The sequence below is a fragment of the Chitinophagales bacterium genome (assembly GCA_016787225.1).
GTDB lineage: Bacteria > Bacteroidota > Bacteroidia > Chitinophagales > JADJOU01 > CHPMRC01.
The window spans coordinates 1-41,357 of sequence record JAEUUY010000016.1; the positions used below are offsets into that span (position 1 = coordinate 1).

Here is a 41,357-nt window from a genome sequence, read left to right on the forward strand (position 1 = left end):
AGCAATTTGATAGAACGATTTAAGTCTCATAACACCTTATCTAATAAAGGATATACGGTTAGATTCCGTCCTTGGTATGTTATACATATAGAGTTCTTTTACAATAAAAAGCAAGCTATGGAGCGAGAACATTATTTTAAATCTGGAATAGGCAGAAAATGGTTGGACGAAAACACTAGTATAGAAATATAGGCTCATATCTGCCAAAGGCGGACGCACGTTCGAGTCGTGTCCCCGCTACTAGTTTTTTAAGAGACCCAACGGTCTCTTTTTTTTATGGAAGAATATGTTGTTTATGTTTTGTATTCTAAGTCTCATTCCAAACGATATATCGGATATACGAGCAATTTGATAGAACGATTTAAGTCTCATAACACCTTATCTAAGAAAGGATATACGGTTAGATTTCGTCCTTGGTATGTTATACATATAGAGTTCTTTTGCAATAAAAAGCAAGCTATGGAGCGAGAACATTATTTTAAATCTGGAATAGGCAGAAAATGGTTGGACGAAAACACTAGTATAGAAATATAGGCTCATATCCGCCAAAGGCGGACGCACGTTCGAGTCGTGTCCCCGCTACTAAATTTAGAAGGCTATCAATTTTTTGGTAGTCTTTTTTAGTGATATTTATTTTACTTCGAAAAATATTCTTACCTTTGACTAATGAAAGGAAAGTATCGAAAAATATATTTATTATCTTTTATACTCTTGGCAGGCATTACGCTAGCTGCTGTATTTGTAGTGTTTAAGAAATATCGTAATGAGTCGAATAATAGTATGATGGTGTCGAATGCTAAATTTCAATTATCAAAAATTAAAGAGCGAATAACTCAAATTGAAAATCGTTTGCCTATTGCAGATAGTACTCTTTTGCAGGATATAGAAACGATTAAACTTGATGAGGCTACCGTTGACTCACTTCTTAATTTTAATTCGCTAAGTAAAGAATCATTAGAGGTTATTGCCGAACAACTGGCTAAACTTTCTAGCCGAAGTAGCAAGATGGAGAAATCAGTAGATGCTTTAGCACAAGATTCTCAATCAGAATCCACAAAATAGATTATAGTCCTTTACGAATCTAGGAAAGTTTATGACTAATAAGATTCATAAATTCTCTCCTCGTAGCTGAATTGTCGAGAAATGGACCTGTAAATGCAGAAGTTACAGTAGATGAGTTTTGTTTTTGAACACCTCGCATCATCATGCACAAATGCTTGGCTTCTATGACCACAGCTACACCATGTGGATCTAATGCTTCCTGTATAGCATCTCTAATTTGTGTGGTCATTCTTTCTTGAACTTGAAGCCTACGGGCATATACATCCACCACCCTAGCTAATTTACTTAAACCAGTTATTTTACCATTCGGTAAATAACCTATATGTGCTTTGCCATAAAAAGGAACCATATGATGCTCGCACATAGAGTATAGCTCTATATCCTTCACGATTACCATCTCTTCTGAGTCTTCATTAAATATGGCGGATTTGAGAATATCAACTGCATTAAGTTGATAACCATTAGTCATGAAGCTCCATGCCTTGGCTACACGAAGAGGAGTGTTTAGTAAGCCTTCTCGATCAGAATCTTCACCTAATAAGTCCAAAGATGATTTTATATTTTCCGATATCCTATTGATAACTGCAGGGTTGTATTCTTCTACTTTTTTATAGGACATTTTTTTTCTTTTTGACTTTTGGATAACAAATTTTTATTTGCGATAGTTCACTTTCTTCCGAAATCTGCTGGAATTTCACCCCAGTGTTCAGTATCCCATTTGCGAATATCAATCGATAATGTATGAGTTTTTAGGTAGTTTTCAGCTCGATTAATAAGTTCAAATAGTTCTTTATTATAGTCAGTAGGTTCAAGTTTTGTTTTTGCCTTCTTAGCTTTTACCCAGGCAATGGCTGTGGCGCTATCGGTATAAACAGTCTTGACAATATTATTTTTCTGAAGATATGCTATGGCATGCACCAAACCTAAAAATTCGCCTATATTGTTGGTACCTTCCTCAAACGGACCACGGTGAAATATGACTTCTTTTGTGGCAGTATCGACACAGCGATATTCCATAACTCCAGGATTACCGCTACAGGCTGCATCAACACAGATGCTATTTTTTTCGATTGGTAAATTGCTGATTGAAGGCTTTGGGCTCTCAGGATTCGTGTTGATGTTTACATATTTCCAATAACTATCTTTGAAGGCTAATTCAGCTTGGGCTTTATTTGGGAATGCCTTGTATTGTGCTCCTTGAAAACCATCTATTTGAGCCTTGCATTGGAGCCAATTGTCATAGATTCCAGGTTGGTTCCCACGCCATACGACATAGAATTTAGTTGATTTTGCCATGGTCTCTTTTAAGAAGATATATCCACGAAAGTACTCCAAAAAAGACTAGAGTGGCAGTAGGAAGAATCCATGCCGCCCATGAATAGGTCTGTGCCGTAGTTTCTGATATGCCATATAATACTAAGGTCCAAGTCACTAACACTTGATAGGCGCCGATACCTCCTTGAGTCAGTCCTACTCCCAGAGTTCCAGCTATTAGTACCACCAACCCACAACCGAGACTTAAATTAATAGTTTCACTAAATGCAAAAAAGAGAATATAGGTACTCAAGTAGTATATCGAATATATAGCTAGACTATAAATGATAAATAGAAGAGGATTTTTTAATTTTAAAATGGTTTTAAGACCTTCCAATACACCTTGGATTTTGCTAAGAACAAATTCTCTCAACTTACCCACACGCCAGATAACAATACCACCAATGAGTAACCCGATACCAATACATAAAGGTAAAAGAAGACTTGATTCTCCTTTCATATTACTATATTGTTTGTATATTTTTAGAAGTCGTTCGAATTCAAATAGAAGAGCTAATAAAATATAAAGCCCTAATCCAAGTACATCGACTATGCGTTCTGTTATCATAGTGCCAATTCCCTTATCGAGTGGAACTTTTTCTTCTTTTAGCAGCACAGAGCAGCGAAGTACCTCTCCTAATCTAGGAAATACTAAATTGCCTAAATACATAATAAATATAGAAGAAATAAGGGTGGAATTTCTTGGATGATAATTCAGAGGTTCAAGCAACATTTTCCATCGAAATGCCCTAACAATACATGCTAAAGCTGCCAAAAAAATGGATAATATAACAAGCCAAACTGGAATATTTTTTATTCCTTCGATTATTTGAATGCGCTGCTCTGGTGTGATTTTTGTTTGAAGGTAATATACCAAGCCGAATCCAATCCCAAGAGATATTAGAAATTTGGCTATGGAACTAAAGCTGAACTTCATTATGCAGTCAGTTGATTATTTGGCTGAGAAGGATAAATCATCACAGGCTGATGTTTTTTCATTTCTTCTTCTGTCATATAAGCATAGGAAATGATAATAACCAAATCACCAGGTTCTACACGCCTTGCAGCAGGACCATTGAGACAAATAACTCCACTGCCTCTTTCACCTTTGATCACATATGTTTCTAGTCGCTCACCATTATTGACATTGACTATCTGTACGCGCTCATTCTCAAATATTTTGGCAGCATCCATCAAATCTTCATCGATAGTGATGCTCCCTATATAGTTAAGATCCGCTTGGGTTACGACTGCACGGTGTATTTTAGATTTGAATACCTGAAAAAACATTAGCTTTTGTTGGATAAAAAATTAAGCGACAAAGATAAGATTACATTTTGATTTAGCCGCTTATTATTCCTTTACAAAGTAAATTCATAACGTATAATATAGGGTCTATTGGGATAAAAGCCTTCAATATACACTTTACTACCTTCCTTATCTTGTAATATTTGGCTTATTTCCGACTCTGTACTAATGGCTATGTTATTTATATTAGTAATCACAAATCCAGGCTTCATATCTGTATTACGAGCTATGATACCATCTTCGATTTTTACTATTTTCAATCCATTGGCTACCCCGAAGTGTTGTAACTCTTGTGAGGATAGTGGTGTAAGCTTGATACCTAATTTTTTGATACTGCCTTGTACATTTTTAATAATCTCAGTGGTGTTTGCCTGATTTTTCAAGACCGCAGAAGTTTCTTGAATATTACCATTTCGCACATAAGTTATATTGATTTTATCACCCGGACTGTGTGTGGCGAGGTGTTCTTTCAGCTCAGGAAAACTTGTTATGGTATTGGTGTTTATTTTTACGATAACGTCGTTTGATTTCAGCCCAGCGTCTTTAGCTGCACTACCTTCAAACACATTAGCAATCAAGATTCCACTTGGAGACGGAAGTGATAATTTCTTAGCTAAATCAGATGTAAGCTGAGCCGGTTGAATTCCTAAATAAGCTCTCTGTACAGTACCGTGTTTTTTGAGGTCATTCATAACTTTATTGACTATATTGGATGGTACAGCAAAGGCATATCCTGCATAGGCCCCAGTAGGGGAGGCTATCGCTGTGTTGATGCCTATGAGTTCTCCTTTGAGATTGACTAAAGCGCCGCCAGAATTGCCAGGATTCACAGCCGCATCTGTCTGTATAAAGGATTCTATTGGGTTTCCTTGCTGATTGGGTTGATTCATGCTAAGTGAGCGGCCTTTAGCACTTACGATACCTTGAGTCACAGTACTTTCTAGGTTGAATGGATTACCTACCGCTAGAACCCATTCTCCTACCATTACCTCATCTGAATTAGCTAAAGCCATCGCAGGGAGTTCATTTTCTTCTATTTTTATAAGTGCCAAGTCTGTATCTTTATCTGTACCAATTACTTTGGCTTTGTAGGTGTTTTTGTTTCTTAAGGTTACCTCAATTTCTGTCGCATTTTGTATCACATGGTAATTGGTTATAATATAGCCATCTTTGGCTACTATGACTCCAGAGCCGCTTGATTCCTGTTTGTGTGTGCGTGGTTGATAGAAATCAAATCCAAATAAACTGTGAAACGGATTTTGGTAGTTAATAGTGACTTGTATTTTAGTCTTAATGTGCACTACACATGGAGTGGACACAGCTGCTGCTGCCACGAAACTAATACCATTGTTTGATTTATTAGCATTTTTAATCAGTTCTGTAAGTTCTTGATAATTGCTATTTTCTAGACCTTTACTCTCTTTCGGTTTCGCTTGGCACTGAATCAATACAAGTAATAATGTTATAAATCCTAGACTTTTAATTTTGTAGTTAATCATTTTGTTTATTTTTTTGATATAAACACAAAATTATGGTCAAAAATTTTGATTGAAAAGATAATTTATAGTTAAATTAACTATGTTTTATTTTTTTTAAAAATTCTTAGAATGAGAATGATTGAGGGTAATTAAAATTTATTGTTTATTTTCGTATTTTAGGATTTTAAATAAAAAAAATAGATTATATAAAGTGTGAAAATTCAAGAATTAAAGCAGAAAGCTTTAAAGATTAAGAAAAGATTTTTAGCAATGTACTATAATGCTAATGCTGGACATATTGGGTCTTCCCTTTCATGTTTAGAGATTGTTACGTTTGTTAAACTAAATTGGATGAAAGTACATGACAAATTTATTTTATCAAAAGGACATGCTGCAGCTTGCCTTTATAGTGTTTTAGCAGAAAAGGGTTTTTTATCTGAAGCTGAAATTGATAGTTTTTATAAGAATGGAAGCTATTTAGCGGCTCATCCGCCAGTAAATAAGATTAATGGAATTCCATTTGCTACTGGTAGTTTAGGTCACGGATTGAGTCTTGCTGCAGGGTTTGGATTATCTAATAGCATACAAGGAAAATCATTAATGACTTTCTGTGTTACTAGTGATGGAGAATTGAATGAAGGGAGTATATGGGAAGCAGCTATGTTTATTGCCCATAAAAAATTGAATAATGTTGTATGGTTTATTGACAGAAATAGGTGGCAAGGTTTTGGCAGTACAGAAGATGTTATTAAACTTGACCCTCTCTATGATAAATTAAAGGCATTTGGTTTTAACGTTCTAGAGGGAAATGGTCATGATTTTAATTTTTTAGATTCTGTAAAAAATATAATAATCAATTCTACATATGATAAACCATATGTCGTAATTTGTAATACTATAAAAGGGAATGGCTTAAAATTTTTTGAAGATACATTAAGCTGTCACTACCTACCTTTGACCATTGAACAATACGAAATGACTAATTTATTGAATGAAAATTGAGATTATAACCCATGCGAAATGAATTTGCGAAAAGCATTATTGGACATTACAAAAAACAGAAGAATATTTGTTTTCTTACAGGAGACCTTGGTTTTATGGCATTAGAGGGTGTTCAAACTGAGCTTGGAGACCATTTTATTAATGTAGGAGTAGCCGAACAAAATTTAGTTTCGATTGCTGCAGCCATGGCATTTGAAGGTTTTATTCCTTTTGCATATAGTATATCACCTTTTATCACATTTAGACCATACGAACAAATAAGAGTTGATGTATGTTTACATAATCTACCTGTTAAAATTGTAGGCAATGGTGGTGGCTATGGCTATGGAATTATGGGTGCTACGCATCACTCCATAGAAGATTTTGGTTCCATGAAGATATTGCCAAATATGAGGGTGTATTTACCTTTTTTTGATCGTGACGTGGATGTAGTTGTAAATATGATGTTAAAAGATGTTCATCCAAATTATTTGAGACTTAATATGGGTGTTAAAGAAAATGTAATCACATATCAACCATTTGAACCATATAGGAAGTTGAAAGCTGGATCTGAACTAGTTATTTTAGGTTGTGGTACAGTTGTTGAACAGCTATTTAAGTTACCAAGCGATATAGTTAAAAATATTGAAATTTGGTTGGTAAGTATACTACCGTTAGAAAAATTTCCAGAAAGTCTAATACATTCAATCAATCAAAAAAAGAAGTTAGTAATAATTGAAGAACATGTTAAAGAAGGCGGATTAGGTGAGAGTGTAATATATGAGATTTTTCAATCTGGCATTCAACTTAATAGTTTTGATCACATATTTGCTCAAGGATATCCAAGTGGAAAATATGGTTCACAACTTTGGCATCTTGAAGAAAATGATCTAGCTGGCAAAGGACTTGAAACTCGAGTTAAATTAATGTTAGATAGATGAGTCTAAAAGATCAAATTAAAGATGAGGTGTTATGTCTTGAAGGCCCAATAATAATTTTTGGTGCTGGTGGTTTCATTGGCGCAAATTTGTTTCGACATATAATTCCCTATAGGAGTGATTGTTATGCTATAACAAGTAAGCCATTTATTCCTTGGAGAATAGATAATATCGAAGATAATAATATTATTCATGCCAATATTATTAATAAGCAAGATGTAAAAAATCTTTTTAATAAGCTAAAGCCTAAAACAGTGTTTGATTTAGCTGCATACGGCGCTTATTCTAAACAAAGTGATGTTGATTTAATTTATCAAACAAATTTAATCGGTCTTTTAAATCTATTAGAGGTTACTTCAGAATATTCAATTTATGCATTTGTGCATGCTGGAAGTTCTTCAGAGTATGGATTAAATTGTCAAGAACCTTTAGAGGAAGATGTTCTTATACCTAATTCACATTATGCTGTCACGAAAGCTAGTGCGTCTCAAATGATTAAATACTACGGTATTATTAAAGAAGTTCCCGTTGTTAATTTGAGATATTATTCCATCTATGGACCATTTGAAGAACCTGATAGATTAGTCCCTCAGCTTATTGACAAGGGAATGAATCAAATCTATCCCCCTTTAGTACAACCTGATATCTCAAGAGATTTTGTATATATTGACGATGCAGTTTTAGCCACATTGATGACTGCAAATTCTGACTTCACTTTATTAAAGGGTAAATCTATTAATGTAGCAAGTGGAAAGAAAACCACAATACGTGAAATCGTTGAAAAAATTAGGAGCTTCTTTCATATAGATGAAAGTCCTAAATGGGGGGATTTCCCAAATAGAAAATGGGATTTAAAGGAATGGTATGGTAACGCTTCTTTAGCTAAAAATCTTCTCGGGTGGGAAACAGTAACATCTTTGGAGGAAGGAATTAAACTCACCTATGAGTGGCAAAAAAATTATTCTAAACCACTTTACGAAAAGAAAATATATCAAGACAAGATAAGACATAAATTAACTGCAGTAATTGCTTGTTATAAGGATGCCCAAGCTATACCAATTATGTATCAAAGACTATATGATACATTTAAAAAGATAAATGTAGACTATGAAATAATATTTGTAAATGATTGTAGTCCTGATAATACAAGTCATGTAATCCAAGCTATAGTTGACAAAGATGATAATGTCTTGGGTATTGAACATTCAAGAAATTTCGGATCACAATCTGCTTTCTTAAGCGGTATGGAATTGTCAACCGGTGATGGAGTCATTTTACTAGATGGGGATTTACAGGATCCCCCAGAACTAATTGTCAAGTTTTATGAAAAATATAATGAAGGATTTGATGTAGTTTATGGTCGAAGAGTCTCAAGAGAAGGTAATAAGGTGTTAGTATTTTTATATAAAGTGTTTTATAGATTATTTAGAGGAGTTTCTTATATACCTATTCCTCTAGATGCAGGTGATTTTGCTTTGATGGATAGAAAAGTGGTAGATGAAATAATAAAGCTTCCAGAAACAGATCAATTTTTACGAGGATTGCGTGCTTGGGTTGGTTTTAAACAAACTGGTGTAGATTATATTCGACCTGAGAGGATGTTTGGTGTTACAACTAATAATTGGCGTAAAAATATTGGATGGGCAAGGAAAGCCATTTTTTCGTTTAGTTATGTTCCTTTGGAGCTTTTGACTTATTTGGGTTCTTTTTTAACTTTTGTCTCCTTTATTGCAATATTAACTCAAATTTACTTATATTTTAAAGCTTATGACATTCCTCATGGTGTCACTACGATTATATGTCTTATACTTTTCTTTGGAGGTATACAAATGTTAGCCATTGCTATTCTTGGCGAATATCAATCTAAGATAATAGAAGAAGTAAAAAGAAGACCGAAGTTTATCCGGAAGAGAGTAATTAAAAGATAGTCGTTTTGAATTTGTTTAAATGTATTCTGTTTGTAGTAAACTTTCTCATTTTATTTATAAACATTGGAATTTCACAAAATTATAAAATTACTCATTATGGCGTCAAAGAGGGCATGTCAAGCAATTGTGTCTATCATTGTACTCAGGATTCATTGGGTCTTATTTGGTTTGCTACAGATAATGGTTTGACTAGATTTGATGGTAGAAAATTTAAACATTTTGGAATAACTGACGGACTTAGGCAAAATGAAGTATTTCATATTCAGCCTATTTCAAAGAACATACTTCTTGGCTATGATCTCAATCATTGCTTTGTAATAGATAATGGAAGGATTAAATTTCTAGTTTCCGAAATTAATAAAGTGAATGCATTAAATCATTTTTATACTGACGTCTATGATACTAAAGTCGTAGTAAGCAAAAAGGATGGTATATTGATATTTAATAAAAGGAATTTTAAGCTCATTAATAAATATCCCCTTGGATTGTCTTTATCATATATTGATTCATTTAATAATTTAAAATTTATTCCTATAAGAAAAAACGTACAATCAAGTGTAGTTAAAGGATTTGTTAATAATAAGGATACTGTTTTTAAAGTAAATTTGTCTAATAATCTTGAACCAATTATTGTATTTAAAGATATAGTTTCTACATTTTTTACTAAGGATTCCAATCTCTTTATTAATTCCCAAAGTGGACTTTATTGTAAAAAGAAAAATCAGCAAAAGGCCTTTAAAATATTTAGTCATAATAGTTTGAATTTTGTTTATGTTGATAATAAATCAAATATTTGGGCTTGTACAAGCACCGATGGAGTTTATTTATTGCAAAAAAATGAGGTTAAGAAATTTTCAAATATTAAAAATTGTACATTTCGTACAATCAAAGTCAATAGTTCAAAGGCATTATTTGGAGGCCTGAATTGCTCAGCAGAAATGGAAAAAGGAAAGTTAAAGGTGACGAAGTATAATGGCAATGAAGTTTTAAATCCATATTATTGGAAGAGTCAAAAAAGAGCAATATTTATTGGACAATATTATATTTATTTTTCAAAGCATGACTCAATAAAATTCCCTTATAATATTAAATGTTTTTCTTATTATAGTTCCGATACGATTCTCATTGGTTCTGGAGCTGGCTTGTATTTTTATGATCTTAAGAATAGAAAACTAGGTGGCAAAATGATTGATGGTAGAATTTATTCATTAGGCTATGGTAATAATAAAATATGGGCATACACTGAAAAAGGAATAGTATTGATCCATAATGGACGTTATCAATATTTAAGACTAATTAAAGATAAGGATATTAGTATAAGTAATGTTATGTCAGATAAGCAAAAGAATACCTGGATTTCGACCTCAGGCATGGGGGTATTCGTTCTAGATAGTCAAAATCAAGTCATAAAAAACCTGCAAGAAAAAAATGGATTAATAAGTAATAATTGCAAATCTATGTTTATTGACGATGACAATCGAGTATGGCTTGCTAGTAATAAAGGATTATCCTGTATTGATGAATTAGATAAAATTAGAAATTATACCGAATCTGATGGCTTACTTTCTTCGGACATATATGATTTGGCATTGATTGAAGATACTGTTTATGTTCTTACTAGCTTGGGTTTATGCACGTTTAATTATATTCCTAGAACGCAAATCTATTTTTTTCCTCTATCAATAACTGAATTAAAAATAGGAGATAGTATCTATAGCTCTATACCCTCCATACTTGAACCAAGTTCTAATTCTATTAAAATAAGTTATGCTGGTATCTATTATGAAGCAAGTGACGATATTCAATATGAATATAAATTAATATATAACAATGTCGATAGCAAATGGATAAATACACCAGATAATCAAATTGCGTTTTCTTCACTAAAGCATGGAAATTATAAGTTATTGATAAGAGCATATAATAAAAATGATAAAACAATTTTATCGAAAACTTTTGTCTGGACATTTAAAATCAAGCCCTATTATTTCCAAACTATATGGTTCTTCATATTATGTGTTTTGACTATAGGGATAATTGGGCTATGGTATGGGTATAGCTATCAAAATCGGAAGAAAAAAATAGAAAGTGATAGGATGATCTTAGAGTCTAAGTTAAAAGATATTACCCTTCGCAGCTTACAGCATCAAATGAATCCTCACTTCATCTTTAACTCATTGAATACAATCCAATATTTTATCTCTATGGAGAATGAAATGGATGCGAATATTTATCTTTCCTCTTTCAGTCAATTAATGAGAGATATGCTTGAAAATATCAAAAGAGAACTGATAACTCTTGATGCAGAAATAGAATTTAATAAACGCTATGCAGAATTGGAGTTAATGAGATACCAGAATAAATTTGATATAGAGTTTAATGTAATGTTAGATAATACAGAGGATATATTGATTCCAACAATGTTAATTCAGCCCTTAATAGAAAACGCAATAAAACATGGAGTGTCTAATCTAAAAAATAATAGAGGAAAAATTGAAATTAATTTCTATAATAAGTCAATTGATTTATTACAGATAGATGTCAAAGATAACGGAACTTATACTCCTAGGACTAATTCTAAACCCAATTATAAATCTACAGCTATGAATGTGATAAAGGAGAGATTAGCTCTCTATACTAAAAACAATTGTTCTGGGGAGTTTTCAATTCAGTATTATACTGAAAACACGGTTGCCACTATTATTATCCCTTATTAAATCAGATTAAAATGATAAAAGCTATAATCGTAGATGATGAATTGACTAGTGTTCAGTTATTGTCTAACTTACTAAAGAAGCATTGCGATCAAATTGATATCTCTGGCGAGTTTACAGATATTGAAAGTGCTTATGATTTTATTTCATTGCATTCTCCTCAATTAGTATTTCTAGATATAGATATGCCACCCTTTACGGGTTTTGATTTATTAAAAAGAATAGAAAAACCTAGTTTTGAGGTAATATTTGTGACAGCTTATGATCACTACGCAATAGAAGCTATCAAGTTTTCTGCCTTATATTATATTCTAAAACCAGTGAATATTATAGAATTGAAAGAGGCTGTAAAGAGAGCAGTGGAGAGAATTTCCAATAATCAAGTATCGGATGTCTCAATATTAAATAAAGTCCAAGATAACAATTATCAAGGAATAAAGAGAATAGTTCTCAATCATTTTAAGGGTTCTGAACTAGTCGATATAGAAGATATTTTGTATTTAGAAGCCAATCAAGCCTATACCAGTTTTGTTTTAGTGGATGAAAAAAAAATAATTTGTAGTAAAAACCTCGCAGAATATGAAAAGATGCTTTTTAATAAAGGATTTTTTAGGATTCATAAGTCGTTTATGGTCAATATGAAATTTGTAAAATCTTTAGATAGAAAGGAAGGATTGGAAATTTTACTCATTAATGATATAAGATTGCCACTTTCAAGGACTAGAAAGGCAGGTTTTATTGATATACTGAAATTGTAGTTTATCAATATATAAGACCGTTTATCAATTCAGAATTACCGTTTATCAATTCAGAATTACCGTTTATCAATTGCTTGAAATTTTAGTTTGTTTATGATATGATCTTTGTGTCATTATTATTAATCAACTTAAATTTTTAAATCATGAAAAAAATATTTTTAGTTTTTACTGTTTTACTGAATATGCATAACGTAAATTCACAAATACCAACAGCTGGGAGGGTTTTACATCTAGATGCCAATATTGGTTTTACAGGAAGTGGAACTGCTGCTGCAGCTTGGGCTGACCAATCTGGTAACGGAAATAATTGCACTGTTATGGCATTATCTACAGGTGCACCTACTCAAAACGCAGTCAATGGATTCCAAGCAATAAATTTTGGAGGAAATGTGATTATGAGAAGTGCAACAACCAATACTGTGACTGGAACTGTTGGTACCATAGTTTTAGTCAAAACAAATAATGGAAATGGTGCACCCGTTTCAGTTGCAAATGATGGGACTGTAAATAATGAATTAGTCATTCAGGATAATGTTACATATCATCATTCAAGTGCATCTAATTGGGTAGGAAAGCAACATCATTGTACTGGAACTATACCAGCAAACTCCCCTATGATTATTGCAGGTACATTTAATACTAATGTGGCAACATCTGATATTTCTAATTTCACAAATGGAGCGATATCTACATCAGCTATGAACACTCTAGGAGTAGCAGTAGCTTATACAGCCAATAATAGAAGAATATATGTCGGTTCTAGAAATCAGAATGGTGCGTTGCATGTTCCGTTTACAGGCAATATTTTTGAGGTTATAATTTATAATCGAATACTTAATGCAGTTGAATTGAATCAAGTATATGAAACTCTTAAATGTAAATACAATGTTAACTATGCTGCTTGTAATTTGAATCCAAACACTAATGCAACGATTGTAAATTCAAAGAAAGATACCTTATGTATAGGAGATTCTACTATATTGACTGCAAATCCTGCTGGTATGACTTATGCGTGGAACACAACTCCTTCTAAAACTACACAGTCCATAGCTGTAAAAGCTTCTGGAACATATACCGTGACAGTGACTACTCCAAATGGATGTACCTCTATCGCTTCTAGAATTATTGTATTCCGAGAATGTTGTCCAGATGAGTGCTTTTGGAATAAGGGTGGAAATATAAATGTAACATCTACCAATAACATCATTGGGACTATGAGTACAACCAATGTTCAAGATTTTAGAATTTTTACAGCAGGGACTCAAAAAGCAGTAGTTACAACCTCTGGAAACATTGGAATTAATAATCTTGCTCCTTCAAACAGATTAGAAGTTACACATGGTACAGCTGGAAATTCTGGTTTGAGATTGACAAATTTAATCTCCGGAACTAGTACTACTACTAATAACGCTAATCAAGTATTATCCGTGACATCAAATGGAGATGTAGTACTAGTTAATACAAATCAGGGGATTTCAAGTTCTTGTTCGACTCAATTTTATGTACCTAGAGTTAATATTACTGGATCATCAAACCTTACATGTTCTCAGATATATGATAATGGATCTAGTGTAGGAATTAGTTCAACCGGACCTTTTAATTATACATTAACCACAATTCCTCCTTTTTCAGGTGGTACAGTTACAACCACAGGAACTTTGAAATTAGATGTGAATGGAATCATAAGATGTACTGGAATATTTGCCACATCTGATGAAAAACTCAAAACCGAAATAAATTCAATAAAGAGTGCAAAGTCTATAATTTCAAAACTAAATGGAAAGACTTATTTTTGGAATAAACAATATGCAGAAAGCGCAAGCCTAGATAATGGAAGACACTATGGATTTTTAGCTCAGGAGTTAGAAAAAGTAATGCCAGAAGCTGTATTAAAAGATAATCACGGAAGATATGCTGTAGAGTATAATGCGCTGATTCCAGTTTTGGTAGAGAGTCAAAAGGAACTTATAAATGAAAATGAGACTTTAAAAGCTAAAATCTCCAGTTTAGAAGAAAGATTTACTTTATTAGAAAATTCTCTAGTAACCATCTGCGAAAGTGGTTGTATTGGCTTAAAAAAGGAAGTTAAAAATATGGATGTATTATATCAATCAATCCCGAACCCTACAGATGATGTAGCCTTGATTAACTATATTTTAAGTCAAGATGATCAAGATGCATATATTTCAGTCTTCTCTAACGAAGGTAAACAGCTTAAAACTATTAGACTAGAGTCTAAAATTGGAAAAGGAAATGTTAAAATTTCCTTAACTGAATTATCTGCGGGTGTTTACCCATATTCGTTAATTATTAGTGGAAAAGTAATAGATACGAAGAGACTTCAAATAATCAGATAGATATTATAGTCTGTTAACTCAACTTTATACTCTCTTCATTTTTATGAAGAGAGTATTTTTTTTTATATAACTTTGAATTTAATTTTAATGTTATTTTTTACTTAATTACCCAATGCAAACACAAAAAAAGAACGTTACTGAGTTTAATCAAGATGTAAAATTAAATGAGGGCTATAGGTATACCACCAATGCCCCATTTTCTTCTATAGTTGCGAATAAGAGAATTACAGAAGCTATCTTGAAATATATTCCTAAACATGCCAAAACAATTATTGATATTGGGTGCGGAGATGGTATATATACTAATGATTTAAAATCTGAGCTAACTGATAGACAATTCACAGGATTTGATCCTGCAAGTGAGGCAATAAATATTGCAGTAAAAAAGTATGAAAATATTGACTTCATTATTGGAGATTTGTTAAATAAAGAAACTTTTCCTAATAAATTATTTGATGTAGGAATAATAAGAGGGGTTTTACATCATTTGCCGAATGCTCAACTAGGAATAGCAAATAGTGCATATCTATCAGATTCAATAATTATTATAGAACCGAATGGGAATAATCCTATATTAAAATACATTGAAAGAACATCTAAGTATCATATTGAACACGAAGAACAGTCATTTAAAAGTAGTGATCTGAAAAACTGGTGTGAAATATCGGGATTTGAGGTAAACAAAATTGAATTTATAGGATTTGTTCCATTTTTCTTTCCAACGATTTTGTCAAGGATTATTTATTTTTTTCAACCAATCCTAGAAAAAATCCCATTATTAGGTAAATATTTTGGTGCACAAGTAGTTTTGTTTTGCAAAAAAAAATAGTAAATGTCAAGCATTGTTGATGATAGAGGATTTAATCAGGGTTTTACATTAGTTAAATCAACTGAGGTTCGCATGCAAAGGCGAGCACTTTGGTTTCAAAATGAAATGGATGCTGCCTCTCTGAAAACAGTATTAGAGATAGGTTGTGGAACTGGAGAGGTCAGTTATTGGTTAGCGCAAAATTCTAATTTGAGCGTATTAGGAACGGATTTATGTGTTCCATTTATAGAAGAGGCCAATAAAAAGTACAAATTACCCAATTTAAATTTTGAAGTATTGGATTTTAATAATCCAGAACAAGTTCAAGGTAGAAAATTTGATTATATTATTGGAAATGGTATATTACATCATCTTTATTATAACTTACCTAATGCTTTAAATACTATAAAAAATTTACTGACTGAAAATGGAAAGTTGATATTTATGGAACCTAATATTTACAATCCCTATTGCGCAGTTATTTTTAATATTCCAACTTGCAGAAAATGGGCAAATCTAGAACCTGATGAGATGGCGTTCTCTAAGCAATTTATTTCTCAAAAACTTAGGGAAAGTGGATTTAATAATATTAAAGTTGATTATAAAGATTTCCTTTTACCTGGTGTTCCAGAGTTTATGATAAAGCCTTCTATAATTATTGGAAATATTCTCGAAAAATTACCAATTGTAAATAAAATTTCACAATCTATATTTATTGTAGCTGAAAAATAAACTCATGAAAGTAAATCATTCATTATCACTACAAACTAAGCTATTTAGTTTTATTTCCATTTGTTTACTATCTTTAATGATTTATGCTAGTTATGATTGGGCTCCTAGTAATGATGAACGATTTCAAGTACCTTACGCGGATTTAAGTCTTGATTATTATTCTAGTTTTGGCAAGAATGATACAGTATTGACTACTACTACTAAGATTGAACCTGTGATGAAACATTATGGTATTGCTATTGAACTGCCTGCCCATTTTCTTCATAGATTGTTTGGCTGGGAACTTTATGGTATAAGACATGCCATTATGACTTTGGTGAGCTTTTTTTATATTTTTTTTGGCGCACTTTTGGCTAAAAGAATTACAAAATCATGGACTGCAGCATACATAGCTATGGCCTTTCTCATATTAACTCCTCGAATTTTTGGAGAGGCATTTAATAATCCCAAGGATCCTACCTACTGTGCAACATCTTTATTTAGTTTATACGCTTTCTTTGTTTTCCTAGATGCGTTGCCAAAACCATGTTGGAGGAAAACATGTTTATTAGGTTTAGGTGTAGCTGGCTCATTATTAGTTAGAATATCTGGATTGATAAGTGAATTCCTTTTTGTCATCTTTTTAGTTTGGGAACTTTACTATTTAAATAAAAATAAAATAAGAATTGATTTAAAAGATATAGCCAAGAAAGTATTTATTGCTTTTGGGGTAGGTTATTTTGTTGGGATAATGTTTTGGCCTGCTATGATTAATGCACCTTTAACTCAACCTTTTGAAGCATTAGCATTTCTGAAAAATTTACCTGTCACGGTAAAAAATTTATTTGAAGGAAAATATTTGCAATCCACTGAAATACCTTGGTATTATTTACCAAAATATTTTCTAATTTCTAATCCAGAAATAATTTTGATAGGCATCTTAATAGGATTTATATTTTTTTCATCCCTAACAAATAAGTATAACAAAAGAAGGATACTATTTCTATTAGTGTCTAGTTTTTTCCCCTTGTTTTTAATCATCTATGGTAAAACGGGTTTACTTACTGGTTGGCGACATGGATATTTTATTTATATCCCATTGGTAGTTTTTTCTGCTATTGCTATTTACAATTTGCTATTTAATTTAATTGAGAAGAAATTATATCAGAAGATTGGTTTGGTGGTGGTTAGTCTAGCTTTAATACCTACCTTTATTTTTATGATTAGAAACTACCCACTTTTCTATGTTTATTTCAATCCTACATTTGGAGGAGTAAAAAAAGCTATGGGAAATTATGAATTAGATTACTATTCACACTCTATAATGCCAGCCATTAAATGGTTAGAAAAAAACGAACCCGGTTTTGTAAATAAGAAGTTGGCATCTAATAATGGATTCCAAGTGTACGAAATTTTGAAGCCAAAGTACGGTGAAATTCCTGTTGCCTATACTCGATATCGCGAAAGATATGATCAAGATTGGGATTATAATATTTTAACACAGAGCTTTGTCGATGCGGAATATCTTAGAAATGGGTATTTCGGTTCAAGCAAAGATGTTATTAAGACGATAGATGTTGATGGAGTTCCTGTTTGTGTAATTTTAAAACGCACCGATAAAAACGATTATTACGGCAAAAAAGCTCTAGATTCCAATAATTTCCCTAAAGCTATTGAATATTTAACAAAAGCAATTCAATATAACCCGAGCAATGAAATCGCTTGGACGAATTTAGGTTTGGCTCAATTGAATATAAATCAAGCTAACGAAGCTGTTCAGTCATTATCAAATGCATTAAAAATATCCCCAGAGAGCATGATGGCTAAAAATTACCTTGCATATGCCTACTTGCAATCTGGCAATATAGCTTATGCCCAATCGGTATTGATGAATTTAATAGAAGAAAATCCAAATTTACCAGACCCATACCGTTTATTAGCTCAGATATATCAGCAGCAAGGTAACATGGCCATGGCTCAGCAGTATATGAATATTTATCAGCAGATTACAGGACAATTGGGAGGACAATAATTACCTCACCTTCTGCAGCGTCACTACGCTCTGATAGCCATCATTCTGGTACCTGCAATAATAAAAGCCAGAAGGAAGTTGTTCATCTTTCCATGTTAGCTGATAAATACCAGGTGCTGATTTTTCGTCCAACAAGGTTTGAATAAGTCGTCCTTCTGTATTATAAATCTCTACTAAACTAGACCCACCTTTGGAGTTAATATCGATTTTGATGGTATCATCACTTGTATATGGGTTAGGGTAGCATTGTAAGCGCTTTTCTTCTAATTCCTTTTGATAATCAGTGATACTGCCAGTTGCACAAGCTGCATTTTTTATTATTGGGATAGTTTGATGATTCTTAAACAATATGGTAGAAATGGCACTCTCATCGATGCAGAACCATTGTCTGAGAATTGATGCATAGACAGACCGAAAGTCATACTGCATAGCTAGATTGTCATCTACAGTAAAGCTTGAGTTAATTGTAGGGTTTACCCCTATGATTCCACTTTGTACTTGAGTGCCAAAAAGCAGCATCGGCAAGGCCGAACCATGATCTGTTCCACTACTGCCATTGGATTTTATTCTTCTACCAAATTCTGAAAATGTCATTCCAAGCACTTTATCTTCGATGGAAAGAAACTTTAAATCATTTTGGAATGCAGCTATAGCACTAGATAGGGTTGCTAAAAGTTCCGCATGTGATCCTTTTGTAAAATCAGCACTATCAACTTGATCGGAATGAGTATCAAATCCTCCTAAGCTTACCATATAGATTTTAGTTTTTAATCCACCTTTTATGAGCTTGGCAACTATTTTTAATTGATCCGCCAATTTATTATTGGTTGGGTAGGTTCCTTGATTTGTGACTTTTAAAGCAGCATTTTTGATAGCTGTATTATAGACTTTTGCCTGTCCTGCTACTTCTCTAACATAGGCCAGTTCTTTTCCTATCGCATTGCTGCCTGGAGAAGAGTGAGAGCCATTCACCAAATCATAAAAATCTTTATCACTAGTGACCGATATAGCCATAGGTATACCTGGTCCTGGGGACGGTCCTTGAAATCCGGGAGAAACTAAAGCCCCAATTTGAATAGCAAGAGGATCCGGCATATCGGCTGTAGGATAAGCATCAGGATAATCGGGAAATTGATAATTCAAATAACGACCCATCCAACCAGAATTCTCTACTACCTTGGCATCTGAGGCTGTAAGCCAAATATCTGTGCTTCTAAAATGTGAATAATTCTGATCAGGATAACCGACATTCTGAACAAAGTTAACCTTACCTTCATTGTATAGCGTTTGAATTCCTGTCATAGAAGGATGTAAACCTGTCTTATCTACTTTATCTAGTTTTAACACCTTATTTTCCGGAATTAATACATTGGCTCTGTGCAATGCTAAGTTTGTATACTGATCCAGAGGGATTAAGGTATTCAATCCATCATTACCTCCATTCAGTTGTATGATAACAAGTACATGGTCGTTGATGTCCGCTGAACCCGCTAATAGCGCACCCAAAGCTGATTTTTTTTGAATGGCTGAAAAACTAAATCCAGGAATAACACTTCCTAGTGCTATCGTTTTACCTGTTTTACTTAAAAATTCTCTTCTTTGCATAGGTTTCTTTTTTACATTAATTGATACTCTGCTAGTTCTAAAATGTATTTGTAAAAGGCTAATAACAAATCACTTACCAATTTCTTTTTAGCCGCATCGTTAGGATTATTAATATGGTCATTCCATGCATTAGTCCAATAATAATCCTGAGATTGTCCGAATAGCAAGATAGTTTTTAGATAAGTCTTTAGCTCGGTAGTTGCTGGAATGGTATGCAGGAAACTCAATGCATCATCAATTAATTTATTAGGGTCAGATGGATTTGAAAATCCTTTGGTAAAATTTATAGTGTCTATTTGAATTTTGTATGATCTTTTATTGTAACCAATTAAGAGACTAACTGCAAATTTGTTTCTATTGGCTATGGTATCGGTGGTAATCCAATTTTCATGCATAAGCGGTTTTTGATAATAGGCTTCCCAACCAGATACATTTGGTGGGTCATAAGGAAGCTGTCTCAGTAAAAAAGAACCCGAAAACATTTCTCCGTGAATTTCATAATGTTTTAACAAATCAGAATTGTCAGGAAGGGCAATTTCCATCTCTTTGAATTGACCAAAAACTACATCAACTGGCGATTTGATATGACTGCCATAAGCATCTACATCAAAGAAATGCTCCGATTTAAAAAGTGCTTGCACCACTGGTAATATTTCATAGTTATTGGTACGCATAATATTGGCTAAAGGCACTATTACATTCGCTTCTACCGTGCTATCGATATCATAGTAAACAAAAAAACCATAAAGCTTTCTGCAAAAATGAAGCGCTACTTCGTTTTTTTGAAAAATCATATTGACCAAATCGTCCAATTCGTCTTGACCTGCCGTTCCAGATTTTCCGGTGATAACGGTATTATTATAAAATGCGGAAAAAGTTTTATTGCCAGTATCATGTCTAGTAGGGGTGAATTTTACAAGACCAGTAGTTCTATCTATTTGATATCCTGTCAGGACTTTAGCAGCTTCTTTTACATCGGATTCGTTGTAAATAGGAGTGAAGCCTTTACCCAATGTGAATAATTCTTGCAATTCTCTGGCTAAATTTTCATCGGGGGCATTCTTTTGATTGACATCCCCATTGAGGTATTTTAATATTCCACTGTCCAATAAGGATTGTTTGATAACTGTTTTAAAATTTCCAAGGCAATTGGCTCTTAGCATTTTATAGTTTTGGTACAAAAACCGTGGATCATTCACATCATGGGAGATAGGAATGAAACTATGTAAGAAAAGTGCCATTTTTTCCGTTATGGTGGTATCTCTGAAGTAGTTAATAGCTAGCCACCCTCTAAAAGAATTAATTTTTTGAAAATTGATTTCTGGGAATTGAGGTGCAATATTGACCCATGTGCTTCCATAAGGAATAGCTGCTTCTTTATACTTGGGATCTATAATATTCTCATAATGATTTAAAGGTGGCGCAGGTTCTAGTGAAGTGGTGATAATAGCACTCAATACTTGATTCAAGGACTGGCCGCTAAAACTGGCTATATCTTGCCTTTTTATCCCAAATCTCGTCCTTCTCAGCAGGTGTTTTAATTCTTTCTCACCGAAACTACCAGTATAGGCATTCAATCCTTTGTTTGATATAATAGGCATAGAGCGAATGTTTTATACAAAAATAATAAAATAAATATCTATATATAGAATTAAATAATGGAATTTAAGTTTAAAAATAAGCTTGGAAAACCTCATTTTTATATTTTTGCCATTCTCAGATAAACGAATAATTCAAAATGAATCAATTTAATCGATTAAACAAAATTTTAGGCTGGCTAGTATTTTTTATAGCGTTGGCTACCTATACCTTGACTATGGAAAAGACGGGAAGTCTTTGGGACTGTGGGGAATTTCTCAGCTGTACCCACAAACTCCAAGTGGCTCACCCACCAGGAGCACCTTTCTTCATGATTGTGGGTAAAATTTTCTCTCTATTTTCTTTTGGCGACCCATCCAAAGTGGCCATGTCTATCAATTTTCTTAGCGCACTTTCTACCGCATTTTGTTCCTTATTCTTCTTTTGGTCAGCGGTCATGCTGCTCAAGATGGTATTTATTAAAAAGAATGAAGACGTAGATACTACCAAAATGAATCTTATTTTGTTTGGCTCATTCATCGCAGCTATAGCTGCTACTTTCCTAGATTCCATGTGGTTCAATGCGCTAGAAGGAGAGGTTTATGCTTTCTCTGTATTTTTCATGGCATTTAACGTATGGGCTATCCTAAAATGGAATGAAGATGATAGTCCTAAAGCTGATTATTGGTTACTGTTAATAGGTGTATGCACTGGAATGAGTATAGGCGTTCACCTCTTATCACTTCTTGTATTTCCGATAATTACCCTTATTTTTTATTATAAAAGATTTAAGCCTACTGTGTTTGGTGCTCTCATTTCATTTGTAGTTTCAGTAGTACTGATACAAATAGTGATGAAAGGTATATTGAGTACCACCTCTCTATTCCTAGGAAAAATGGACCTACTTTTTGTCAATTCGTTTGGGTTGCCTTTTTATTCTGGAACTTTGGCAGGAATCATTTTTATTATTTTACTTTATGTGTATTTAATTCGTTTAACTTCTCAAAGAAGAAGTTTTAAATTTTGGAATGAAAATATAACCAAGATTCCATTAAATACAGTAATACTTTTCTTCGCCTTTTTATTAATGGGCTATACCAGTTATTTTATGGTAGTCATTCGTGCGAATGCGAATCTACCTATTAATATGAATGTACCAGATAATTTTTTAACTCTAAAATCATATATTGATCGCGAGCAGTATGGAGATAGACCATTATTATTTGGACCTCATTATTACGATGTGAATGAAGTAGAAGCCGTCGAAGATAAGAGTGATATTTATATAAAAAATCCACAAACTAAAAAGTATGAATTAGTAGGGACGAACAAAGCATATAAATATCCTTCCACAGTTAAAAAGTTTTTTCCTCGTGTAGGACACGAAGGAGATGACAAGAAAAATTATTATAGAGCTTGGATTGATCCTAAGTATGATATTATTGATAGAGCTACTGGAAACTCAGTTCAAACATTTAATAGAGGAGAATCTGAACAAGCAGAGCAAACAGCAGCTCAGATGAATGGTGCAGGGGGGCAACAATATATCGTGAAAGATAAAGTGAGTTTTTTTGATAATATAGCTTACATGGTTAAATATCAGATTGGATTTATGTATTTCCGCTATTTGATGTGGAATACGGCTGGTAGAGTTGATGATCATCAGGGCAGACCAACTAATGACTATGGTAGATGGACTTCGGGTCTTAATTTTGTAGATAATCTACCATTTATTGGAGATATATGGGGCAACGTGCAACTAGACCAGTCTGGAAGACCAAAAGAAGCGAAGACTAGCAGAGCTCACAATAGATTCTATATGATTCCATTCCTTCTTTGTATTTTAGGATTGTATTATAGTTTTAGAACAGATAAAAAATCATTTTCAATTATTCTACTACTTGTATTTGCTACTGGTATCATGCAGGTCATATTTCATAATGAGCCGCCTGTGGAGCCGCGAGAACGAGACTATGTTTATGCACCTTCGTATTGGGCATTCTTATTCTGGTTACCTTTTGGTATTATTTTTATTTACAACCTATTAATAGATAAGTTGTCTGCGAAGTTCTCTATGTTAGTATCCCTTTTGATAGGTCTTGCCGCTCCATTGCTAATGGGGACGCAAGGCTGGGATGACCATAATAGAGGAAATAGATCTACGACTTTAGCTTTCGCTAAAAATATGCTTGAAGCTTGTCCACCGAATGCTATTCTATTCTGCTATGGTGATAATGATACCTATCCATTATGGTATGCACAGGAGATTGAGAATATAAGACCCGATGTACGTGTCATCAATACCAGTTTAATTGAGGGTGATGCATATATTAGTCAATTGAGATTACCTATGAATGAGAGCAAAGCTGTCAAGCTCTCAATTCAACAAGATAAGATAAAAGGTGATAAGCGAACTTATTTCAGATCTAATCAGAATGCGGCTTTCTCTGATACTATGCCATTAAAAGATGTTATAGATTTTATGATGAGCGACGACCCAAATGCAAAGGTTTCATATAATCCAAATTATCCTGCTGAAAATTATATACCTACTACTAATGTTTATATTGATATTGATCCAGTTAAGGCTATTCAGTCAGGATTTTTAGTGCCCAAGGGTAAAGAAGCATCTGTACCTACAAGAGTTTATCTTCAACTGCCTTCTAGTATGTCTCGAGGTTCAATTCTACAATTGGATGTATTAGTTAATAATTTATACGATAGACCTGTATGTTTTGCTTCATCTAATCCATCAGTAGCAGGCTTGGGATTGAAAAATTATCTTATGAGCCAAGGTATGCTAGTTATGTTTTCACCGGTAGGTATGGCTGATGCTAACGGTCTAGAAGCCATGGATGCCGAAAGAATGTACAATCAAGTGTTTAAGTATGATTTCGGGAAAATAAAGGAAAATGATATTTTACTAGATGAACATACTTTGATCAGTTTTAATGGAGGTATGAAACCTGCTATAGCTAATCTAGCTATGTATTATGCGGTCAATAATAATCCTGAGAAGGTAGATAAATTGTTGAATCATTTATATACTAATATACCACCGAGTAAACTTCCTTATAGTTATATAGATTTGCCTGCTCTACAAGCTGCCACAATAGCGAAAAATCAAAAGTTCACAAAGCAGATTTCGGAGGGTATTTATAATACTTGTGTAGCTAATCTTGATTGGATGACAGGTTCAAATAATGCAAAAAAAGCCAAATTGGCACAGGAAGAATTAAGACTATATCTAAGCTCACTAAATGGTATGCAAGAAATACTAACCCGAAGCGGAGATACTACCATGAATGCTAAAATTCAACAAAAAATGAATCAGTACAACATGGTGCTGAATTGATTGTAAATAAATAATGAGAGGTCTTTCTCTTATATTGAAACCTCTATCGTGGGTATATGGTCTTATTTTAAGGATAAGGCATTTTCTTTACGATAGAGGTTTTTTCATGGCTAAAACTTATGATATCCCTATAATTAAAATAGGAAATTTAGCACTAGGAGGTACGGGTAAAACACCCTTTACTATTTTTTTAGCAAACTTGCTTTCTGAAAACTACGATGTTAATGTCATAAGTCGAGGATATAGCCGTAAAACCAAAGGACTCCATTATGTAAACAAAGGTGATACTGCTGAGAAGGTAGGAGACGAACCACTACTAATGCGACAGAAATTGAAATCAGGTACGGTAATTGTTTCAGAATCTCGTACAAGAGCTATTAACTTTATTTTAAGCAAAAATACAGAAAGACCTTTGTTTATCCTCGATGATGCTATTCAGCATAGGCAGCTAGGTTCTGGTTTCCAAATACTACTAACCAAGGTTGATAATTTATTTTATCAAGACTTTTTGTTACCGGTTGGTAATCTGCGAGATCTCACAACAAGAGCGAGATACGCTGATGTAATTGTAGTAACGCATACCACTGAACTAACGAATAGAGAGGAAATTGTATCGAATATCCATAAATATAGCAAGGCCTTGGTCGTATTTTCAGCAATTAACTATCAAATGTATCAAAACTATTTCTCTGGAGATATTATCAAAGAGGATACCAATAAAAATGCAGTAATAGTTTCAGCTTTAGCCTCCAATCATAGTTTTAAATCAGAGGTAGCTAAGTCCTATTCTATTGTTACTGAATATAATTATCGAGATCATTACTCGTATAAAAGCGAAGACGTTAAGAACTGGATAAAAAAAGCAATAGAAACGAAAGCTAAAATTATAACAACTGAGAAGGATGCAGTCAAGCTGAATAAATACAGAAAATTTTTTGAAGAAAACGAAGTTGATTTACTTGTGCTGCCGATAGAGATTTATCTTATCGATGAATCGAAAAATTTATTTATAGAAAGTTTAAACAAGCACTTAGATTCGTATAAATAAAAATGAAAACGCGAGTCATTATTTCTGTCACCAATGAGATTAGCTACGATCAGCGAATGTTAAAGACTGCTACAACATTGGTTAATAATGGCTTCACGGTACGAATTATAGGGCGTAATAAAGAGGAAAAGAATGATTATCCACCACAACCAGGTGATATAGAATTTCATCGTTTCTCACTTTTTTTTAATAAAGGTAAATTCTTTTATTTAGAATATAATTTGCGTTTGCTTTTCTATTTAATATTCAATTTTGCGGATATCTATTGCGCTGTGGATTTAGATACGATTCTCCCAAATTTATTAGTATCAAGACTAAAAGGCAAACCTCTGATTTATGATGCACATGAGTATTTCACCGAAGTACCAGAATTGCAGGGGAGAGGGCTCGAAAAAGCAATATGGAAATGGGTGGAGCGATTGGCCATTCCTTTATGCGATAAAATATATACTGTCTCAGATGGTATTGCCTCTTTGTTTTCAAAGGAGTACTTCAAGGAAGTTGAGGTTATCCAAAATTTACCTAGAAAATTTACAAGAGATACCCAGTCGCGTAAGGAAAATATTATATTATATCAAGGTGATTTGAATGAAGGTAGGGGATTAGAATTAGCTATAAAAGCGATGGATAGCCTTGAGAATTATACCTTATGGATAGCTGGTGGAGGTTATTTTGAGTTTGAATTGAAGTCTTTAGCTCTAAAAAATAGACATCCTGAGCGTATTATTTTTCTTGGTAAGTTGTCGCCGATGGATTTAAAGAATAAAACACTATCCGCTAAATTTGGTTTAAATTTACTGGAAAACAAGGGCTTAAACTATTATAATTCTCTTGCCAATAAATTTTTTGATTACCTACAATCAGGAGTCATTCCTATATCAATGAATTTCCCAGAGTATAGTGCCCTCAATGAGCGATACCATTGTGCTTTGCTGATAGATAGTCTCGATATACATCAGTTTATAAATACCCTAGAGCTTGCGGAAAAAAACTATCCGAATTTGCTGAAAAATGTCGATATTGCAGCCTCTTTTCTCACATGGGAAAGCGAAGAAGAAAAACTGTGTTCTATTTATAAAAATGTCTAAGCATATACATATCATATCATTTGATATACCTTACCCACCTATTTATGGCGGTATTATAGATGTTTTTTATAAAATAAAATCTTTACACAGTCTGGGTTATAAAATTACCTTGCATTGCTATCAGTACAATTCAAAGGATGAACAGACTGTTCTGAATCAATATTGTGATAAGGTTTATTATTATCAACGAAAGAAGATATACAAAGTCTTCTTTAGTATGGTGCCCTATATTATTAGTTCAAGGTCATCAGACGAGTTATTATCAAATCTAATGGAAGACAAAGACCCTATTATTTTTGAAGGGTTACATACCTGCTTCTATCTAGCGCATCCTCAGCTACGAGATAGAAACAAAATAGTATGGATGCACAATATCGAATGGGATTATTATAAAAATCTTAGCAAAGCGGATAAAAGCTTTATACATAAAATTCACTTTAACGTAGAGAGCAAGAAACTGAAGCAATTTGAGAAGTATTTGAGCTCTGCACAGACTATATTCAGTGTCAATCAGTCGGATGCAGAGTATATGAAACAATATTGTGAAAATTCTATCTTCATTCCACCATTTCACTTAAATGAAAAAGTAAGCACAAAGCCAGGAACTGGAGACTATATTCTCTATCACGGAAGTCTAGATGTGGTAGAAAATCATCAAGCGGCTGTATATCTTATTAAATCTGTGTTTTCCAAGATGGACAAAAATGTCATCATTGCTGGGAAAGAACCTAAGTCAAGCTTGGTTGATTTAATTAAAACGCACCCAAATGTAAAATTGAAAGCTAATCTACCTCAAAGTGAATTGGACGAATTGATAGAAAATGCACAATGTAATGTGCTATTTACTTTTCAAGCAACAGGCTTGAAACATAAACTCATCAATGCACTTTATAAAGGAAGATTTATCATAGCTAACGATAAGATGGTTTTGAATTCGGGGCTTGATAAACTATGTCATATAGCGAATACCGCAGAAGAAATTTTACAAAAAATAAATGAGTGCTGGGGTAAAGAGAAAACGAAAGAGCGCATCGCGCAAAGAGAGAAAGTCTTGCTTGAAAACTATTCTAATGAGCAAAATGCTAAGTTGATGATACCATATTTGATGTTATAATTTGAAAATGAGTCAATTTGAAAATTTTGAAATGATTTTTTCTTTGTATTCTCTGCGACTCTGTTGTTGAGAAAAAGAAGGAATAAACAAATTATATGAATTTGAAAAATAAATAGGTTTAGTAAATAAATTAATTCGTGAATTCGTGGCAACTAACATGGAAAAGAAAAGAAATTATTTTGAAGAATCGGTAGCTCTGCACAGAAAATTAAAAGGAAAATTATCTGTGACAGCTAAGTCGGAGATTCATTCTATGGAGGATTTGGCAGTGGTTTATTCACCAGGTGTGGCGCAACCTTGCATTGAAATATCTCGTGATGTAGCACTAGCGAAAGAATTGACTATAAAAGCGAATACCGTGGCTATCGTCTCCGATGGTAGTGCCGTCTTAGGATTAGGAAATATCGGTGCTGAGGCAGCTATACCAGTTATGGAAGGTAAAGCTATTTTATTTAAAGAATTTGCAGGTATCGATGCCTTTCCTATTTGCATTCGCACACAGGATACAGCCGAAATTATCCAAACTATAAAAAACATATCACCCGTTTTTGGAGGAATAAATTTAGAAGATATCCAAGCTCCTAAATGTTTCGAGATAGAAGATGCATTGCAGACTTTAGGTATTCCCGTTTTTCATGATGATCAGCATGGTACAGCTATTGTGCTTTTGGCAGCTCTCATCAATGCATGTAAAGTCACCAATAAAAAACTAAGTGAACTGAAAATCGTAATCAATGGTTCCGGTGCTGCTGGTGTGGCTATTTTGAAGTTATTGAAGTGTATCGATTATGATAAAACTTATTGTACTCCAGTTCGCGATGTCATCATGTGCGATACCCTTGGTATTATCAGTAGAGACCGAAAAGACCTCAATACTTCTAAAAAAGAATTATTGAAATTCTCCAATATAAATAATATGAATGGCACAGTCAAAGATGCCATCGTAGGTGCTGATGTGTTTATTGGAGTCAGTTCTGGCAATTTATTGACAGCTGAGGATATTCAGACAATGTATAAGGATCCTATCGTATTTGCTATGGCGAATCCGATTCCTGAAATAATGCCTGAAGAAGCTTATAAAGGTGGGGCAGCCATTGTAGGAACAGGTCGGAGCGATTTACCGAATCAAGTGAATAATGTCCTAGCCTTTCCTGGAATATTCAAAGGTGCATTAAGGACAAAGGCCAATAGAATAACCAATGAAATGAAAATAGCTGCAGCGCTGGCTTTGAGTGAAATGGTTGCGAATCCGAGTAAAGAAAATTTATTGCCAAATGCGCTTGATAAGAATGTACCAGAAATTATAGCTAAGGCTGTAGAAGAAGCATGGGAGAAGCAGTTTAGTTGAATGTGGAAAGTGGAAAGTGGAAAGTGGAAAGTGGAAAGGTAAAAGGTAAAAGGAAAAAGTTGAAAGTGGAATGTAAAAAGTAGAATTTAAAAAGTAAAAATCGGTAAGTATAAAAAGTGAAGAATGATTATGAAATTTATTCCTATAGCTGCAATCAATTAAACTTTTTAAATCTAAACCCCTTAACATGCCAATTTAAACACTCAATCTGTTTATAAACAAAATCAAACATTTAAAATTTAAAATTAAGCATTAAACATTACAAATGGAGTTAACTTCAAATCTTTTTTCAGTCCTCAGCGAAATGGAACATGAGCAGATTGTTCATTGCTATGACAAAGAAACTGGCTTGCGTGCCATTATCGCTATCCATAATACAGCATTGGGTCCATCATTGGGAGGAACCCGAGTTTGGAAGTATAGTAATGAAGCTGACGCGCTTCAGGACGTTCTTCGGCTCTCCAGAGGCATGACATTCAAGTCTTCTATCAGTGGTATCAATCTAGGAGGTGGCAAGGCCGTCATTCTAGCAGATGATAACTTTAAGCGCGATGAACGCTACTGGAGAAAATACGGTGAGTTTGTGAACAGCCTTGGTGGAAAATATATCACCGCAGAAGATGTCGGCACCTCGACCAAGGAAATAGAATATATCGCTAAAGAGACCAAGCATGTGGCAGGTAAACCTTTTCACCTCGGTGGTAGTGGAGATCCGAGTCCATTTACAGCTTATGGTGTGTATGTGTCTATGAAAGCATCTTGGAAAAAATTGACTGGGAATGATTCGCTTACGGGTGTCAAAGTTGCAGTGCAAGGCACTGGGCACGTAGGACAATATTTGATAGATCATTTGATGAGTGAAAACGCGGTCGTATCTATTGCTGATATTAATCAAGCTAATTTAGAATTGGTTACTAACAAGTACAATACTGTACAAGTGGTAGCGCCTAATGATATAGCGACTTCTGAGGTCGATATTTATTCTCCATGTGCACTCGGTGCTACGCTCAATCCTACATCTATTCCATTGCTAAAATGTAAAGTCGTATGTGGTGCAGCCAATAATCAGTTGAAAGATGAAATTGTAGATGGCAACGCTATTATGCAGCGAGGTATTTTATACGCACCAGATTTTCTCATCAATGCTGGTGGAGTTATTAACTGCTACACGGAAGCGATAGGAGACTATAGCAAAGAAAAAACGATGCAGTTTATCGAGCCTATTTATAATAAGGTCATAGAAATATTTGAAAAATCTGCTAATGATAATATCAATCCACAATTGGCTGCAATGGCTATAGCGAAAGAAAGAATAGCGAATGCGAAACCTAAATCTATGGCGAGTTAATTTATGATCAGTAGAAGAAGTATTCGCATCAAGGTACTGCAGGCTATCTATAGTCAGCTATTATTACAAAATGAAGATGCCGCCGCAGCCCAAGAGGTTTATGATAAGAGCATCGAAGATGTCATAGAAGTGAATCTAGTATATCTCTTGTATTTCTATGAGACGTTTAAATATATCGAGGAATATTCTAAGCAGAAAAGCCAGATGCATTTATTATCTGAGGAAGAAAAAAAGGTCAATACCAGTCTTTTGGACTCCGAATTGTTCATATATTTAAAGGATAATGAGCAGTTTCACAAATTGGTGAAGAAATATAAGCTGGGACAGTATATTCAGTCAGAGTATGTGCGTAAATTATTTAATGAGCTCCTAGCTACACAGGAATATAAGGAATTTACACTTAAGCGTAAACCTCAGACAGAGTATAATCTCTACAATGCTTTTTTCAAGAAAATACTTTTCAAGAACGAAGACTTGATTGATTATTTAGAGTCCTATTATGCCAATATCGATGAAGATGCAGACCTGGTTCATTTTACGCTTAAGCGCACTATTAAATCAGTCATAGAAGGCAAGCCACTAGAAATATCCTATGGTATCAATGAAATGAAAGAACTCAAAGAATTTGCCTATAATCTGATAAAAGTAACCTTAGAACAGCATCAGGAGTATATGAAACTTATCAAGCCTAAGCTGAAAGGCTGGGATGCGGAGCGTATTCCGATTCTCGATATGACGATTATCAAAATGGCTATCAGTGAAATGCTTCATTTTCCTACCATTCCGCTCAAAGTCAGTGTGAATGAGTATATAGACCTCACAAAACTCTTCTGTTCGGAAAAAAGCAAAGACTTCGTCAATGGTATCATGGATAGAATCATGCGAGACTTGCAGTTTCAAGGGAAGATATTGAAGACGGGGAGAGGGCTGGAGTAGTTTTTAATTATTTTCTCTGATAACAAAATAGGAAATTTTGATACCTATTATGTTATTTAAAACTAATGATAGTAAATCTTAGGTTTGGTCATACTTAAAAATATTATGAATTGAATATTGAATTTAAAGTTAATGCCTTAAACTTTGATAGATTAATAGAAGAAAACTTTTCTTTACATTATGATTTTCTTCTTGGCGATATTCAAATTAGACATGGTTTAGAAATACTTAATATCAATTTCAACATACCCTTACTTGATTTTGCAAATGGAATATCAATAATTATGAACGAATTGAATAGTAGGAAGGAGGCTAGATATGAGTTTGATTTTACAGAAGGTGAAGGCTTATTAATTTTTACTAAGAATGGAAATGACTTGTCCATATTTCTAGATTACGATGAATCTTTTTTAAATGTGAACTTTATTATATTTTTATATGCAGTTTACGATTTTAATAAAAAGCTCATTGATTTTATTGAAAAGAATGTGGAGGTCAATAGATTCAGGGAGTTAGGTGATTTATTGGATAATTTGATTATTGGTGATAAATTATAAAATAGATTACTATGTCAAATATTAAAAACTTTCTCTTATAGCTGAGTCTCTTAGCAGGAGATTCAGAGTGAGGTTAATTAGAAATTTACTATCGCCGAACAAAGGTAAAATCTGCTAGTATAAGTAATATTTACAAAATAAAAGCTATATTTGTAATGCATTGAGTGAAGATAATGAAATCAGAGATTTTGATACACGGCGACGTATTTGTGAGACTTCGTCGAACAGTGAAATTCGTTGTTGAAATAAATGATTTTTGTATTAAATTCATTTTGGGGGTAGTTACTTTTCTTTATTTTGGCTGTTACTTCCCGCTTACGGATTATCCGAGACCTCCTAGTTCAATAGATTATTCAAGGAAGAATAAATTATTACTTGCCATATTTAAACCAAGTAAAGATTCTATTAAGATAAATAATAATATATTCTATTTTGGAGAATGCTGGGCGAGCTATAACTTTACAAATTCTATGTATGATTCTATAGACTATAAAACGTATCAACTTATTGTGAAAATGTATAAAAAAAATAATTTAAGTTTAAGTCCCAAGGATTATATGTTTTTAATAGATAACGTTGAATACTGTAATTCGACTGTAGATTATAAGGGTACGAATTCGGATAATTTTCATTTTAGTTTTGATTCTAAAATACAACCTTCTCCTCCAGATACTTTAACTATATTAGTATCTGCAAGGGATACGATTTTCCTAACAAAACAAGTAAAATAATTATCATATGAAAAAACACTCGCACTCCTACGTTAATCAATCGCTCTAATAGAAAGAGGATAAATTAAATTATGTTCCATTCTCAGAATGGTATAAAAAATCCAATGCATTTCATTTCTATAATCTTAATTTTGAGGTAAAATGAGTCCTCGATAGCTATCGGGAGACGAAGTGGCGTTGGTTGCCATATTACAATAGCCCACAAACTGATAGACAACAATAAATGAACATAGGAATATTTACATACGGAACAAGAGGTGACTTACAACCATATGTTGCGTTGGCTCTTGGACTTATGGTCAAAGGACATAAGGTAACACTCTCTGCAACGGAGGATTTTAAAGACTTTGTTGAAGGATTTGGAGTTGCATTTCAGCCACTTTGGGGAAATGCAGAAACGATGATGAACTCAAAAGAAGGAAAAAGCATATTGCAGACAGAAAACTCAATAAAACTAATGAAGTATTATTTCAAAGTACTTCACGACAATAGAAAACCTTTGAGAAAAAGCTATTTTGAGGCTATTTCGAAAGTTGATTTTATCATTGCAAACTCAATGACACTTCCAATTGTAAGTGCTATTGCTGAAAAACAGAATAAGAAAGTGGCATTAACTTATTTTATGCCACCAGTAGTTCCAACGGCTGAATTTCCATTAGGCGATTTTGACTTTTTCAACTTTTCTTGGTACAACAAACTTACGTACAAAATTGCACAAGCTTTCTTTTGGAAATTCATAAAACAAGATACAAACGAGTATAGAAAAGAACTTTGTTTGCCTGAATTAAAAGAGAGTTTGGTAACATATCTTGACAAACAAAAAATTTTGGACTTATACTGTTTAAGTCAGTCATTAATTCCACAACCAAAAGATTGGGAAAGCCACCATAAAATCACAGGGTTTATAAATATTCCAAAACAAAAGAGAGACACACATTTTGCAGACCAAACGCCGACAAAACTTGTGGATTGGCTATCTAATGGCGAAAAACCAGTCTATATTGGTTTCGGAAGTAATGGAGTTGGAAATACAGAAAAGTTTTCTAAAATCTTGACACAAATTTTAGAGAAAACCAATGAACGGATTTTGTTTTGTACAGGTTGGTCGCTGTTTGACCATTTACCAGAACATAAAAATTTATTTGTAACCAAATATGTCAATCACGAAACGATTTTACCACTGTGCAAACTAGGAGTATTTCATGGTGGAGCAGGAACTTTGGCAACAATGTTAAGACACAATTTACCTGTAATCATTGTTTCGTTTTATACAGATCAACCCACTTGGGGAAAAATAGCAGAGCGCAAGAAATTAGGAGTTCATATACCCGTAAAAACTTTATCGGCTGACAACCTAATTTCAGCTATTCAAGAAGTACAAGCAGACGAGATTAAAAATAATGTTAAGACAGTTGGACAACAAATCAGAGACGAAAACGGACTTGACAATGCCATAACTGAAATTGAAAAATACTTTAGTGATAAATAAGATACGGCACATTACACGTTTTCTATGTTAAGCAGTCGCTCGAATAGAAGGAGGATAAATTAATTATTTCCTAATCTTAAAATTATACCACAAAGGATCCAAGTCATTTCATTCCTATAAGTTTATTTTTGAGATAAAATGAGTCCTCGATAGCTATCGGGACGCTACTCTTCATTGGACTAAGTACAATTCACTACGGCATTTATCATTCTATACAAATAATACAGATTGGACCATTTTATATGTAATATGGTATATTATGTGACGGGACAAGCAGGAAAGAGTTCTAAGGAATATATTCCTATCTACACAACCTTGCCCTGATAGATAGTGCTCGATGAAATCTTTCTTTCTCGGAGGCTCTTAGGTATTCACAGCCTAGGTCATCGTTTCCATTTAATACATAAGAATGTCCTATTCTAAAATTGATTTCAGGAGCTAATCGATGCTTTTTGGCAGCTAATTTGCTATAATATTCTATCGCGGGTACGAAATCATTATCAGCATAATGCAGTGAGCCTAGATTGTAGGTGATAAAGTCTCTACCTGGTCGCATCATATCTACTTTTTTATAAAGTTCTTTGGCATAGGGGATATGATTATCGATCTGACCCATAGCAGCACGCACGATAATTGCCGATTCACAGTTTGGATTTAAACCTAGTGCCTCATCGGTAAATATGATTGATTTCTCATAATTTTCTAACCAATAGTAAAGGACGCTTCTCAAGCCGAAAAGAAAGTCATTATTAGGATTAGCCTTATTTAATTTTGCTAAAAGGTTAAATGCGTTAGATAAAAAGACGGCATCGGTATTGATCTTTTTTTCATTGAGTTCGGAGCCTACATAAAAGACCTCTTCATAGAGCGAATCTAGCCATATTTGCTTATCTACCGAAGAGTCTGCTCCATTTTTTACCAAATGATAAATGAGCCTAGTCATGATATCACTATCATCATCGGGATAAGGAAAGGAGTCGTAGCTTACTGCGAGGTCTTGCTCTTCATAAATAGAGGATATTCTGTCATCTAAGGTGGCATTAAACGCCTTGACTAGTTCGAACTCTGCAGTATCTCTCACTTCTATGAGATTGTATTTATACAAGTCACCATTTAAATAAATAATCTGACGACTATATTGGGATTCTGCGTTCAAGGTTACTTGAATATTAATATCTTCATCGACAGGTAAGGCTTCACCTCTACTCAAATGGGGATTGATTAATAGTAAATCATAAACAGTGACTCCGTATTTCCGGGATATCGAATACAAAGATTCTCCTTTGACTATGCGATGCTGAATCGTTTTTATAATTTTACCTACACTGCCACTCGCATTATAGTTTTTATCTGGCACTATTAAAATAGAATGCTCCATAAGTCTGAAGTTGGAGGTATCCATTTTATTAATCTTTAAAATCTGTAGAGGGGTTACACCATAGATTCTAGCTATTTTATAGATATTATCTCTATCTGTGACGATATGAACGTAGGTCTGAGCGCTAATTTTAAGTGTAAGAAAACTGAATATCAATAAAAAGCTATAGTGTCGACGGATAATCATAAAGGAGTAAACTCAAGTAAAGATAATCTCTTTTACACAATCTTCGCCTAAATAATTATTGATTTTATCTATTAGCAAGTTACTATCGTGGTAGAGCATTTCTTTCAAGGAAGAATTATTTATCTTGAGAAAAATCTTAGGTAACTTGGCATCTATTCGTGTGGTATGATGGTAAATCGTATTACCCACAATCTCCTGCCAGTTTTCTGTAACTTTGATATTGAGAGATTTATCTTTGAAATGATTTTTATCTAACCATTGATCAAAGCTATCAGAAACCTTTATAATCTCCTTGTTTCGCTTCATTAATCAGATTTCGGCATCATCATTTGCATAAATCCTCCGGCTTTTTTATCCGGGTCTGTCCCTTGAAATTTCTTAAAGGAATAAGTCAGTGTGAAAAGACCATAGCGATTCATCGCATTGATACGGGAATCTACTATGGTATTGTTCGTAATTGTTCTGCTAATGTTTTGGTTCTGGTTAAAGATATCGAAAACTGTGATTTTAGCTTCTAACTGCCGATTCTTTAGAAATTTATAGGCAAGACTAGAACCCAATAAAAAGATATGCTGATTGATAGCAGCATCTATCTGACTATTATAGTTATAGCTAAAATCATAACTCCACACAAAGTTTTTAAACAAGGTCAAGCGAACATTATTACCTACAGTATGTATCCAGTAGTTATTATTGGGTAGTCCGTCTAAGCTGAATGTGTTGATAAAATACTTGGGATTATAACTCAATGAAAAATCTACGTCCGGGCTCACATTGCTGGATAGCATAGATCCTAGAGAAAACATATTGGTACGAGTCATGTTCTCTCTGAGATTAACTATGGAAGGGTTTTGAGAGTAGGTGTAATTCCCATTGATACTGAAATTAGATTTTAAAGGCTTGATAGGGAAGGTGTAATTAGCAAATAGAAAACCAGTAAAGGCATGATCCATATTTACAAATTTGTTGTAGGTAATTCCCCTTCTCAAGGCAATGTTATCTATCATAGTGTCTTGCACGGCAGTGAAGGTATAGTTAGATATTCTATTAAATGTATAGTTCAAATTGGAAACAAATATTAAAAATGTCCCTTTCACTATATTGGGTTTCATATAATGAAAAAAGAGATTATGGCTATATTCATTGGTTAGGTTATCATTTCCTCTATAGATAGATACTGGATTGGATAAGTCTAAAACTGGCTGAATCTGTGTGACTGAAGGCACATTCATACTGGTATTATAGGTCAAACGCAATCGATTCATAGGTTTAGAATTGAACTGAATATTAAAATATGGCAATACTCCGAAGAAATTTCTTTCAAGTGTACTAGCTCCTGGGAATCGCTCTCTGCCAATAAAGTTTATATTTTGCACATTGGTTCCAAACATAATTCTCAATTTGCTAAATTGAAGTCTATAACTCAATCCTCCGATATTGTAAAAGAGGTTATTGGTAAAATTATTGGATAAGCTATCCGCTATCACTGGAGTAGGATTTGCCGAGCTGAAAGCACTCACTTCTCTATCATTTCTTCTATTGCTAAAAGAGGGACTATAGTTGATCAACCATTGTCCATACTTTCCACTAGGTTCTGTATAGGTTAGAATATTGGTAAAAGTAGAATTCCACTGTCTCGTGACATAATCTAGCCCGAATGCATTCGAAATCCCTCCACGCTCAGTGATGATATTTTGAACAGAGTTACCATTTTGTGAATTGACATCTACGATGGAATTGAGTGAAAATGTGCGTCCTTTTTTATCGAAGGCAAATTTGTATAAGAAGTTAGTATTAAAATCTATAGATCTACTATTCGAGTTTGATTGATTGATATTTCTCAGGCTACCTCTAGCGATTTCGAAAAAGTTTTGCAACTCCGTTTGAAAGACTCCATTATTATCACCAAAATTGAGTTTATTAGTCCATATATAACTATTTCTACGGTCTAGTTTGCCATCGATTCTAGATGTAAATCTATGTTTATAGGCTTGATCGGTGTTAACTTCATTTTGATTGGTAGATAAGGTATTGAGTGTATCTAGTAAATTTTTTTGACTGGTTTGACCCAGGGTTAGATTATCCGTTCTGTTGCCAAAATAGCTCATACTCACTGTAGTGTTTTTATTTTTCCCCCACTTATCATTATAATTAAGCCCAAAGGAATAGGCGTCGTTGACTCCATCTCTATTCGATACGGTAAAATTGGACATAGGGCCTCCAAAACCACCTCTACGACCTCCAGCACCCGATACACTCATCCCAAAGCTCATTCCGCGCATCATGTTCGCACCGCCCATGCCGCCCATATTGCTAGAGCCTGTCATGGCACCTACTATTTCTGAAGTAGAGAAATTGAGATTATTGATATTATTGGCTAAACCCAAAATAGATACTCTCTTAGAGCCATTATAGTAGTTATAGTTTCCGCCAGCTTGATAGCGATCTGAGGTTCCATAGCCGGCATAGGCTTTCCCGAAATAACCTTTATTCATACCTGGCTTGGTCTTGAGGTTCATTGTCTTCGTGGTATTGCCATCGTTGAACCCTGTAAACGCATTTCTATCGTTCATAGCATCGAAGATTTCTACCTTATCTACGGTCTCGGCAGGTAGGTTTTTAAGAGCGATATTCGCATCTTCGCCGAAAAACTCTTGACCATCTACCAATACCTTTTGAACTTTTTCGCCATAGGCTTTTACCTCGCCTCCATCTTTGGTTATTCCAGGCATTTTGGTCACGAGGTCTTCTACATTGGCATCTTTGTGGGTTTTAAAAGCTTTAGCATCATATATGACGGTATCGTCTTTAATAGTAGCACGCGCGCGTGTACCTTCTACCTCTACTTCTTTGAGCTGGCTTGCAGTTGGTTCCAGACTGATATTGACTTTGAGTGGTAACTTGCTCACAGCATAAATTTCCTGAAATTCTGTATATCCCACCATTCGAGTTGTTAGAGTAAATTCTTCTCCTTTGAATTTTAAATCATCAAACCTGAATTGACCTTTTTCATTCGTATATGTCGAAGCTAAAGGGGCAGCCTTTTTTTGTTCCATGATGACTACGAGGACGCGTTCCAAAGCCTGACCGCTTTTACTATCTTTGATACTACCACTAATGATTTGTGCCTGGACAGCATTCACCAGACCTAGACTCAATAAAATAAGGCAAAATTTCTTGTACATACAATTATTTTAAAACTTACAAAGTTAGAACAATCCTTTACTCCAAAGCGTTATATTAGTTTAAATTTACCACTCCAAGGTGGCCGAACTTTGGGGAAGCAGACAGGATGTTAATTGGAGACCAAAGGAAGGAGCGGCTTAACCAGACTATTTTTATACAAATATACAATGTTCAATACCATCCTGCCATTTATTTTAACGCCGACCCCCGCTCTTTTAGAATACTGCCAGATATGCGTCGTTATTAATTTTGATATCTTGTGTTCAATTTTGTTGTTATAAAAATGTAGCTCCGTTCTTTATCGCCTTCCATGAGTTCTTTGAAATTTGCACAGTATTCAATTTTGTCGTCTAGATTTTCATGGTCAAGAAACATGATTTTATATTCATTTTCGTGTTTTGGTTCTGTTGCATCAAAACATAAAAAACCTATATCTTGAAAACTTGCAAAGCATATTAGTTTTTTGTTCACTAGATATCTTGGCTCATAAATGTTAAGCATAAAATCTTCAAGAGTTTCTTGATATGTATTAGGTAAATGTTTCGGGAAACTTACTGCGAAATCATCAATTTGAAGTTCAACGAAATGTTTGTACTTTAGAAATTCACGATAAGATTTTGGAAGATTTAGTTTGAGTTTTCCTTCTAGTTCGTTTAGGCTATCATCAGTGACAACGCTTTTAATGGGTTTCCATGTTTTGTATTCCTTTCTTGGGTCGTAATCTTCCAAGTACATTTCTTGTGGTATTTTTACGCATGTTTGCATTAGGTATTCTTCTTCTACCATTTTTGCAAAACTTTTATCAAGTATTTCAGTTAGCCATCTCATGTCTTCAGTTCGCTAATAATGACGCATATCGACTCGCGCGGCTTTGCGAAGGCACAAATTGCATAGCATTGAGCGTTGGCTTGTGCTTTTGCCAAACTGCCTGTTATCACTAGTTTTTTATTCACAAATTAAATGTTTTTTATATGATAGAAGTTAAAGAATTGATTATTACTGACCTTGTTTTGGCAGGGAAAGGGGTTGCTCCACATAGCCCTTTTCGTAAGGTTTTGGAAGTTTACACTAACGACGGAGTTTGTTTGGCTAGGCACGACAACTTTGGAAATTTTAGTTCAGAGGATTTGTTTGAGTTTGGAAAATTTTGTTTAGAAAATAAAGACCTTACAATAGATAAAATTTATGAAAAATTAAGAATCTCTTTTTTCAATGTTTTCTTTGTCCTTTTGAGGCAAAAGAAGCTCATATCCTTCATCTATGCTTTTAGGAATGGTTATGAAATGGTTTGCAATAATGTTAATATACTTAAATAAAACAAATGCAACATCTAGTTTATCATCGAAATCTATTTGTCCTGGGTGGACAGCATTGTTTCCAACAACACGAATGGTATCCAGTGCCTTTTGTATGGTTGCTGGAAGCCCTTTCTTTACTAAACTTGCAATATCGTCATTTATGTTTTTACCTTTTTCTCCAAGCTCTATGCATAGTTTTTGAAGTGCTAGTCTTAATAAGGCGCTTGCTCCACGAGGAGATAGATTTACAATTTTTTTTGCCTCGTTATATAAAAGTACAATATCTTCTGATAAGTCAGAATTTGGCTGTTCTACGTTTCCTGATATTGGATAAATCATTTCTTTATTTAACCAAAGAGAGAAGTTTTCACAATAACTACATTGCGCGCTATTTAACCCATACAACCTATATGCAGAATTTTCCCAACTACCATTCGCTTTTTTATATTGGTACGTTGATACCGATTCAATTGACCAAATTTGTTCGGCATAAGTTCCACAGTTTGGACAGTGAAATTTATCTTCTTCAAATTTTGCGGGTGTGTAGTTTGACATATGTGTTAAGTTCGATAAAAATTAGTGATAACGCCAGTTCGTCTAAAAACTAACATTTAGACAAATATAAGGTTTTAGAACTTAAATACATAGCGTTTATTGAGTTCAAATTTTGAGTTATGTTAGATTTGAAGTTTTGTGATGAAAAATTAGAAGACGTAGAATGGA

At 33.8% G+C, this 41,357-nt stretch carries 34 protein-coding genes; 22 read left to right on the forward strand and 12 right to left on the reverse strand.

Translation table 11 applies throughout. From position 1 onward, the window contains the following. From JNL75_05330 to JNL75_05340, 3 genes are all read left to right on the forward strand, one after another. A partial coding sequence (locus JNL75_05330; GenBank protein MBL7789239.1) for a GIY-YIG nuclease family protein occupies nt 1–192 on the forward strand: 192 nt, incomplete at its 5' end. Nucleotides 193–276: 84 nt separating this feature from the next. After that, entirely contained in the window at nt 277–534 is a 258-nt protein-coding gene (locus tag JNL75_05335) for a GIY-YIG nuclease family protein (GenBank protein ID MBL7789240.1), read from the forward strand. Between the two features lie 132 nt (nt 535–666). Further along, nucleotides 667–1,062: a hypothetical protein gene (locus JNL75_05340; protein MBL7789241.1), complete on the forward strand. Its 396-nt coding sequence runs from the start codon at nt 667–669 to the stop codon at nt 1,060–1,062. Nucleotides 1,063–1,081: 19 nt separating this feature from the next. Here the strand turns inward: JNL75_05340 and folE are convergent, their stop codons facing one another. From folE to JNL75_05365, 5 genes are all read right to left on the reverse strand, one after another. After that, a complete protein-coding gene (gene folE, locus JNL75_05345; protein MBL7789242.1) occupies nt 1,082–1,681 on the reverse strand; it encodes a GTP cyclohydrolase I FolE in 600 nt (199 codons plus the stop codon). A gap of 47 nt (nt 1,682–1,728) precedes the next feature. Continuing rightward, nucleotides 1,729–2,358, reverse strand: coding sequence for a ribonuclease H family protein (locus JNL75_05350; GenBank protein ID MBL7789243.1), 630 nt, complete (start codon nt 2,356–2,358; stop codon nt 1,729–1,731). After that, on the reverse strand, nt 2,342–3,313 hold the full coding sequence (locus tag JNL75_05355; GenBank protein MBL7789244.1) for a flippase-like domain-containing protein: 972 nt from the start codon (nt 3,311–3,313) through the stop codon (nt 2,342–2,344). Before JNL75_05355 ends, JNL75_05350 begins: the two co-directional genes overlap by 17 nt. Next, nucleotides 3,313–3,666, reverse strand: a complete 354-nt coding sequence (locus JNL75_05360; protein MBL7789245.1) for an aspartate 1-decarboxylase — start codon at nt 3,664–3,666, stop codon at nt 3,313–3,315. Before JNL75_05360 ends, JNL75_05355 begins: the two co-directional genes overlap by 1 nt. 71 nt (nt 3,667–3,737) lie before the next feature. Next, the gene (locus JNL75_05365; GenBank protein ID MBL7789246.1) at nt 3,738–5,183 is read right to left on the reverse strand and encodes a Do family serine endopeptidase; all 1,446 of its coding nucleotides are present in this window, start codon (nt 5,181–5,183) and stop codon (nt 3,738–3,740) included. 192 nt (nt 5,184–5,375) lie between these two features. On the opposite strand from JNL75_05365, the gene JNL75_05370 reads away from it, so the two are divergent. The 9 genes from JNL75_05370 (at nt 5,376) to JNL75_05410 (ending at nt 18,389) form a co-directional block, all read left to right on the forward strand. Further along, nucleotides 5,376–6,164, forward strand: a complete 789-nt coding sequence (locus tag JNL75_05370) for a transketolase (protein ID MBL7789247.1) — start codon at nt 5,376–5,378, stop codon at nt 6,162–6,164. An 11-nt stretch (nt 6,165–6,175) separates the two neighbouring features. Further along, nucleotides 6,176–7,084, forward strand: a complete 909-nt coding sequence (locus JNL75_05375) for a hypothetical protein (protein MBL7789248.1) — start codon at nt 6,176–6,178, stop codon at nt 7,082–7,084. Further along, nucleotides 7,081–9,009 carry a GDP-mannose 4,6-dehydratase gene (locus tag JNL75_05380; protein MBL7789249.1) on the forward strand — a complete coding sequence of 643 codons (1,929 nt, stop codon included), beginning with the start codon at nt 7,081–7,083 and terminating at the stop codon, nt 9,007–9,009. The genes JNL75_05375 and JNL75_05380 overlap by 4 nt, the downstream gene beginning before the upstream one ends. A 5-nt stretch (nt 9,010–9,014) precedes the next feature. Beyond that, a complete protein-coding gene (locus JNL75_05385; GenBank protein ID MBL7789250.1) occupies nt 9,015–11,726 on the forward strand; it encodes a histidine kinase in 2,712 nt (903 codons plus the stop codon). Nucleotides 11,727–11,737: 11 nt separating this feature from the next. Further along, entirely contained in the window at nt 11,738–12,481 is a 744-nt protein-coding gene (locus JNL75_05390; GenBank protein MBL7789251.1) for a response regulator transcription factor, read from the forward strand. Between the two features lie 143 nt (nt 12,482–12,624). Continuing rightward, a complete protein-coding gene (locus tag JNL75_05395; GenBank protein ID MBL7789252.1) occupies nt 12,625–14,838 on the forward strand; it encodes a tail fiber domain-containing protein in 2,214 nt (737 codons plus the stop codon). 112 nt (nt 14,839–14,950) lie between these two features. Next, complete coding sequence (locus JNL75_05400; GenBank protein ID MBL7789253.1) at nt 14,951–15,667, forward strand: methyltransferase domain-containing protein; 717 nt, start codon at nt 14,951–14,953, stop codon at nt 15,665–15,667. Between the two features lie 3 nt (nt 15,668–15,670). Continuing rightward, nucleotides 15,671–16,378: a class I SAM-dependent methyltransferase gene (locus JNL75_05405; GenBank protein ID MBL7789254.1), complete on the forward strand. Its 708-nt coding sequence runs from the start codon at nt 15,671–15,673 to the stop codon at nt 16,376–16,378. 4 nt (nt 16,379–16,382) lie between these two features. Continuing rightward, complete coding sequence (locus JNL75_05410) at nt 16,383–18,389, forward strand: tetratricopeptide repeat protein (GenBank protein ID MBL7789255.1); 2,007 nt, start codon at nt 16,383–16,385, stop codon at nt 18,387–18,389. Here JNL75_05410 and JNL75_05415 read toward each other — a convergent pair whose 3' ends face one another. Continuing rightward, entirely contained in the window at nt 18,390–19,994 is a 1,605-nt protein-coding gene (locus JNL75_05415; GenBank protein MBL7789256.1) for a DUF1501 domain-containing protein, read from the reverse strand. A gap of 11 nt (nt 19,995–20,005) precedes the next feature. Further along, a complete protein-coding gene (locus JNL75_05420; protein ID MBL7789257.1) occupies nt 20,006–21,595 on the reverse strand; it encodes a DUF1800 family protein in 1,590 nt (529 codons plus the stop codon). A gap of 137 nt (nt 21,596–21,732) precedes the next feature. On the opposite strand from JNL75_05420, the gene JNL75_05425 reads away from it, so the two are divergent. The 10 genes from JNL75_05425 (at nt 21,733) to JNL75_05470 (ending at nt 34,586) form a co-directional block, all read left to right on the forward strand. Then, on the forward strand, nt 21,733–24,927 hold the full coding sequence (locus tag JNL75_05425; protein MBL7789258.1) for a DUF2723 domain-containing protein: 3,195 nt from the start codon (nt 21,733–21,735) through the stop codon (nt 24,925–24,927). Nucleotides 24,928–24,940: 13 nt separating this feature from the next. Next, complete coding sequence (gene lpxK / locus JNL75_05430) at nt 24,941–25,975, forward strand: tetraacyldisaccharide 4'-kinase (GenBank protein MBL7789259.1); 1,035 nt, start codon at nt 24,941–24,943, stop codon at nt 25,973–25,975. Between the two features lie 2 nt (nt 25,976–25,977). Next, on the forward strand, nt 25,978–27,063 hold the full coding sequence (locus tag JNL75_05435) for a glycosyltransferase (GenBank protein MBL7789260.1): 1,086 nt from the start codon (nt 25,978–25,980) through the stop codon (nt 27,061–27,063). Further along, a complete protein-coding gene (locus JNL75_05440; GenBank protein ID MBL7789261.1) occupies nt 27,056–28,177 on the forward strand; it encodes a glycosyltransferase in 1,122 nt (373 codons plus the stop codon). The genes JNL75_05435 and JNL75_05440 overlap by 8 nt, the downstream gene beginning before the upstream one ends. Nucleotides 28,178–28,334: 157 nt before the next feature. Next, on the forward strand, nt 28,335–29,525 hold the full coding sequence (locus tag JNL75_05445; GenBank protein ID MBL7789262.1) for an NADP-dependent malic enzyme: 1,191 nt from the start codon (nt 28,335–28,337) through the stop codon (nt 29,523–29,525). A gap of 265 nt (nt 29,526–29,790) precedes the next feature. Then, complete coding sequence (locus tag JNL75_05450; GenBank protein ID MBL7789263.1) at nt 29,791–30,873, forward strand: Glu/Leu/Phe/Val dehydrogenase; 1,083 nt, start codon at nt 29,791–29,793, stop codon at nt 30,871–30,873. Nucleotides 30,874–30,876: 3 nt separating this feature from the next. Then, on the forward strand, nt 30,877–31,809 hold the full coding sequence (locus JNL75_05455) for a transcription antitermination protein NusB (protein ID MBL7789264.1): 933 nt from the start codon (nt 30,877–30,879) through the stop codon (nt 31,807–31,809). A 110-nt stretch (nt 31,810–31,919) separates the two neighbouring features. Continuing rightward, on the forward strand, nt 31,920–32,366 hold the full coding sequence (locus JNL75_05460) for a hypothetical protein (GenBank protein MBL7789265.1): 447 nt from the start codon (nt 31,920–31,922) through the stop codon (nt 32,364–32,366). A 173-nt stretch (nt 32,367–32,539) separates the two neighbouring features. Then, complete coding sequence (locus JNL75_05465; protein ID MBL7789266.1) at nt 32,540–33,097, forward strand: hypothetical protein; 558 nt, start codon at nt 32,540–32,542, stop codon at nt 33,095–33,097. 223 nt (nt 33,098–33,320) lie between these two features. After that, the gene (locus tag JNL75_05470) at nt 33,321–34,586 is read left to right on the forward strand and encodes a glycosyltransferase family 1 protein (GenBank protein MBL7789267.1); all 1,266 of its coding nucleotides are present in this window, start codon (nt 33,321–33,323) and stop codon (nt 34,584–34,586) included. Nucleotides 34,587–34,887: 301 nt separating this feature from the next. On the opposite strand, the gene JNL75_05475 is transcribed toward JNL75_05470, so the two are convergent. From JNL75_05475 to JNL75_05495, 5 genes are all read right to left on the reverse strand, one after another. After that, the gene (locus JNL75_05475) at nt 34,888–36,150 is read right to left on the reverse strand and encodes a LysM peptidoglycan-binding domain-containing protein (protein MBL7789268.1); all 1,263 of its coding nucleotides are present in this window, start codon (nt 36,148–36,150) and stop codon (nt 34,888–34,890) included. A gap of 12 nt (nt 36,151–36,162) precedes the next feature. Beyond that, nucleotides 36,163–36,456 carry a DUF721 domain-containing protein gene (locus tag JNL75_05480; protein MBL7789269.1) on the reverse strand — a complete coding sequence of 98 codons (294 nt, stop codon included), beginning with the start codon at nt 36,454–36,456 and terminating at the stop codon, nt 36,163–36,165. Further along, the gene (locus JNL75_05485; GenBank protein MBL7789270.1) at nt 36,456–39,335 is read right to left on the reverse strand and encodes an outer membrane beta-barrel protein; all 2,880 of its coding nucleotides are present in this window, start codon (nt 39,333–39,335) and stop codon (nt 36,456–36,458) included. Before JNL75_05485 ends, JNL75_05480 begins: the two co-directional genes overlap by 1 nt. Before the next feature lie 244 nt (nt 39,336–39,579). Next, nucleotides 39,580–40,164, reverse strand: coding sequence for an SMI1/KNR4 family protein (locus JNL75_05490; GenBank protein MBL7789271.1), 585 nt, complete (start codon nt 40,162–40,164; stop codon nt 39,580–39,582). Between the two features lie 365 nt (nt 40,165–40,529). Continuing rightward, the gene (locus tag JNL75_05495) at nt 40,530–41,189 is read right to left on the reverse strand and encodes a DUF4145 domain-containing protein (protein MBL7789272.1); all 660 of its coding nucleotides are present in this window, start codon (nt 41,187–41,189) and stop codon (nt 40,530–40,532) included. Nucleotides 41,190–41,357 lie beyond the last annotated feature (168 nt).

Bases quoted from the DNA above. Each gene is read 5' to 3' on its own strand.
- JNL75_05335 (MBL7789240.1), top strand. From the start codon at position 277: ATGGAAGAATATGTTGTTTATGTTTTGTATTCTAAGTCTCATTCCAAA.
- JNL75_05340 (MBL7789241.1), top strand. From the start codon at position 667: ATGAAAGGAAAGTATCGAAAAATATATTTATTATCTTTTATACTCTTG.
- folE (MBL7789242.1), bottom strand. From the start codon at position 1,681: ATGTCCTATAAAAAAGTAGAAGAATACAACCCTGCAGTTATCAATAGG.
- JNL75_05350 (MBL7789243.1), bottom strand. From the start codon at position 2,358: ATGGCAAAATCAACTAAATTCTATGTCGTATGGCGTGGGAACCAACCT.
- JNL75_05355 (MBL7789244.1), bottom strand. From the start codon at position 3,313: ATGAAGTTCAGCTTTAGTTCCATAGCCAAATTTCTAATATCTCTTGGG.
- JNL75_05360 (MBL7789245.1), bottom strand. From the start codon at position 3,666: ATGTTTTTTCAGGTATTCAAATCTAAAATACACCGTGCAGTCGTAACC.
- JNL75_05365 (MBL7789246.1), bottom strand. From the start codon at position 5,183: ATGATTAACTACAAAATTAAAAGTCTAGGATTTATAACATTATTACTT.
- JNL75_05375 (MBL7789248.1), top strand. From the start codon at position 6,176: ATGCGAAATGAATTTGCGAAAAGCATTATTGGACATTACAAAAAACAG.
- JNL75_05380 (MBL7789249.1), top strand. From the start codon at position 7,081: ATGAGTCTAAAAGATCAAATTAAAGATGAGGTGTTATGTCTTGAAGGC.
- JNL75_05390 (MBL7789251.1), top strand. From the start codon at position 11,738: ATGATAAAAGCTATAATCGTAGATGATGAATTGACTAGTGTTCAGTTA.
- JNL75_05395 (MBL7789252.1), top strand. From the start codon at position 12,625: ATGAAAAAAATATTTTTAGTTTTTACTGTTTTACTGAATATGCATAAC.
- JNL75_05400 (MBL7789253.1), top strand. From the start codon at position 14,951: ATGCAAACACAAAAAAAGAACGTTACTGAGTTTAATCAAGATGTAAAA.
- JNL75_05405 (MBL7789254.1), top strand. From the start codon at position 15,671: ATGTCAAGCATTGTTGATGATAGAGGATTTAATCAGGGTTTTACATTA.
- JNL75_05410 (MBL7789255.1), top strand. From the start codon at position 16,383: ATGAAAGTAAATCATTCATTATCACTACAAACTAAGCTATTTAGTTTT.
- JNL75_05415 (MBL7789256.1), bottom strand. From the start codon at position 19,994: ATGCAAAGAAGAGAATTTTTAAGTAAAACAGGTAAAACGATAGCACTA.
- JNL75_05420 (MBL7789257.1), bottom strand. From the start codon at position 21,595: ATGCCTATTATATCAAACAAAGGATTGAATGCCTATACTGGTAGTTTC.
- JNL75_05425 (MBL7789258.1), top strand. From the start codon at position 21,733: ATGAATCAATTTAATCGATTAAACAAAATTTTAGGCTGGCTAGTATTT.
- lpxK (MBL7789259.1), top strand. From the start codon at position 24,941: ATGAGAGGTCTTTCTCTTATATTGAAACCTCTATCGTGGGTATATGGT.
- JNL75_05435 (MBL7789260.1), top strand. From the start codon at position 25,978: ATGAAAACGCGAGTCATTATTTCTGTCACCAATGAGATTAGCTACGAT.
- JNL75_05440 (MBL7789261.1), top strand. From the start codon at position 27,056: ATGTCTAAGCATATACATATCATATCATTTGATATACCTTACCCACCT.
- JNL75_05445 (MBL7789262.1), top strand. From the start codon at position 28,335: ATGGAAAAGAAAAGAAATTATTTTGAAGAATCGGTAGCTCTGCACAGA.
- JNL75_05450 (MBL7789263.1), top strand. From the start codon at position 29,791: ATGGAGTTAACTTCAAATCTTTTTTCAGTCCTCAGCGAAATGGAACAT.
- JNL75_05455 (MBL7789264.1), top strand. From the start codon at position 30,877: ATGATCAGTAGAAGAAGTATTCGCATCAAGGTACTGCAGGCTATCTAT.
- JNL75_05465 (MBL7789266.1), top strand. From the start codon at position 32,540: ATGAAATCAGAGATTTTGATACACGGCGACGTATTTGTGAGACTTCGT.
- JNL75_05470 (MBL7789267.1), top strand. From the start codon at position 33,321: ATGAACATAGGAATATTTACATACGGAACAAGAGGTGACTTACAACCA.
- JNL75_05475 (MBL7789268.1), bottom strand. From the start codon at position 36,150: ATGATTATCCGTCGACACTATAGCTTTTTATTGATATTCAGTTTTCTT.
- JNL75_05480 (MBL7789269.1), bottom strand. From the start codon at position 36,456: ATGAAGCGAAACAAGGAGATTATAAAGGTTTCTGATAGCTTTGATCAA.
- JNL75_05485 (MBL7789270.1), bottom strand. From the start codon at position 39,335: ATGTACAAGAAATTTTGCCTTATTTTATTGAGTCTAGGTCTGGTGAAT.
- JNL75_05490 (MBL7789271.1), bottom strand. From the start codon at position 40,164: ATGAGATGGCTAACTGAAATACTTGATAAAAGTTTTGCAAAAATGGTA.
- JNL75_05495 (MBL7789272.1), bottom strand. From the start codon at position 41,189: ATGTCAAACTACACACCCGCAAAATTTGAAGAAGATAAATTTCACTGT.